This window comes from Paenibacillus sp. RC84, assembly GCF_041260495.1.
Classification (GTDB): domain Bacteria; phylum Bacillota; class Bacilli; order Paenibacillales; family NBRC-103111; genus Paenibacillus_F.
Genome location: NZ_JBGBYL010000002.1, coordinates 173,015 through 230,685 on the forward strand (window position 1 = coordinate 173,015; position 57,671 = coordinate 230,685).

Here is a 57,671-nt window from a genome sequence, read left to right on the forward strand (position 1 = left end):
GGGCTCGAAGCGAGATTCGATACGCACGCCCGAATAAAAACGCCTGATAGGCCGGAATGGGCAGATCAGGCGTTTTCTTTTACCGCTCGCGACGGGGTTATCGGCCGAATGGGCTATGACTATTGCAGGCGGTTATCGCGGCGGGAGGCGCCACCGCCGCCGAAGTGCCCACATTACCGAAAAGGTTACTGCGGCAAGGGCCAACCGCCACCGAAAGGGGCCGCCGTTACCGATCCCCGCTGTCACGGACTAGTTATGGGTAACCACGGCCCCGGAACCGCCGTACATGTCCAGCTCGTCCTCCAGTTCGATTTTCAGCACGGTCACATAGTCGTGGGTATCTTCCGGGGTCAGATGAATCCAAGTGGTTCCCGGTATCTGGAACCAGGGCACGCCCCCGTGGATATCGTACGTGAGCTCTTTGCCCGAATGCAGAACGGTAATCGTGCGGATTTTGCTGGAAAGCCCTTTGAGGCAGACCGATTCTTTCGGATCGTCGTACACGAACAGATAGAGCGTTTTTTTATCTTTGGACAACGTGCTGCCCCCCAGATAATACCGGGTAAGAATGCCTTCCCGTGTTCCGTAAACGGCTTCTTCGTGGGTCCGGATCCAGCTTCCGAGTCCCAGCAAAATTTGCTCCTGCCGGGGATCGACGGTACCGTCTTCCTTGGGTCCGATATCGAGCAGCATATTTCCGCCCATGGAGATGCAGTCGCAGAACATCCGGATGATCTGATGCAGAGATTTATAATGGTTGTCGTCCGGAACGTAGCCCCAGGAACCGTTTATCGTCGTGCAAAACTCCCAGGGGCCCTCGGGTCTCGTAATCGGCAGCCCCTGTTCGGGGGTTTTGTAGTCCCCGTGTCCCTGCAGACGGGAATTGATCATGATCTCGGGATTGAAGGAGTGCAGATAGTTTTTAAAAGCGGGAAGGTTCCACTGCTCGGCGCTCCGCTCCCAGTCTCCGTCGAACCAGAGCAGATCCACTTTCCCGTAATTCGTCAGAAGCTCCCGCAGTTGTTCATTGTTAAACGTCAGAAAGCGCTGCCATTTTTCTTCGTCCTGAACGCCGTCCGCAGGGCTCGAGAAGGGGTTGGCCCGGCCCGGCTCCTCGGGAACTCTGCCGCCCTCGTAGACGCTGGGATAATCGGGATGGGACCAGTCGATCAGGGAGAAGTACAGGCCCAGCCGGATTCCTCTTCGGGTTACCGCATCGGCGTATTCCCGGATGATGTCCCTGCCGGCCGGCGTGCTTTTGACCACATTGAGCTCGCTGGCCTGCGTATCCCACAAAGCGACGCCGTCGTGATGCTTCGTTGTGAGGACGGCATATTTTGCGCCGGACTTCTCGATCAGATCCGCCCATTTGTCCGCATCAAAGTTCCGGGCCGTAAAGCCGCCGAGCTGCTTCATATAATCCTCGTACGAAATGCGCCCGTTGTAGAAGGACCACGACTCGGCGATTCCGTTAACCGCATAAATCCCGTAATGAATGAAAATCCCCAGCTTCGCGTCCTCGAACCACTGCTGTACCATCTGTTATCCTCTCCTTTTCGCGTAACGATTCTTAAGCAGTATCTCACATTCCGCAGGCGCTGGATTGATGTGGTTTTTGACGTGCGTCTGCGGAGAACAAGAATAACCAACCGCCTGTTTGGGGAGGATTGGTTATCTTTGCGTTCAGGGAACCCGAAGCGGGCGAATCCCGCCAAGAATATGTCTTTTTTGTTATCCAAATACCGGAAACCGCGAATTTACTCCCTAACGGAGCAGGCCGCCACGAATGATGTAGGGATTGAAAATGACATATTTACGGACTCCCGCCCCGGGGGATACACTTTTGAAAACGCTACCAAAACTAAACGGAAAGGAGTGATACGATGCAGGCAAAAGCAAACATCCGCACGGCAGGCACAGCGGGGCGCCCGAAAGCGGGTACAGAAAGGAAGCCGGTCTGGAAACGGATGGTTTTAAACTGGGAACTGTATGTGTTCATCGCCCCGGCGTTTCTTTACTTTCTTATTTTTCATTACGGGCCCATGTACGGCATCCTGATCGCCTTCAAAAATTTTATTCCTACCAAAGGAATATGGGGGAGCCCCTGGGTCGGATTCGATCATTTCGTCCATTTTTTCGAGTCGTATTATTTCTGGGATCTATTATGGAACACGCTGAGCATCAGCTTGTACGATCTTGCCGTCGGGTTTCCGATTCCGATTCTTCTGGCGCTCGCTTTTAACGAAGTGCGGGACGGATTTTTCAAACGGATGGTGCAGACCGTCACGTACGCCCCTCATTTTATATCCGTTGTCGTGATGGCCGGAATGATCATTACGTTCCTGTCGCCGTCTACGGGGATTCTGGTGCATCTGATCGAGAAGCTCGGCTTCGAGGCCCCGCAGGTTTTGACGGACCCGAACTGGTTCAAAACGATGTATGTGTTCTCGGGCGTGTGGCAGAGCGCAGGCTGGGGAACGATTATTTACTTGGCGGCTTTGTCCGGTGTGGACCCGCAGTTGCACGAAGCGGCCATTATCGACGGCGCCTCGAGATTCCAGCGCATCCGGCACATTAATATCCCGACGATCGTACCGACGATGACCATTTTGCTCATTCTGAATATGGGAAGCCTCTTCGGAGTCGGGTTCGAGAAAATCCTGCTGCTGCAAAATCCGCTCAACATGGAGGCGTCGGATGTCATTTCCACCTTCGTCTACCGTTCGGGTCTGGTCAACGCCCAGTACAGCTTCTCGGCGGCAGTCGGATTGTTCAACTCCATTGTAAGCGCTATATTGCTGGTGACCGTGAACCAGATTGTCCGCCGTACCAGCGAGAACAGCTTATGGTAAACAGAAAGGAGGAAACCGGATGAGCTCGACCGTTAAAGATACGGCGCGGGATAAACTATTCCTGATCAGCACGTATGTCTATGTCGCGATTGCCCTCATTCTCGTGGCTTATCCCCTCGTTTATATTTTGAGCGCTTCGATCAGCAATCCGAAGTATGTCGGCTCGGGCGAGATGTGGCTGTTCCCGAAAGGGCTCACGTTCGAAGGGTACCAGATCGTTTTTGCCAACACGAAAATTTGGATGGGCTACGCCAACACGATTTTGTATACGGTGGTCGGGACGGCCGTTAACCTGCTCGTCACGATTCCGGCGGCGTATGCGCTCAGCCGCAAAGATTTTGTGGGCCGCAACTTTTTTATGGGCATGTTTATGGTGACGATGTTTTTCGGAGGCGGCCTTGTGCCCACGTACCTGCTCGTCAAGGGTCTCGGGCTCATGAACAGCATGTGGGCGATCATTCTGCCTTCTGCGGCGTCCATCTGGAACATCATCGTGTCGAGGACGTTTTTTCAAACCTCTATTCCGAAGGAACTGCAAGAAGCGGCACAGATCGACGGCTGCACGAATATGCGGATGTTTCTGAAAATCATCCTGCCGCTTTCGATGCCCATCGTGGCTGTCATGGCGCTATTTTACGGAGTCGGCAACTGGAACAGCTACTTCTCGGCGCTGATTTACCTGCATGAAGAATCCAAGTATCCGCTTCAGCTGATTTTGCGCCAGATTCTCGTGCTTCAGGAGATGTCGGCCCAGACGGGCGGCTCGCTGGATGCCTCGACGGCTTCCGCGCTCAACAATAAAGCCGAGATTGCGGCGCTTGTCAAATATGCCGTCATCATCGTGTCCACGCTGCCGATTATTGCGATCTATCCGTTTCTGCAGCGCTATTTCGTGCAAGGCGTCATGATCGGTTCCGTCAAGGGCTGATCTTGCCATACACCATACAAGGGGAGGATTTTAATTATGAAAAAAGTGTTGAAGTCAGGCTCGCTTATGCTCGGTCTTACGCTTGTGATAGCAGGTCTGTCCGCCTGCGGCTCCGCCGATAAAGCCGGGGAAGCGGGAACCGGTAAGAACGCCTCCGAAGTGAAAAAGGACGGGTTCCCGATTGTCGATAAACCGATGACGATGACCTTGATGGCTCCCGATGTCGGCGTGCAGGACTGGAACAAAATGCAGGTGATGCAGGAGATGGAGAAACTGACGGGCATTAAGATGCAATACCAGAACGCGCCGATCGACAGTTTCGATTCGAAGAAAAACCTCGTGTTCGCCAGCGACAGCCTGCCGGACGTGTTCTTCGGGGCGGACATCAAGCCGGCGGAGCAGGTGACGTACGGCAGCCAGGGCGTGCTCCTTCCCCTTGAAAACCTGATCGACAACTACGCGCCGAACTTGAAGAAAATCCTCGATGAGCATCCGGAGATCCGCAAAAACATGACGACTCCGTCTGGCCATATTTACGCGCTCCGCACGATCGACCTGTCGGCGGTCTGGTACCGCGGTCCGATGTGGTACAACGGCAAATTCCTGAAGGCGCTGGGCATGACGAAGCTGCCGGAGACGACGGAAGAGCTCTACACCTATCTCAAACGCGTGCAGGACGAAGACCCGAACGGCAACGGCAAGAAAGACGAGGTTCCGCTGACCTCTGTTAAACTCGACGACCTGCGGATGTTTTTCCTCGGATTCTGGGGTATCTACGACGAGGTTGTTTACGCCGACAAAGCGGGCAAGGTCCATTACACCCCTCAGGAGGAAGGCTACAAAGGGTATTTAACGTTCCTGAACCGCTTGTGGAAAGACAACCTGCTCGATCACGAGACGTTCTCCCAAACCGACGAACAGAAGAAAGCGAAAGGCAAAAACAACCGCGTCGCGCTGTTCAGCGATTACTACCCTTACTTCACGCTGGGCACGGAGCCGGACGAGAGCAACCCGATGATGAAGCCGGTTAAGAGCGAAGTGCCGGATTCACCCGTTTACGGCAAACACCCGGGTATTTCCTCCAACGGAACGTTCGCCATCACGAAGAGCAACCCGAGTCCGGAAGCGGCCATGCGCTGGGTCGATTATATGTACGGGTACGAAGGCGGCACGCTGTTCGCTCAAGGTCCGGAGGATGTGCTCTGGAAGTACACGGACAAGGAGAAGCACGTGAAGGAGTGGAAGCCCGTACCGGGCGGCGGCGACCGCGAAGAATACAGAGGCACGCTGACGCCGAATTACGGTATTCTCGTGCCGGGTGCGGCCAGCAGCGAGCTGTCCAAAGGGCTGAAAACCGATTTCGATAAATGGATCGACAAAGAAAACGAAGAGAAGCTGACGCCGATCGCCAAAATCCCGTTCCCGAGCGTCTTCCTGACGGAAGAAGAGCAGGCGGAAGTGACCCGGCTTAAGTCCGATCTGGATACGTATGTTAAGCAGATGGAAGCGAAGTTCGTAACCGGCCAGGAACCGCTGGCGAACTGGGATGCATATGCGGGTCAGCTCAAGAAAATGGGCAGCGACAAGATCGCGGGCATCTATCAGGCGGCGTACGACCGCTGGAACCAGGGCAGCGAGAAGAAGTAGAGTCTGCCGAATGCGCAGACGCTGCCACAAGCCGAACGGACAGCCGTTCACAGGGCGCTCCCCTTCCTTCGTCAGACAGACAATCGCCGCCGCACATCGGCTGTCCTTACGCACCACAATAAGCAGGCCCGCCCCCGTATAATCGGGGAGCGGGCCTGCGGGCAAGGCGGCGGGAAGGCCGGGTTCATTTCATGGGGGAGCGTCGGACTGCCATCGGCTAAAGGATGCGGATAGACCGCCTGCCGGACCGCGAGTCCGACTGTCAGCGGCACCTTCAACCGAACCTCATTCGAGGATTTTGCCGTGTGTTCCGGCCCTGTACAGCGGTTGGCCGCATCGAGCCTGTCGTCGGTTTCACCCGGCTACGCATGCTCGCCCGACGTGTTCAGCGTCCGGTACTGACCCGGCGTATAGCCCGTTTCCTTTTTGAATTTCCGGATGAAATTGGGGGTATCCAGATAGCCGACGCGGACGATGATCTCTTTGAGCGGATCGTTCGTCGTTTTCAGCTGATGCATGACCTCGTTCATCCTTTTTTGCCAGATATACTGGATAAAATTGATGCCGGTCTTCTCCTTGAACGTCCGGCTGAGATAAGAAGGCGAGATCCCGTATTCGGCGGATACGACCTCCAGACTGAGCGTGTGCTCCATGAAATGCTTGTCGATATACCCGACGATACGGTCCATGAGGGAATGCTCTTCCTTCGTCCGGTCCCGTTCCACCTGCGAGCAGATCCGGGCGGCGAGGTTCAGGCAGATGGCTTCAAGCTCCTCGGATGAATTGAAGTTGAGCTTGGACAGAACGTCCTGCGTCAAGCCTTGAATACCGAGTTCGGACGCGGTCTTCAGCAGGGTCGTCAGGATATCGTAGTGGATCAGCCGCAGATGCGGGGCGCTCAGCCCGGCTGCCGGCAAGTTTTTCAGCGCTTCCTGAAGGGTCTGCTCCGATACGTCATAACTGCCTTGTTTCAGACTTTGGGACAGCTTCAAAAGCACGTTGCCGGGAATCCAGAAGGTGCTGCGCTCCGGCGTACTGGACAGCTTTTCAAAAAAGGTAACGCTTCCATGAACGGTCAAAATGTTCGATTCAAACGCGGAACACGCTTCGATGTACGACTGGTTTAAGTGCGCGTGGCTCGTATAAGCCGTTCCGACCCCGATAACCGGCGAAGCATCGAACAGCTCCAGCAGATGGGTCCGGATGCCTTCCACGATTTGCTGCATCTGACCGAAAGGCGGCGTCTGTCCGGCGGGATCGAACCCGACGACAAGGGCAAGCTGATTCGGCTGGGGAAGCTCCACACTGTAAGCTTTGGCGGCAAGCCCGGGAAAATCGACTTCGGCAAAAAGCTGGATCATCGTCTGCCAGTCGTCTTTGCTGTCGTGCAGATGAGAGCGCTTGTCAAAACCGATTACCATCGCAAAGTGGCGGTCATGGTCGAATTTCAGATCGAAAGCTTCGAGAAGATCGGCCGACAGGCTCTTAGTCTGCCCGTATTTAAGCAGCATGAGCAGGGCGTGATTGCGGGCGTAAGGCTCCTGAAGATCCGCGCGGGTGCTGTGTTCCTGCAGGGAAATCCGGATTCGCTCGAGTTCATTGCCCGAAGTCCGGCTGCTTCTCGATTTGGAGCTGGCGAAATGGACCAGGTTCGAGATAGGCAGGTACTGCATCCGGGCAAGCAGCAGCGCCAGGGCGGCGCCGACGATCACGACGATGGACACCAGCAGAATAATAAAGCTGCGCACATGCAGCACGCTGCTGAAAAACTGGGCGCTCGGCATCAAGGTGACGTAAGTCCAGCCGTTTTTATCGGATTTTACGGACACGACGGAGTGGGACTGTCCGTTTAACGCCTGATTGTGGATGCCCGGAGGCAGCTTGAACAAAGCGCCGAGGTCGCCTGCCGTCAGCGATTCCTCGTTTCCGTTGTTCGTCAGGACCTGCCCGTTGTTGTCAAAAATGTACGTCAGCCCGCGGTAGCTGCCGAGAATGGAGTCGATCAGGCCGGTGAGTTCCGACTCCGGAATAAAGTACATCACGGTCCCATGAGGGGCCGGACTGTTGGGCGTAATCGGCACCAGGTAAGCGAGAATCGACTGCTGCAGGGATGTCGGCTGGCTGACGAGGTCCGCCGGCCGCATTTTTGGAAATTTAAGCGTATTCAAATCCTGCCGCAGCCCGTCCTGGGTCCAGTTGTGGAAGCTGTATTTGTCCGAAAACACGTCCAGCCCGGACATGCCGAAGGACGAATAAATTTTATCGTCGTCGTGATAGTACAGGAACAGATCTCCGATAATGGAGCTGGTCGCTTTGTAGTTATCCAATGCGCTGATCGCTTCCCGGCTGTAATAAGGGTCGTGGACCTTGTAAAGCGTCAGCCGTTCGTCGTAAGAAATCCGGGACGCGATTTCGGTCAATTCTTTGACCCGGCCGTCGATGATGGTCTTCGTCTGATTGAGCTGGTTAAGGTGAGACTGCTCGATTTCGGACTGGAGATTGCTCACGGCGCTGCGGTAAATGAAGATCGTCGCGAACGCCAGCGGAATAAGCAGAATGAACAAATACGACCAAATATATCGCATAAAAAGCTTCGATTTAAAGTAATCGGATTTCATTGGTTGTTCCCTCCTGTTTCGGGTTGATTTAGCTTCTAAGCGGTGTTTTTGAAAGGAATATCCATAATCATACCAAAAAAACAGCGGATTCATAGGGCAGTTCGTAGGATTTATGAAAGGGATTACAAAAAAATCGGCTTGCCTGGAGGTTGAGTGATGAGTGAGATGAGTGAGATGAACGCAGAGACACAAGAAGGGGCGCCGGCGGCCGTCGTGGAAGGCGTACACAATTACAGCCGGGAGGAAGACTGGGTCAAACCGGACGATCCCGTGCTGCTGGAGCGGCTGGAGTGGTTCCGAGACCAGAAGCTGGGGCTCATGATGCACTGGGGACCGTACTCCCAGCTCGGTGTCGTGGAGTCGTGGGCGCTGAGCGACGCGGATGCGGACTGGTCCCGGGACGGAATCGACTGGGACGTGAGCGCGGAAGAGCTTAAACGCGAATACTTCGGGCTGAACCGCACGTTTAATCCGCTTCGCTTTCAGCCCGAGCTGTGGGCCGGACTCGCCGCAGACAGCGGCTTCAAGTACTTGAACTTTACGACGAAGCATCATGACGGCTTCTGTATGTGGGATACCCGCACGACGGATTACCGCGTGACGCATCCCGACTGCCCGTTCCATGCCCACCGGCATGCGGATATTTGCGGCAGGCTGTTCGACGCTTTCCGGGCGAAGGGACTGGCGATATCCGCCTACTTCTCGAAAGCGGACTGGCGCTCGCCCTATTACTGGGCCCCGGGTATGGAGCGGGGCGGCCGCACGTCGCGGGGGACTTCTTACGACACGAAGGAACACCCCTGGCTGTGGGAGCAGTTCGTGAAGTTCACGCACGAGCAGATCGGCGAGCTCATGACCCGCTACGGGCGCATCGACATGCTCTGGCTGGACGCCGGCTGGGTGAACGCGGCGAACAACCAGGACATCCGGCTCGGCGAAGCCGTGGAGAAGGCGCGCGAGCTGCAGCCTTGGCTGCTCTGTGCGGACCGGACCGTCGGGGGGCCGTATGAAAATCTGATCACCCCCGAGCAGACGCTCCCGGAGCGCCCCCTGCTCGTCCCGTGGGAGAGCTGCATCACGATGGGGACGTCGTTCTCGTTCCGGTACGAGGACACGTATAAAACCGTCCGCCAGCTCGTCCATCTGCTCGTCGAGATCGTGGCGAAGGGCGGCAACCTCGCCCTCAACGTCGGGCCTCAGCCGGACGGAAGACTGCCGGAGACGGCCGTGGCGAGGATGAAAGGACTCGGTGCGTGGCTGAAGGTAAACGGCGAAGCCATTTACGGAACGCGCATCTGCGAGCCTTACGGTTCCGGCAGCTGGCGTTTCACGCGGAAGGGGGAGACCGTTTACGCCTTGTATCTGGTTGAGCGGGAACAGTCGCCGATGGAAGCGGAGATGTGCATCCCCCTCCGGGATTCCTTTGTCCGGGTTGAGCTGCTGGACGGGGACATACCACTGGATTACCGGCTGACCGAAAAAGGCATTACCGTCCGCCTGCCGGCGTCTGTGCGGGAGAAGGAAGCACCCGAGGCCATCGTGTTCCGGCTGTCGGGGAAGTAGGGCGGCCCTGTCCGGAACAATTTTATCCACTTAGAGAGAGGGGTGATCGGCATGGCGTTGAGCGGAGTGCCGGAACCGCGCATCACTTTTGCGCCCAAGCATTACTTGTGCAGGCGGGCGTCCGGGCCGTTGGAGCTTGACGGAAGGATAGACAAGCCGTTCTGGGAAGCGGCCGACTGGACGGAAGATTTTACGGATATCGAAGGAGACGCCAAGCCGCAGCCGTCCAAACGGACCCGGGTCAAAATGCTCTGGGACGACCGGTATTTCTATTTTGCGGCGGAGCTGATGGAGGACCAGATCTGGGCGACGCTTACGGAGCGGGATTCGGTCATTTTTTACGACAACGATTTTGAAATTTTTATCGATCCCGACGGCGATACCCACGAGTATTACGAATTTGAGATGAATGCCTTGAATACGGTCTGGGATTTGCTGCTCGTCAAACCTTACCGGGACGGAGGACCGCCCGTCAACGGCTGGGATATCGGCGGGTTGAAAACGGCCGTTCATATAGACGGGGAGCTGAACAATCCGGACGCGGACAACCGGAAGTGGACGCTGGAGGTGGCGATGCCGTGGTCCGCTCTGCGGGAGTGCGCGCCTGAGAACCGCCCGCCGGTCCAAGGAGAATTCTGGCGCGTGAATTTCTCCCGCGTGCAGTGGCGGACGGAGACTTCGGATGGCTTTTACCGGAAAATGATTGATCCCCAAAGCGGCAACCCTTATCCCGAGGATAACTGGGTCTGGTCTCCGATGGGAATCGTCAACATGCATTATCCCGAGCTGTGGGGTTATGTGGTGTTTGCGCACGGGGACGGGCCGGAGAGCTTCACGCTGCCGGACGATGAACGCGTAAAGTGGGAGCTGCGGAAGCTGTATTACCGGCAGCGCAATCATTATGAACAGTCGGGTGTTTTTATAAGCGATGTCAACGAACTTCTTGGCTGCGAGTCATGGAACATCGTTCCGCAGGTTGAAACGACGGCAAGAAGCTTTCAGATTTGCGCCGCCTCCGCCGACGGCAAAGCCGTCTATGTGATCCGCGAGGACGGAAAACTATGGAAGGAGTGAGAGACAGATGAACGCGAATACGAATGAAAATCCGAATCGGAACAATAAGCCGGTTAAGAACCGGAATGAGGCTGAGAAGCCGAACGACAATCTCCTTGAAAACGATTGTTTGAAAGCGAATTTGAACGCGGATTTGGAGGTTGATCGGAACGCGGTTCTCCATCCGGATTTGTCTGTTTTTTCTATGGATGCCGAAGCGCTGGCGGAAGTGCAGAGGAAATTCAACATCAAGCGGGAGTTCGCCCGGGCTAAAGAAGAGGAGCTTTTCGGCGTGTTCCGGGAGAAGCTGACCGAGGAAGAAGCGTGGGCGCTCAAATTTCTTTTCGCGTATATGCCCTTAAACGATTTGGCGGATTACGACGGATCCTTGTTTTTAAACCATGTCCGCACGACGCTTGAAATCCGCGCGAAAGTACCTTGGGGCCGGCGGGTGCCGGATCGTCTGTTTCTTCACTTCGTGCTGCCTCTTCGGGTGAACAGCGAGAATCTGGAAGACTGCCGGGGCGTTCTTTATGAGGAACTGGCGGAGCGGACCAAGCATTTACCGATGGAAAAGGCGATCCTGGAGACCAACTATTGGTGTCACGAGAAAGCCACTTACGTCGGAAGCGATCTGCGGACGATTTCTCCGCTGACGATGCTGAGAAGCGCGCAGGGACGCTGCGGGGAAGAGTCGACGCTCGCGGTATCCGCGCTGCGGAGCATCGGCATTCCCGCCAGGCAGTGCTACACGCCGCGCTGGGCCCACTGCGACGATAATCATGCCTGGGTGGAGGCTTGGGCCGACGGACAGTGGCATTATATCGGCGCCTGCGAGCCCGAGCCGGCACTGGACCGGGGCTGGTTCGGCGCGCCCGCCCGGCGGGCCATGCTGGTCAACACCAGGGTTCACGCCAACTACCCGGGACCGGAACCGGTTACGCTGGCCGAAGAGTGGCTGACGGAAATCAACCTGCTGGAAACGTACGCGCCCGTACGGACGGTGAACGTTGCCGTCAAAGACGAAGAAGGCCGGCCGGTTGAAGGCGCGCGGGTCCTTTTCCAGCTGTATAACATGGCGGAGCTGTACACGATTGCCGTCCTTACGACCGATTCGGAGGGCCTTGCCGCGTTCAGGACGGGATGGGGAGATCTGCTCGTCCGTGCCGTCAAAGACGGCCTTTGGGGAGAAGAGAAGCTCTCGGCTGCGGGCAGCTCCAGCTTGGTTGTGACGATCCGGAACGCTGAGGAGCCGTCGGGGACGCAGGACGTCGACATGGTGCCGCCTCCCGAGCGGGAAGGCGAGGCCCTGTCCGCGGTTACCGAGGAGATGCTGCGAGTGCATCAGGCACGGGAACAGGAGGGAGCCGCGGTCCGTAAAAGCTTCGAGGATACGTTCCTCGGCGAACAGGACGCGGTAAAGCTGGCCGGAGAACTCGGTCTTCCCCCGGAGCGGGTGTGGAACGTGCTGCGCAAGGCCAGGGGAAACAGCCGGGAAATCCGCGATTTTCTCCGGGAGCGGACCGCCGCCTACGGAGTGTGGCCTCTCCGGCTGCTGGAAAGCATGAGGGACAAAGACATGCTGGATACGTTCCGTCCGACTTTGGACGATCATCTCCTGCACGCCTTGAAATGGGCGGATGCCTGGGAGGAGGACGTGTTCGTCCCGTATATTCTTTGCCCGAGGGTGCACTTCGAAATGATCGGACCGTACCGGCGGCTGTTCGAAGAAGCGTTCACGGCAGAGGAGGCTGCCGCATACCGGGTGGACCCGTCCGGGCTTGTGCGCCGTTTTGCCGCCGAATTCGAGGTGCGGGATGACTTGACCAATCTCCCGGGCCGGGCTTCCGCCGCAGGCAGCTTCGCGCTGAAGAAAGGCGACCGCCTTTCCCTCGATATTCTGCTGGTCGCCGTCTGCCGCAGCCTCGGCATTCCGGCCCGGCTTCATCCGAATAATCAGAAGGCTCAGTTTAGGCTGGACGGCGAATGGATCAATGCCGGTTGGCGCGAACGCGAAGAAAGCAAAGCGCAGAGAGGGACGCTGCTGCTTCGCCAGCCGGGCGGGCACGCGCATCCGGGCGCTGCCGAGCCGCAGGCGCCTGGCGCGCATTCAGACTCTGCGGCGTCTGAAGAGTCCGCCGCAGCGCCCGTTCCTGAGGCTTCCTACTTCCAGAACCTCACCGTGGCCCGGCTTGAGGACGGTCTTTACCGGACGATCGTGTTCCCGCACGGCAAGAGCGACTTGTACGCGGAGCCGCTGGAACTGGAAGCCGGCAGCTACCGGCTGACGACCGGGACGCGGCTTAAGGACGGGACGGTACTGGCCCGCTTCCGCCATTTCACCGTTGTTCCCGGCCGGGAGACGAAGCTGACGCCAACCTTCCGCACGGCTCCTTCCGATGTTCCCGTGCTCGGTTCCGTGGACGGGAACACCGTGTTCGGCAGCCTGGAGGAGAACGGAGAAACCCGTACGCTTGAAGATTTGGCGGGCGGCCGTGCCGTGCTGGCGGCCTGGATCGAACCGGAACGGGAGCCTTCCAAGCATCTGATCCATGAGCTTACAGAGCTTTCCAATTTGTATGCTAAAACGGAAGCAGCCGTTATAATGGTGGTAGGCGACGACCGGAGAACGGTTTCATTCGATCCCGCCCGTTATGGCGCACTGCCTGCGGGAACTCATTTTGTTCGGGATGAAGGTTACGTTTCCCTGGATGAATTTAACGCGAAGCGTCCGCTGCCCGATGCCGGTTTTCCGCACGTATTCGTTGTAGACCGGAAGGGACAAATCCGTCACACCCAGTCCGGGTACAAAGTGGGGTCCGCTAGGGAAGCTTTGCAAATTTTCGAAAATTTGTGTGAGAACGATTAGGAGGAAAACACCGCAATGAGCAAACCTTATGTAGTAGCGGGCTATGTCGTCGATGCCGGACTCCCGGACGTAACCGGGGAAGATCTCGGCAAGCTGACCCATTTGAATGTGGCTTTCGGCCATGTCCGGGAAGATGAAATCCGGATTGATCATCTTGCCCATCTGGATGAGCTAACGCGTTTTAAAACCGTCAATCCGGAGCTGGTTCTGCTCCTGTCTGTCGGCGGATGGGGAGCGGGCGGATTTTCCGAAGCGGCCTCCACCGAGGAAGGCCGGAGACGGATGGCGCAGTCCGCCGTGAATATCCTCCTGGCGCATCCGTTCGACGGGATTGATCTGGACTGGGAATACCCCTGCTACTCCGCCGCAGGTATCCAGTCGAGCCCTGAGGACAAACGGAATTTTACGCTGCTTCTGCAAACGATCCGGGAAGCGATAGACGAACAGGGACGCAAGGACGGACGCCGTTACCTGCTGACGATCGCGGTGGGGGCCGACCAGTATTATCTGGACGGTACGGAGATGGACCAAGTGCACCGGTATCTCGATTTTCTTCAGGTGATGACATACGACATGCGGGGCGGCTTCCAGGTTCTCACGGGGCACCATACGAATCTTTACAATTCTACGGGGGATCTGTTCCGCATCAGTACGGATACGTCGATTAACCTGTACCTCGGTGCAGGCGTACCCCGCGATAAAATCGTGGTCGGCGCCGCTTTTTATTCCCGTCAATGGGAGAAGGTGCCGGATACGGCCAACGGGCTTCACCAGATCGCCGGAGGCTCGGGCGGATACGGCCCGGATTATACGACGCTTGCAAACGACTACATCAATAAAAACGGCTATGTCCGGTATTGGGACGAGGAAGCGAAAGCGCCTTACCTGTTCAACGGCAGCTCGTTTATCACCTATGACGACGAGGAATCCCTTCAGCATAAGTGCCGGTATGTCGAGGAAAAAAGCCTGGCCGGCATCATGTTTTGGGAGTACGGCTGCGATAAAACCCGCCGTTTGCTGGACATCCTGCACCAGGGCATGCGTAAAGCGGTTGACAGCGCTTCAAAACCCTTTTAAAATCAAAACAACATGAATTCACATAAAGCCACACAAAAGAAGGTGAACCGCGTATGGCAAAAACGATTGTCCTTGTATTGGACGGACTGCGCTACGACGTCATGCTCTCATCCATGGGTTATCTGAATCATCTGGTCGAAAAGTCGCAAGCGGCCTTGTACAAAGTGAAATCGGAGCTTCCGAGCCTCTCCAGGCCGCTTTACGAGGTGCTTCTGACAGGGACGCCCAGCTACATAAACGGGATTACGGCCAACCATGTCGTCAGGCTGTCCCGTTTTCCGAGCGTCTTTCATCTGGCCCGGCAGCAGGGCTTGACGACAGCCGCGGCGGCTTATCACTGGGTGAGCGAGCTGTACAATTCGGCGCCTTTCGATTACGTGGCCGACCGCATACAGCACGACGAGAGCAAGCCGATTCAGCATGGCATGTTCTACTATGAGGACTCTTATCCGGATTCCCATCTGATCGGGGATGCCGAGTATTTGCGCCGGACGCACGACCCGGACTTCCTCTATATTCATCCGATGAATATCGACGATGCGGGCCACAAATTCACGTCCGATTCCGCCCGGTACCGGGGCCAGGCTCTGCATATGGACGGACTGCTTGCCGTTCTCCTGCCCGTTTGGATGGAACAGGGCTACCAGATTCTCGTTACATCCGACCACGGCATGAATGAAGACGGGCATCACGGCGGGACGGGCGACGCGGAGCGGGATGTCGGCCTGATCGCGATCGGGGACCGGTTCACGCCGGGCGTGTACACGGACAGTTACCTGCCCCAGTTGGCGATTGCTCCTTTGATCTGCTCCCTGCTCGATATTCCGGTGTCCTCCCATATGTCGGACATTCCGGTGACCGGCTTCCGCAAGTAGGCCGGAATTTTCCGCGCTTCGGACGCCTCAAACGAACCTGCCTGAACCGGTTTATAACCGGAGCAGGCAGGTTTTTGTTTGGCAGGTTCGGAGCTGACTCACAAGCCTAACCGGGCTCAACTGCAATAGAATGGTGGCGAAGAACAAGGCGGGGTACGTGAATACCGCTGCGCACGTCAGACGCGAACCGCAGCAAAAAAACCTGCCTGACCGAGGCCCTTGTGCCGTTGGTCAGACAGGCTTACTATTACTTTGTTTGTCTGCGAGGAATAATAAGAAATCCAATTAATAATAAAATGCCTCCCGAAATCGCGATGGCTATTGGAATAATTGTCGCAAAAGGGTTGCCGGAAGCATAATTGATATCAGAGTAATACCCTATCATAGGGGCACCGCTATTCTTTATTAAATAAATATCTAAAGGATCGTTAGAACGATTCTCGTTCGTCACATGTTTTGCAGTCATTTTTTGTTGATTATCAATATAATAGATAGTCCAACTGGCTTGTTCCTTCATTGTTTGCACAATTGCTACCGAGTCATTTTCATTGCTGGACTCCTCATTTTTGTGGATAGTGAGTACATTCACCCAAACCCCGTTTGCAGGTGCAACATCTGTTGATCCAGGTAGTTTTTCTCCATTCAACAATATTTCTACATGTATAAGATCGTTCTTAGGTGTATCAATAACTTTTATATTATTGTTATTTATCTCCAAGGCATTTTTAGTGACATCTTGTTGAGCTATCGTATAGGTCATGTTCAACGAGCGTTGAATTTGTTTCTCTTTGTACATTAAATATAACGGATTACTAGTAGCCAAAATTATCATTACACCCAGTACAATTAGAAATATGGAAGAAAATTTCTTCATAAATACAGCCGCCTCTATTAACTATCATAAGGATGTTAGTAATTTCATCGTAACCTATATATTTGGAGGATAGTAGTTCTATTTTTAATAGGTCTTAATTGTTCGGCCGCAAACCGCAGCAAAAAAACTGCCTGACCGAGGCCCTTATGCCGTTGGTCAGACAGGCTTTTATTGACTGGACAACGGCTGTTCCCTCGCCGTCCAATCTTTTTTACATGAACTTCCGGTGGCTCTTCTTCCCGTCGTACGAAAACAGCACCGCTTTGTCCTCCACCACGCTTTGCAGGTAGACGGGTTTGCCCCACAGTCGGTACAAGTACGGCAGCGTTTTTTCCACGTATTTCAGGTCGAGCTCGACGCCTTCGTACGAGTGCCGCAGGTAAAGCTCTCCGTTGCGTTGGTAATCCCCGTCGTACACTTCCAGATAAGGAAAGCCGCCGTTAACCCGGGAATATACCAGCTGGTCCCGGATGTTTTTCCAGGTCTTGTCGGTGATTTTCCATTCCGGCCCTTTTTTCTCGAACACATACAGATCCAGGTCTTCGACCAGCTCTTTGGTCATGTAATTGCGGATAAAAGACGTGTCCGAATCGAATTCGCGGACCTCGATAATTTTGTTCCGCCCTTCGCCGCCCCGCCGTCCGTACTTTTCCCGTTCTTCCTCTTTCGGATTGTCCCAGCGCTTCTCGATATCCTCGAAGATTTTGAGCCCGAGGTAGTAGGGGTTAAGCGTATGCCTGGACGGCTGGACTACGCCCGAATTCAGCTTGGAGTACTCGATCGTCTCCTCCTCGGTCAGATCAAGCTCGCGCAGAATGCGTTGATGCCAGTACGAAGCCCAGCCTTCGTTCATGATTTTGGTCTCCATCTGCGGCCAGAAGTAGAGCATTTCGTCGCGCATCATGGTCATAATATCGCGCTGCCAGTCCTCCAGGTGGGGAGCGTTCTCTTCAATGAACAGGAGAACGTCCTTCTCCGGCTTCGGCGGAAAACGGCCCGGCCCGCTTTCTTCTTCATCCGGTTCCGGGTCCTGCCGCTCCAGATCCCACAGGTCTTCGTAGCCGGTTTTCGGTCTGCCGTTCCTGCCGAGCTTATCGTTCTCCTTGTTGTCCTGTTCCTCCGGCTTCCTGCGTCCCGGCGTCGTCAGGCTCGGATCGACGTGCTCCTGCACGGCCAGCACGCAGTCCAGAAACTCCTCGACCCGCTGGGTCCCGTACTCGATCTCGTATTGGCGCACGCGCTCGGCGGTAGCCGACATGCTTTCCACCATATTGCGGTTGGTGCGGGAGAAGCGCGCGTTGTTCTTGAAGAAATCGCAGTGAGCGAGGACGTGCGCAACGATCAGCTTGTTCTGGATCAGCGAGTTGCCGTCGAGCAGGAAAGCGTAGCAGGGATCGGAATTGATGACCAGCTCGTATATTTTGCTGAGCCCGAAATCGTATTGGGTCTTCATCTTGTGGAACGTTTTTCCGAAGCTCCAGTGCGAAAAGCGGGTCGGCATTCCGTAAGCCCCGAACGTATAAATGATATCGGCGGGGCATATTTCATAGCGCATCGGATAGAAGTCGAGGCCGAAGCCTTCGGCCACTTCCGTAATTTCCGCAATCGCATGTTCAAGCTGGCGTATTTCGTCCGGTGTCAAATGAGTTCGCCTCCCTCGGTACGGGGTGTGAAGAAGGATCGGAGCGCCTTGTACACTTCGGATTTTTCCCGGATGATGTAATGCATAAATTTCGGATGATGAATATTGCGGTAAGCGGACATGAGCGTCGAGCTCCGGTTGTACTGGTTGACTTCGCCGTAACCGAACATGTTGGAACGTTCTAATAACTGTCCGATCAGCTTCACGCAGCGTTCGTTGTCCGAAGTGAGATTGTCGCCGTCCGAGAAATGGAACGGATAAATGTTATACTGCTCCGGCGGATATCGGGAGTCGATGATGTCCAGCGCGGCCTGGTATGCGGAAGAACAGATCGTGCCGCCGCTTTCGCCTTTTGTAAAAAACTCCTCCTCCGTCACTTCTCTCGCTTCCGTATGATGGGCGATGAACACGATTTCGACATGCTCATACTTCGTCCGCAGAAAACGCGTCATCCAGAAGAAAAAGCTCCGGGCGATAAACTTCTCGAACGATCCCATACTCCCCGACGTATCCATCATGGCGAGGATGAGAGCGTTGGAATGGGGCTTTTCCACTTCGTTCCACGTTTTGAAACGCAGATCGTCCGGCGAAATGCCGTGGATGCCGGGATCGCCCTGCGTGGCGTTGCGCCGTAAATTTTCGAGTATCGTCTTCTTCTTGTCGATGTTGGACATGATGCCTTTCTTGCGGATATCGTTGAAAAGCACTTCCTTCACCGCGAAATTTTTCTTATCTTTGCGCTGCAGGAACGGCAGTTCCAGCTCCTCGAAAAGCAGAGCCTGCAGCTCCTCGAACGAAACCTCGGCCTCGTAATAATCCTCGCCCGGCTTATCGCCGGCTCCCTCGCCTTTGCCTCCTTTGGAGGAAGGCTGGGGATCTACGCCGAGAACGTCGCCGACTTGACTGTCGCCGTCGCCCTGTCCGACATGCTTGCTTTTCTGGTAGTTATATCGGAACCGGTACTCGTCGAGTGAGCGGATCGGGACTTTGACAACCTGCTTGCCGTTGGACAGAATGATGCTCTCATCGGACACGATGTCGGGCAGATTCTGTTTGATCGCATCGCGGACTTTTTCCTGGTGTCTCGTCTGGTCCTGGTAGCCTTTGCGGTGAAGTGACCAGTCCTCTCGGGAGACGATAAACGAAGAGTCTGTCATGATGGGCACCTTCCTTGTGGAATATGGGGCACAGTTTGGCCTGTTGTTAAGTAAGTATATTCACGGGAAGGGACGATATGTGATCGGGAACGAGATAAAATGTGAGGAATCGGGAATATGCCTGCAGCCGCGCCGGGTTAGCATTAAAAAAACGATGTGGTATACTGAAAGCATTACGATTGGAAAAGAGGGAATCCATTGATCGATCATATCGTGCTTGTAAAATTCGGCGAATCCACGACGCAGGAGCAGCTTCAGGACGTTATCGCCCGATTCAAAGCGTTGAAGAACCACCTGTCCGGCGTCATTGACCTGCAGGCGGGCCTTAATTTCTCAACCAACAACCAGGGGTACCAGCTGGTCCTTTCCGTCCGCTTCGAGAACCAGGAGGCGCTGGAAGCTTACGGACCTCATCCGGAACATCAAGCCGTCGCCGCTTATATCCGCGAAGTCGGCCGTGTGGACAGCATTGTGGTTGACATCCGCATCTGATCGAGGAGCGGACCCGAAGATATAAACGTACATACGAAGCCGTGTGCCGGATGGGTGCCGGCTTCCTTTTATAGGATAGGAAGGCGTTCCGAATACGAACAGAGGAAGGAAGAATCCGTTTATGAAAAAGAATCGTCTGGGACAATCCGATCTGTTTATAAGTGAAGTGGGGCTCGGCTGCATGTCTCTCGGGACGGAGGAAAAAAGGGCGGTCGAACTCGTCCGCCGGGCTCTGGATCTGGGCGTAACGTTCCTCGATACGGCCGATTTGTACGACGAAGGCCGCAATGAAGAGCTCGTCGGCAAAGCCGTCCGCGGACGCAGGTCCGAGGTTGTGCTGGCGACGAAAGTCGGCAACCGCAGAAGGCCGGGCCAAGAAGGCTGGACGTGGGACCCGTCCAAAGCGTATATCAAATCGGCAGTGAAAGACAGCCTGAAGAGACTCCAGACCGATTACATCGATTTGTATCAGCTTCACGGCGGTACGCTGGAGGACCCCATCGACGAAACGATCGAGGCTTTCGAGGAACTCAAGGAGGAAGGGCTCATCCGCCATTACGGGATCTCTTCGATCCGGCCGAACGTTATCCGCGAATATGTGAAGCGCTCCGGCATCGTCAGCGTAATGAGCCAATACAGCATCCTGGACCGTCGGCCGGAAGAAGAGGTGCTGCCCCTGCTTGAGGACAAAGGCATCAGCCTGATTGCCCGCGGCCCGGTAGCCCGCGGCATTCTTACCGCAAGCGGAGAAGAGAAAGCCGCTCAGGGCTATCTCGATCACAGCCCGGAAGAACTGCCGCAGGTACGCAGGCAGTTGCTTGAGGCGGCCGGCCCCGGCAGGGACCCCGGCCATATGGCCATCCGCTACGCGCTGTCCCATCCGGCGGTAGCCGCCGTGATCCCGGGGGCCAGCTCCCTGGAGCAGCTCGCGCACAACGCGGAGGCGGCAGCGGCCGATCCGTTGTCCGCGGAAGAACTGGAGGAGATTCGCCGGATTTCCAAGGCTTCCCGCTACGCGCAGCACCGTTAGGAACAACTGCTCGCAGGCAATGCGGGAATCAACCGCCGGGCGACTGTCTGCCGATCTGGTATAATCAGCCTCTTGTCGGACGCTACAAGCTGCACTGCTTTTATGAGCCGACAACGGAAGAGTGCGATAACGTGTACAACACGTTCTGATTTCATCCCCTAAAAAAAGCCCCTGCGCACAGAGGGACCCAGGGGAAGCCGTCCGGGAATCAAGTGCGAGGGGAGCTCAATAACGCCGGGTAACGGCCGGACACCGGGGTTTATGCCGGTTCCGGCCTGTCTGCGTCTGCGGCGGGGCCTGTCCGGCGGGACGGGTTCAGTCCGCCGATTTTTTGAGCGGAACGGTCCAGTCCGCCGCGCCGATCCAGCTTGCATTGCTGAACTCCCGGCCGCGTACGCGAACCTCGTGCTCGTAAACCTGGATGTACATTCCCTGAGACAATACTTTGGAGCGGCTGCGCCCTACAGTGGAGTTGCTGAACCAGTGAAAGGTGGCGTGGCGGGTATAATGGTTGGCCGTAAAATCGCGGTGCGTGTGGCCCGAGAATACGAATACGTTGGGATAAGGGGCAAGAATAGCGCGAAGCTCGTTGGCCCGGATTACCCGGTGAGTGCCGCCGTCGGAGCCTTCCTGCGGAAGAGGCTGGTGAATCATGACGAGAACAGGGAGATGTTTCTCCAGTTTCGCCAGCTCGGTTTTGAGCCAGGCCAGTTGGGCATCCGAGTACCAGGCTCCTTCGCCAACGTCCGGTTTTTCCTGCACGTAGGCTTCCTGGGACAGCAGGAACACCGGAATCCCGCCGGTTTCAAACTTGCCGTAAGGGCGCTCGGTTTTCATAAAAGCCTGAAACCGCTGCCTCGACTGCGCATCCGTTTTACCGTTAGGCTGCGTTTCCGTGGCGAAGCTTCCTTTGCCGTCAATCCAGATGTCGTAATAGTCGTGGTTGCCCATGTTGGCGTATAACGGAGGCAGCTTGAAGCCGCTGAGCACGCCTTTGAGCTGCTTATAATCGTTATCCGAGCCGTACTCGGTCAGATCTCCTCCCAAAATAAGCGCATCTCCGGGATGCTCCGGCTTTGCGAGATCAGTAAGCGCTTTCTTAAGCTTATCGGAGGTCCCTGAATCATAAGGGGTGACGTGCAGGTCGCTCAGCAGCCAGAGTGATGCGAGGAGCTTTCCCGGGCCGGCAGGCATCGAAGCCGGAGTCCCGGATGGTCCGGGGGAAGCGGTGTTCAGCCCCGAACCCAGTTCCTTGGAAGCGCCGCGGGTAAAAAAAGAGTAGAAAGCGGCGGCGCCGAGAGAGGCCGCCGCAAAAACACCCGCAAGGGAGCGGAGAAATTGCCGTCTGTTCATGTCTCACTTCCGTTCGGAGATAGTGGTGCCGGAGCACGTAGTCTCCCTACTCATACGGATTACGGACAAATCGGTTACACCTGCGGCGGGGAAAATCGGACTATAGAACCGCTTTTTCGAAAACACGCCGTATTCTACGGATTCCCTCGACGATCTCGTGTTCCCGGATCGAGGCGTACGTGAGTCTGAAAAATCCCTTTTTCATGCCGTAAATGCTTCCGGGCCACAGCATGACGCCTTCCTTTACAGCTAAATCGACCAATTGCTTGTCTTCCAAAGGCAGATTGAGCTTGAGCCAGACGTAATATCCCCCCGGTGCGTTATGATTTCCGCCGAAAACGGATGCGTACGGAGAAAGCTCGCTTTGCAGTGTGCTGAGCATGGTATTTCTTCTTGCCGTCAAAGCTTCGCGGATGGAGATCAGGGATTGAACGGACGAAGGGGAGGTCATGTAGAGCTGCGCGAGCCGTTCTCCCGAATGACTGGAGCTGTAACCCATACGGTTTTTGGTCTCGGCGAGTTTGTCGATTACCGGAGGGGGAGCCACAATCCAGCCGGTTCGCATGCCGGGTGTTGATATTTTGGACAACGTTCCGAGGTAGATGACGATCTTATCCCCTTCGGGGGACGCTTTTAAAGGCGGAACGGGCGGCGAGCCGGACAGATGAAGCAGGCCGTACGGATCGTCTTCCACGAGCGGAAGCCGGAGCTGTTCGCACAGATCGATAAGTTTGGCGCGGCGGGCCGGACTGAGCGTTGTGCCTGTCGGGTTCTGGTAGGTGGGGTTCGTAAAAACCATGCGGATGTTGTGCTTGTGAACCAGACGCGGCAGTTCGTCCGGGATCAGGCCGTGTTCGTCTACGGGAAGCGGGAACATGCGGATACCGGATGATGAGAAAACCTGCATCGCATAGATGTAGGAAGGCCCTTCGAGAGCGACTGCGTCTCCGGGCTGGAGAAGAGTGTTGGAAATGAGCTGGAGCGAATGCTTCACTCCTGATGTGACCAGGATGCTTTCGGGAGAAGCGGAGATGCCGGACCGGGTTTTCATAAAATCGGACAGGACGGCGCGCAAGGACGGTTCCCCCCGCTTATCCGAAAAATAGCTGTAGGCCTGCGTGTAGTCGATTTGGGCGGCGAGTTCGCCGAGCAGACCGAGCGGCATCAGATCCGGGGACAGCTCCCCTTTGATCATATTTACGATACCGGGTATGGATGCGGCTTCGCCGATTTTGTCGGTTATGGCCGCGTTGGGATTGAAGAAACGCCGTCCCAGATAATGATCCCAATTCGGCGCGGTCTGGACGGTAGTTTCCCAGAGGCTTTCGCTGACCCTGGTTCCGCTGCCCTGTACCGAATAAACAAGTCCGGTAGCCCGGAGTTCTTCGTATGCGGCCGATACGGTGCTCCGGTTGACGGACAATTGGAGCGCAAGCTCTCTTTCTGTCGGAAGTCGGGTGCCTGGCGAGAGCTCTCCTTTTAAGATCTGTTCCTTGAAATACGTACAAATTTGACGAAATATAGGGGTATGATCATAGGGCCGCGGTTTCCAGCGCATATTCATGGCTAACCCTCCTTGTTTCGTTTATTATACCGCATGAGGGGATTGGATGGGGAAAAAAACTGGGATTGGCTGGTGTGTCTACATAATTTAGGCGATATACTGAACTTACTCGCTACTACATGACGAGGGTGAAAGGAGTTAGATGCGTTTGCTGTTCAAAGAGAAAAAATATGCCTGGTTTCTGCTGGCATTCTTATGGGTATTCGGTTTTGTCGGATCTTTGGGCAGGTTCGTCATGGCCTATTATCAGAAGGACATTTCGGAAACGCTGGGCGTAGGACGAAGCTTTCTGGGCGCTACCTGGTCAACGGCCATTTTTATCGGCGCAATCAGCGCTCCGCTCGGCGGCTGGCTGATCGACAAGATCGGCTACAAGAAAGTCATGATTTATTCGGCGATCGCCAACCTTCTTTCGCTGGCTATCGTCCTGCTTTTCCGGAATCCCATCGGTTACTTCCTCGGGTTCGGATTAATTACAGGCATAGCGGGCATAGGGGCCTCGGCCAGCTATGTGCTGGTCGCGAACTGGTTCAAACATCACCGCGCCAAAGCGTTAATGATCATTGGCAGCGCGGGTTCGCTCGGATTGGCGGTGCTTACTCCCGTCCTTGTCAGCAACAAGAGCTGGCTGAACTGGACAACGGTATACACCGTGCTGTTTATTATCTCGCTCGCGTTTATTCCCTTGATTTTATTGATTGTCCGTTCCAACAAAGAGGCACCCGAAGAAGAGGAGCCGGCAGCACCCGTACAGGAATCATCGTCTTCTACAAATAAGGAACCCGGTGAAGAACAGCCGCCGGCTCCCGCAGAACCTGTCTTTTCCCTGAAGAAAATGTCGGAAGGCTTCAAGGCTTTCCTGCTTTACCTGACCCGCCCGGTTATGCTGGTCATTATGTTCGCGCTCCTTACCTGCGGAATCAGCATGGGCACCGTCGAAATGAACCTGATGGCCATTCACCAGTTGGCCCACGTGTCGGATGGGATGATGTCCTCGTCCCTTAGTCTGCTCGGACTTCTGGAGCTGGTGGGAGGAGTCACGTTCTCCTTTCTTCTGGATTACATGCCGCGCGTCAAAGCACTTGCTTACTTATATTTCTTCCGAATCGCCGGTTTCGCGGTCCTGTTCTTCCACTTCGATTATTCCCCTATTCTCTTCTCGTTGATTTTCGGAGCGACATACCTGGGTGCCGTGCCTGGCGGTATTCTCGTTGCCGGAGAAGCACTGAATGAAGGGAAGAAACAAATCGGCCTGCAGACGGGTATTCTCCTGCTCATTCATCAGTTGGGCGGAGTCGTTGCAGCCATTGCCGGCGGCCTCAACTATGACCTTGCGAATGACTATCAGTTCCTGATCGCGGTCAATGTCGTTTTCAGCTTAGTCGCTTCGGCGGGATATTTTGTTCTTTACCGCAAAGGAATCGGGACCAAGAAAGCTCCTGTTCTTACCGGTGAAGTCGGCGCCTGATAGGAAACTTTCAAGAGAGGCGGGAGACTGCTCCCGCTTCTGCTTGACCGGCAGTCTAAGTCCGGCTTGACGTTTTCCTTACTTTTTGAGTTCGTGCTTCGATATTTCTGTGCCGTCGGTGTTTTTCACGGTGTGCACTGGAGATATATAGTCTATGAGACAACATGAGAAGGTGAAGAAAGCGAGGTGTCGGCATAGGCAGTCCTTTTTTTTAAGCACAAATTGGATATTAATAGAAAACTAAGGAGTTGATTTTAAAATATGAAAATAATACCAAGATACGATGAAGATTTTTTTAACTGTGTGGAAAGTCATTACGTCAGCTATTGGAAAGCAGAAGGCATCCCGGTTGAATATATGTTTTACGGTGCCTTGGAAGATACCGGTAACGTCTATGAGCATTTTGTCGCAAAAAGGGACAACCGCTGGCTTTTTCACGATAAAAAGCGCGTTTTGGACGATATTCATCATTTCGGCCTGACATTACGCCAGGAGAGAATCGAAACGTTTCAAGAAGCGGAGCCGAAAATTATCGAAGCGCTGGATGAGGGAAAAATCGTGTTTTTCTTCATCGACGGGTACTATTTCAAACACCGCACCTTTACTTATCTCCAGAAGCATGAACCCCACTGCATGATGATTTCCCAGCTCAGCCACGAGGGCGGAAAGAAATGGTTTATTCAAGATCACTCCCAGCCGGATTTCTTCGACTACTACCCCCATGAAACGGTTGAGAAAGCCTATGACGATAACCCCACAGAACAATTTGTCAAAGAAATCATGATTTTCGACATCGACCGCGAACGGGCGGCCAATCCTGAACTGGATCAAATCAAAGCGAAATTCGAGCTCTGGGTCCATGAATGCCGCGACGAGTTTAAAATTTACCAGCAGACTATCGACTTTCTGGAAGCCAACCGTGAAGACATCTCCAAGGTAGAAGAGGAACTGGAGGCGTACCAGAATGCGTTTTTCTTCCTTTACAGCTCCCGGCTCCTGTTCAGCCGATTCCTCGATGTCATGAACATTGAAACCTCCATCCGCGATTCTTTAAATGAAAGCATCCAACTGACCGACAGAATCCGCAAACTGATCACCAACTACAAAATCCTGGGGAAAATCAGTGTTCCCAAAATTACGGAAGCATGCGGCAAACTCTACGAAATCGAGCCTAAAATGATCCAGACCCTAAAAAAAGAGCTGCTGGCACAAAAAATATAGGAGGAGTCAACTTTTATGAATCCAATCGAGCACAAAATCAGAGAAATTCTTACACAGGCGGACATCGCCGTCGACCAGATCGGAAGCAATGACGATATGACCACAATGGGGTTGAACTCGTTAACCCTGATTAAATCCATGCTGGAAATCATTAAATTTTACGATCTCGAAATCGATGAGGAAAGCGTGGAATTTTACAACATCAAAACGATTCAGAACATGGTGGACTTCGTGTCCGCGAATGTAGCCGAGAAAGCCAACGCTTAACAAAAAACGGGATTTTAAATAGGGAAGGGGCATTTATTTTAATGGAAAAAGCAGCAGGAACAGCAGCACACTATGATGTGATCGTAATCGGGGCGGGAATCGCGGGAACGATCCTGTCCGCCATATTGGCCAGGCAGCAGCTCAACGTGCTCGTTATCGATGCGGCCACTCATCCGCGTTTCGTGATCGGGGAATCCATGATTCCCGCCACATCTTTTATGATGCGGATTATGGCCGAGCGCTACGATGTGCCGGAAATCATGCACTGCAGCACACTGCCGTTTGTTCAAAATCATATCACATCGAATTCCGGAACAAAACGCAATTTCTCGTTCTTCTACCACCGTGAGGGAGAGGCCCAGAATCCGAAGGAAAGCACGCAGTTGCCGGTGCCTAATATCCCTTACGGACCCGAGGCTCACTTGTTCAGACAGGACACCGATGCCTACATGATGGCGGTGGCCATTAAATACGGCGCCAAAGTGAAGCAGAAGACGATGATCTCCGATATCGACATTCACGAGGACGGCGTAAACATCAAAACGACGGCGAACGAAGAGTTCAGCGCCAAGTATATCGTAGACGCCAGCGGCTTCAACTCCGTATTGGCGAAACGTCTCGGTCTGCGCGAAGAGCCGTCGCGGATGAAAACGAAATCCCGTTCCATTTTCACCCACATGGTAGGCGTGAAACCGTTCGACGAAATTACAAATAAGGACGAGCACAAGCTCCCCAACCGGATTCATAACGGTACGCTGCATCATATTTTTGACGGCGGCTGGCTGTGGGTCATCCCGTTCGACAACAACGCGAAATCGACGAGTATTCTTTGCAGCGTAGGTCTTCAATACGACCTGAATCGCAATCCGGACAACGTTTCGAACAAAAAGCCGGAGGAAGAATTCGCCGACTTCCTCGAAGCTTATCCCGATGTCAAAAAACAGTTCGAAAATGCTAAACCGGTAAGAGAATGGATTTCCAGCGGAGGCCGGCTTCAATATTCCGCAAGCAAGGTTATCGGCAAGCGCTTCTGTCTGCTGGCACACGCTTCCGCATTTATCGACCCTCTGTTTTCCAGGGGCCTTGCCATTACGACGGAGACGATCAATTCGCTTGCCCAGCGCTTAATCGACGCCGTGAGAGAAGACGACTTCAATGAAGAGCGCTTCGAACCGGTTTCCCGTATCATCCAGCAATCTTATGACACGAACGACCGCCTCGTTTCCTGCTCGTACACCGCTTTCCGTGATTTTAACCTCTGGAATGCCTGGTACCGCGTATGGGCGCTCGGACAAGCTTTTACTTCCCTTCGTCTGACTCAAGTCCTCTCCAAATTTTACAAAGAAAGAGACTTGCAAATCCTGCTTGATATCGAGAAAGCTCCTTTCATCGGCTCCTTGTGCGTGGATTTTGCGGAGTTCCAGCCTCTGTTTGAAAAGGTAGCTTCGACGGTGGAAGCGGTCCGCGATCATGGGCTTTCTACGGAAGAAGCGACCAAACGGATTTACGGTTATTACGAAGAAGTGCAGAGCTTCATTCCGGACCAGTACGAATTTTTGAACCCGGAAAGACGCTTTATTTCCAAAATGGATATGCTTTCCCTGTATGAAGTCGTCATGTGGGGTGCGCAGCAGGCGCCGGATACGATCCGTAAGCTGTATTTCGATATCGACGAATCTTTCCTGAAGGGAACGAAGGAGCCGGCTTCCAATGAGGTTCCCGTTGCGACGGTATAACATGTCGGGAGGACGTAAATCATGCATCTTCTTCTCAATGTAATAGTCGCTCTGATTCTCATTCTTACGTCTGCGCGGATTATGGCGAGAGTGGCGGTCATGCTGAGATTTCCTTCTGTAATCGGGGAGATGGTAGCGGGAATTCTTCTGGGACCCACCTGCTTCATGTATTTCTTTCCCGAGATCAGCAAATCGGTATTTAATGCGGATGTCGGCAATGCGATCTACATTTTAAGCAATTTCGGCTTGTGCCTGTACATGCTGCTCGTCGGTATGGAGATGAAAGGCATCGACCGGAAATCGTTCCGGCAGGCCGGCTTGCTCGCTTCATCGGGAATTATTCCTCCCTTTCTGCTTGGGGGAGGAATCTCCCTCTTCCTGTATGCGTCCCTTGCGCAGCAGCAGATTACCCAGCTCGAATTTTTCCTGTACATGGGCGTCGCTTTATCCATTACCTCGATTCCCATGCTGGCGAGAATCCTCGAAGAGGAGAAGCTGCTTCAGTCCCGTTTCGCCTCGCTTACTCTGCTGGCGGGAAGTATAGACGATGTGATCTCTTGGTGTATTCTGGCTGTTGTCATTGTCATGGTACAAGCCAAAAATATGTTCTCGGGAATATCTACTCTGTTGTACACCGTTCTGTTCGTTCTAATTGTGCTGTTTGTCGTCAAACCGCTCATGGAACGCTTTGGCGCAAAGGTTCAGAAAGCCGGTTTTTTGTCGCACGGAGGATTGGCTTTAGTGCTGTTATTGACTTTGGGCGCGAGTTTCGTCACGGAATACATCGGTATTTATGCCGTCTTCGGCTGTTTTATTCTGGGACTGGCCATGCCGCGAAGCGAAGTGTTTCTCAACGAAATGAACTTCAAAATCAGGGACATTACCGTCGTCTTTTTTCTCCCGCTTTATTTCGCCTATTCGGGCATGAAGACAAATCTGCTGGACCTGTTCAGCGTCGATATGCTGTTTCCGTTCCTTATCCTGCTGCTTTTCTCCATTCTGGGCAAATACGGCGGATGCACGCTTTATATGAGAAAGATCGGATTCAGCTGGAGGGAAGCATCCGCAGTCGGCGGCTTGATGAATGCCAGAGGTCTGATGGAGCTGGTCGTCATCAACATAGGGATGACTTACGGAATCATTACGCCTAAGCTGTACGCCATGCTCGTACTGATGGCGCTTGTTACTACCGCTCTCGCTATGCCGATCTATTATTTCTCCATGGGGACCAAGTCTCGTGCGGCTTCGGCGGTATTCCCTCCTAAAGTCCAGTACCGTACAGAGGACGGGGGATAGGAACATCAATCTGAAGAAGGTGGGAAAACGATGAATATTCAAGACAAAATCAAACAATTTATTATGGAAGCCTCGGACGGAAATGTGACGCCGGAGGATCTGGAAAGAGTGGGCGACGACATCGGAAGATTGGGACTCGACTCCCTGGCGAAGATCAAAATCGTCGTTCTGCTGGAAGAAGCTTACGATATTGAAACTGAAGTGGAGGAAATCAGTCCGGAAGTGCTCAATTCCATTTCCCGTCTGGCGGAATTCATCGAGCAGGAAGTCCAGAAAATTTCTGTATAACGCTCTTTAATCATTCTTCAACCGGAAGGGGACTAAAATCAGTGAGCCAGTTTATTGAAGAGATGGTCTATGCCTCTCAAATTTTGTACCTGGAGGGACATAACGACATTAACAACGGGCAAATTTCCTACCGTGATCCTGAATCGGGAAATATTTGGATCCGGAAAGGGTTCCTGGGCTGGGAAGAAACGACGCCTGACGATTTTATCCTTATCGATTCCGAAGGCAACCGTTTGAAGGGAGAGGGGCATATTCCCTCGGAATGGCCGCTTCACACAGAAACCTACAAAGCGAGGGCGGACGTGAACTGCATTATCCATTCGCATCCCCCGTATTCCATGATTTTCAGTGCCACGGATTTGGACCTTCGTCCGGTCACGCACGATGCGACACCGATTATGAATACACAGCGGTTTACGCTGACTACAAATACGGTAACGAATCCGAATATTGCGGCACAGGTAGCCGAGTCGCTCGGTAAAAGCAACACGCTGCTGCTCAAAAACCACGGGCTGGTCGCAGCCGGCAAAACGATTCCGGAAACCGTCTGCTGGGCGGCCGTTCTGGAGAATGCTTGCAAACTTCAGCTTATCGCCGAATCGACAGGTGTTCCCTACACATGGACAGAAGGCCATGAGATCAAAATGAAAAGCAAAATCATTTTTGGCGCGACAGCGATCCGGGAATACTGGGCCTACTGGTGCAGGAAGGCAGACCGGCATTTTAACCCCCATTCCAAAAATCATTTGGTAGGAGTGTAACATGACCAATCAACTGTTAACTCAAGAGGATGTTCTGTCCATTTTCTACAATTTAAAAGGCCGGGAATACGTAGGAAGCAAATTTTCCAAATCTCCGCGTCCCGAAAGACATAAAAACTTCGAGGGACCCTATACCCGCCTGAAAACATCCGTTTTTAACAAAACCAATGAGGATATGCTGCCCAAGACAGGGTTAAGCATTCTGGAGCAGGTGCTGCTCAGCTCTTTCAGTGTCACGTCGGTTAAATTTTACGGCTACCAGTCCGAAATGCTGTGGTCGTTCCCGTCTGCCGGAGGCTGCTATCCGGTCGATGTGTATGTTATTGTCCGTTCGCTGGACGGTGTGGAGCCGGGCATTTATTATTACTCGCCTCTCAATACTTCTCTTCATAAAATCGCCTGCGCGGATTCCCTTTTTCTGCTGGATGAGGCGATCCTTCCACAGGACCAGGACGCGGATTATTACATCATGGTTTCGGCCGTTCCTTGGCGAAGCTGCTGGAAATACTCCCATCGCGGCTACCGTTTCAGCTTCATCGACGCGGGCCATGTCCTGGCAAATTTCCAGACGATCTTCCATTCGCTCGGCGTAAATTTTACCACGTATACCGCATGCAAAGATCAGCATATCAAAACGCTGCTTCATTTGGACAGCCACGAGGAACCGGTCGGCATTATCGCCGTCAAGCAGCACGAAACCAAACCTCGGGCCGTGCAGCAGGCCTATCGCGGGAATTATCAAAGTCGCTGCATCACTACGTTCGACAGCGGTTTGTCCGCTTTCGACTGGGAACCGATCCGGTTGTACCAGGAGAAGGTGCGCCAGTCTCTCCAGCATCAGCAGCCGTCTGAGGACTGGACGGTACGCCATCATATCCCGGCGGAATGGAACGATTACAACGAGATGCTGCGTCTGATCATCGAACGCCGCTCCAGCTCCTCCTATCTTCCGGTTGAAATTCCGCGTCACGATTTCATCCGTCTGCTGGAATTTGTAAACAGCCTCGGTATGCCGATCCGCATATTCTGCGTCGTCCATGCCGTGGAGGGCATGATTCCGGGCACGTACGAATTCAACGGCAGCGAGCTGAAAATGATCAAGGCCGGCGATTTCAGAGCCCGCTCCACGCAGCTTTGCTTCGATCAGGAATTCGTACACGATTCTTCGGTCCTGTTCTTCTTTGCGATCGATAAGTCCCAGGTGAATGACAAAAACTTTTACACCTATCAGCAAAGACTGGTAGATATGGGAATTCTGGCTCAAATGATCTACCTGAAGTCGGGAGAACTGAAGCTGGGTTACTCCGCTATCGGCGGTTATTACGACGAAGAAGCGAAGGAATTGTTTAACCTCGGGGAAAACATGGACCTGCTCTACTCCGGTACGCTGGGCAAAGATGACGTTAACTCCGCCTTCAAGGTTAAAATGGATCGCTACTATCTGAACAAACCGAAAGACAGCGAAGAGGTAAAGGGTGATTCGCCGGCTCAAAACGAGCGCATCATCGACAAGCTGTATGAAGCGGTGCTGAAATACGGACCGAAAGAAGCGATCCGCTACGCGGATGAAAGCTATACGTACCACCAGTTCTGGAACCAGGTGGAGAAGACGGGCGCGTGGATCAAACAGCAGATTCCGAAGCAGTATCCCGTGGGGATTTCCATGAAAAACTGCCCGAACTATTTGTTCGCGTACTACGGCCTTCTTCTGGAAGGGTATATCCCGATGCTGATCGATCACACCTTTACCCAGGATGAGGTGGACAACCTCTGCTCTTACTACAACATCGGATCGCTTCTTACACTTGACGGAGAGGGCCGGATTCAGGTCCAGCTTCGGGAAGAAAGCTTCGATTCGTTCGACGAAGACGAATTTGCGAATGTGGCGACCTGCCGCTTCTCCTCGGGTACGACAGGGCGGCCTAAATGCCTGATGTTCACTCATGATGCGGTGATTAATGCCGGAGTGAACTGGGCCAAGGCTTCGGGGATCACTTCCGCCGATAACGTGCAGGTAACCGCGCTGTTCCATAACGGACTCGCATTCAATACGTCCCTGCTTGCCGTATTCGTGTCCGGTGCCTGCCTGTTTATCGCGAAGCAGATTACACCGAAGTCGATCTGGGAAACGGTCATGAAGGAAAACATCTCGATTCTGGTCGCATTCCCTGTCGTCTACGATTTGCTCAACAACTCCAAATATTGCAAACCGGAACACAACCTCCGCTTGTGCTTGTCCTCTGCGGCTCCGCTGCATCATGCCGTGAAGCAGGCGTTTCTGGACAAGACCAGTATGGAAATTTGCGATTATTACGGCATCGTCGAGGCGGGGCCTTGTACGTTCAACAACGGCAGCAAGGAAGCTTCGCTCGGTACGCCGGTTCCCGGAGTTGATATCCGGATCGTGAACGAAGAGGGGTTTGCCGTTGCGGATGGTGAATCGGGCATTATTCAAGTCCGTTCCTCCTCCATGGCCAAAGGCTACTATAAAGCCTCCTTCCCGTTTGTCATATCGCCGGACGGCTATTATCAGACCACGGACAGAGGCTTTATCGAACACAACCACTTGTACATTAACGGCCGTTCTTCCGACATGATCAACGTCGCCGGCAAGAAGATGGACCCGCTTGAAGTGGAAAATGTCCTGCTGAAGCTGACCGGCGTCCAGGATGTCGCCGTTGTCGGTGTCATGAATGAGCGGAAGACGACCGAGTATCCGGTAGCCTTCGTCGTACTTGATCCGGGTGTGACGATTGACGATCTTATCGCACACTGCCAGCAGTATCTGGCTCCTTTCAAGCTGCCGCAAAAATTCGTTACGGTAGATAGCATTCCGCGCAGCGGAGTCGGCAAAATCAAACGCAAGGAATTAGCGGATTCACTGTCATAAGCAAAAACTCCCGCACCGGCGGGGAAACACCGCCGGTGCTCCATAAAACGCATAAATGAGGGATAAACATGCTCGTTTTACAAGATTACATTCAAAAGTCCTTTGCGGACCGCATCGGCGGAGACAAGTTCGGCAAAGGAAACGAGGTTTATAAATTCGAGAAAATTAAGCGCGCGAAGGCTCAAGCATTAAAAGAAAAACCGGGAATCCCCATTATCGACATGGGATTAGGGGAGCCGGACTGGATGGCCGACAAGGAGGTCGTTAACGTTCTCTCCACGGAAGCGGCCAAACGGGAGAACCGGTTCTACTCGGATAACGGGTCGTTCGAATTCAAGGAGGCGGCTGCCGCTTATATGGAGCGGATTTACGGTGTAAAGGGGCTTGATCCGACGACCGAAATCAATCACTGTATCGGCTCTAAGCCTGCCCTGGCCCAGATTCCGGCCGTTTTCATCAATCCGGGAGATATTACGCTGATGACCGTGCCGGGCTATCCGGTTATAGGCACCCACACCCAGTGGCTTGGCGGTGAAGTGGTCAAGATGCCGCTGCTGGAGGAGAACGGCTATCTGCCCGATCTCAATGCCTTGTCCGACGAGGTGAAGAAAAGAGCGAAGCTGCTCTATTTGAATTACCCGAACAATCCGACCGGCGCCGTGGCTACCCGGGCGTTTTATGAAGAAGTCGTCCGCTTCGCCAAAGAAAACGAGATTATCGTCGTTTCCGATGAAGCTTACGCGGCCTTGACGTTCGACGGCGAACCTCCGCTGTCGTTCCTATCCGTCCCGGGGGCCAAAGATGTGGGCGTTGCCATCCAGTCCTTGTCGAAGGCGTTTAACATGACAGGCTGGAGACTAGGTTTCGTAGCCGGCAACGAGCTTGTTCTTAAGGCTTTTTCTTATGCGAAAGACAATCACGATTCCGGGCAGTTTCTCGCGATTCAGAAGGCAGGCGTCTACTGTCTGAATCATCCGGAAATTACAGAAGCTACCGCAGCCAAATATTCCAGACGGCACGGTCTTCTGGCCGAAGCCTTAGGCTCGGTCGGTTTTAAAGTGCGGAAGCCCAAAGCGACCTTCTATTTGTATGCGCAGGCTCCCAAGGGGATAGAAGACGGCCCCCGTTTCGACAGTGCGGAGGACTTTTCCCAGTATCTCATTACCGAAAAGCTCATCTCCACCGTGCCATGGGACGACGCAGGCGCTTACGTGCGTTTCTCCGTCACGTTCGAAGCGGAAGGCGAAGAGGAAGAAAGAGCATTGATCGACGAACTGAAATCGAGGCTGCACGGACTCCGGTACATCTGGTAATCCCGGCGCAGAGGCAGTATGGACAGGACAGAAGGCTGCCCTCAATTTGAAGAAGGAGTGAAGGCGCGTGAAAACGGGAACTAAAGTGCTGCCTGTGGAGATACCTCCCATCCATGGACGCATGTATTACGCGTTTCCTTTGAGCATACTCGGTCCGGCCGGTTCTTATATGCCCTGGATGCTCAATAATTTTATACAGCTGCAGGCTTATTCGCTGACCAGGACCCGGGAAGAGCAAGTCGCGGAAATCCGTTTCTATAACGCGGACGAGCCCGGCTGTTTCAGTGAAGTGCTGACAATAGTGCCGGAGGCGGCGGGAAAAGAGCAGGACATTCACCGGCAGGCGGTGGAAGCCATTGACCGGGGCCAATACGTGTATGCCTATGTAGATAAATATTATGTGGCGGACAACCCTTTCCACGGAAAAAAACACGTTGTCCAGGAAGCGCTGATTTATGGATACGATCTGGAGGAGCAAACATTTCAGATTCTCGGCTTTAACAAAAGCAGGCTGTTCGCTTCTTCAACCGTCCCTTTCGCCGACATTGCCAAAGGGATCACCCACTCTCCCGTTACGGATGTTTTCCTGTTGAAGGCGAGAGAAGATTTCAATCCGGAGTTCCAGCTGGACAAGGTGATCCCGCTTCTGACCCAGTACGTAGACTCGGCGGATAAGCATACCGGTCTTGCACTTCCCGAGCGTTCTCAACTGGTGTTCGGACTCGACGTATACAAAAGCGCTGCGGAGTCTTTGAGGTGCATTCTGGACAGAGAAGGTGCTGTCGTTACGAATATCGCGTACCTTCATATCCTCTGGGAGCACAAGAAAGTCATGGGAGTCCGGCTTCAATACATGCAGGAGCATGGGATAGCCGTACATTCCGGTCTGGACATCGTCCAGGAAGCATACAAGCAAATGGAACAGGAATTGTTCAACTTGAGAAACAAATTGCTCAAATACGAGCTCACCCAAAGCGCGCGTCTGATCGAACAGATCATACAAAGTCTCGATACGATGGCGCTGAAAGAAAAGCAGGTTCTGGAACTTTGGCTGGAAAGACTGGCTATGATACCGGGCTGATTTTCATCTCGATTAAGAAGGGAGCGCGCTGCGTTGACGTATAACCAATCTCTCCGCCCGTTTAACGACTTCTGGATGAACTGCGTGTCGAACACGGTCTATTCCATTGCCGTCTCAAATGATTCCAGCTACCGGACGGCTGCTTATCTGAACCACTACACGTATCAGGTCGCAACGGATTCTTCATTCACTTATTTAACGATGGACCACCCGCTTAAGTATCAGAATGAGGTTTTTGATACGTTTATCCGAGAGTGGGAGCCTTACTTTTTCCGGAATCCGCAGGCAATCGGGGAAGAAATCGGCGAACTGCTGGATAGCGGTCAGCTCCCGGTCGTTCACGTGGATTTATTTCACTGGATTCCGAACTCGCTCGCCTGGAAACAGTACCACTGGTACCATTACTCCCTGATCACCGGTTACGATTCGGAGCGTTCGGTATACCGGGTTCTGGATGACGATATCAACGGCTTCCGGGATTTTGAAGTTCCTCCCGAACGTCTCCAGGAGGCTTTTCTCAGCTCGCAGACGGAGAATAATCCGGCATATCAGGAACCTCCATGTTCTCTGATCCGGTTGAAGGACCAGGTTCCGCCTTACGAATTCAAGCTTTCCGATTTGAGCCGTCATGCGGAAAGGCTAATCGGAGAGCTGGACAACCTGCAGACGGAGCATTTGTGGGAGGGAACGCCGGAACCGGACAAGTTTGAAGAGAGCATGACCAACGGACTGGTCGGCGTCAATATTATCGAAAGCAGACAGGCGGGAAATCGGCTTATGCTGCGCTATTTACTGGATGCAGGGTTCATCCGGGAAGCTGATTTTCAGACGCTTGACCAGGAGCTGGAGGAATTGGCCCTGGGCTGGTTCAAAGCGAAAAACGTGTTTATCAAAGCGAAATTTTCGCTGAAAAGAAGGTTTAACCGAGATCAGCTCCTGACCCTGGCCGTGCCGCTTCTTTACCGGGAGAGAAATTTCTGGTCGGCGCTTCTCGAAAGCACCGGCGCCGCAGCACTCTCCAAGGAATCTTAGGAAGGCGGCCAAGGAGGGCACTAAGATATGAAATATATCGGTACGGAACAAGCGGAGGCGTCCCAGCACCATGGAAGGCTCCAGCCGGTTCCCGGCGTCCGGCATTACCAGGCGGTCCGGGCTTGCAGGCTTAAGCCAGATCTGGAAGGAGGACCTGGCTGGACCTTTCATAATGCGCCTATGCTGGCTTTCTGGAGACAGCGGTTTTATTTGCAGTATATTACATGTCCTGTGGAAGAGAATCATCCTCCCGCCCGGACGATGATTACAAGTTCGGCGGACGGCAAGGAATGGACCGAACCGGTGATTGCGTTTCCTTCTTACGTGATACCGACGGGGGTATATAGCGGGCCTGACGGGGCTGACCTGCCGAGCGGCAGCCTTGCCGTCATGCATCAGCGTATGGGGTTTTACACGGCAGCCGACGGAAGACTGCTGACGCTGGGCTTCTACGGCATCAGTCCGGTTCTTTCCGTGATGCCCAATGACGGCCGCGGAATCGGCCGGGTCGTACGTGAGATATACCCGGACGGGTCCATGGGCCCCATTTATTTCATCCGGCTGAACGCTCATGCGGGATGGAATGCCGGTAACACAGGCTATCCTTCGTATACGGAATCGCCGGATGAGGGGTTTGTCGAGGCATGCCGGCTACTACTGCAAGATAGGCTGGCGACGATTCAGTGGTGGGAAGAGGATCAGAGCGAGGATGGTTTTTATCCGCTTACGGGCTACAAAGCGCTGAGCTGCTATCCCCTGCCCGGAAACAAGGTAGCCGGTATCGGCAAGAACGGCAAATATGCCCTAAGCGAAGACGATGGGGAAAGCTGGACAGAGACGGGGGAGATTGACGGTCTGGTCACAGCGGGCAGCAAGCTGTGGGGCCAGCAAACGCCGGACGGCAAATATGCACTGCTGTACAATCCCAACCCGAACAACGCGTACCGCTGGCCGCTGGCCGCAGCCGTAAGCGAGGACGGGCTTCACTTCGACAACCTCCGGTTAATCGGAGGAGAAGTTCCCCCGCGCCGCTATACGGGCTTTTACAAATTTTACGGGATGAATTATGTCCGCGGAATATCGGCCGGAAACGGGACGCCGGAAGAGGACGCAATCTGGGTCGCTTACAGCATGAACAAGGAGGATATTTGGGTGGCCCGCATTCCGGTGCCCTTAGAGCCGGATTTTCATGAAGATGGAGATGCGGCAACTCCTCCGGCAGACACGGATACGGATGGCTCGATCCTTGAGGGAAGAGTGTACGGCCTGCCCGGCTCTTCCATTGAAACGGCACAAGCAGCCCCGATGCCGGACACCGGCGGCTCCGGTCTCGTATCCGCAGCCGAGCAGACTTGCGAAATGCCCGCTCTTTCAAGCTCCGGCCTGGAAGATTTCGACCGCTGGAGTATCTACCGGCCCAAGTGGTCGGAGATCCGCTTAAGAGTAGATTCCGGCCTGATCTTGAGCAGCCGTGACCCCTATGACTACGTCAAGGTGGAGAAAACTTTCACTTTTCCCGCCGGCATTCAAACGGATGTGACAATCGGTATCCGGCCTCTTGCCATCGGTACGGCACCTTTTACGATCGAGCTGACCGATGGCCGGGGCGAAACGGCTGGCGGACTCCATTGGAGTACGGACGGACGTATTTCGGTCCTGCAAGAAGAAAGTGACGTATTCTTACAAACCTACGAAGAGGGCACCGAGTATGAATGCGTGCTGTCCATTGATCCGGAAAATGGCCGCTTACTCATTTCTATAAACGGAATACCTGCTGGAAATCCTTTTGAGTACCGTGCAGCGAAGGTGGGAACCGTCGCGTTCAAAGTAGGCGAGAGGCCGTTCCGTGTCTCTCTGGATACACCCTTGGACGGCGGGGACCTCAGCATCCCGGACGAGCCGCTTCTTCCCTCCGCTTACTGCATCCGCTATGTGAAGCTTCAAAGTTCGCGTTATTCAAATCGTGTGCAAGCCGAAAGGAGATGACGTGCTTCTGTGACCATTTTATTAAAAAACTATATATCCGGCAGCTGGCAGGAATCTTCTTCGTCCGTGACCGAAACGGTCTATAATCCGGCGAACGACGGGGTTATCGCTCAGGTCCCGCTGTCAACCCGCCAGGATCTGGATCAGGCGGTTCAAGCGGCGAAAGCCGCCTTTCTGCCCTGGAAAAACACACCCGTCCAGAAAAGGGCGAGGATCCTTTTCAAATACCAGCAGCTTCTCGTTGAGGCCTGGGACGAGCTTGCCGCTCTGATTACGAGGGAGAACGGGAAATCCCAGCAAGATGCGTATATGGAAGTCCAGCGCGGTGTCGAATGCGTGGAATTTGCGGCGGGTATTCCGTCCCTCATGATGGGACAGATTACCCCGGACGTGGGCACCGGTGTGGAGACGACTATGCTGCGTTACCCGATTGGGGTTGTGGGGGGCATCACACCGTTTAACTTCCCCATGATGGTCCCGTGCTGGATGTTTCCTATGGCCATTGCCTGCGGCAATACGTTCATTTTGAAGCCGTCCGAACGCACGCCTCTGCTTGCGAACCGGCTTGCCGAGTTGTTCACGGAAGCGGGCCTTCCCGATGGCGTGTTCAATATCGTACACGGAGCGCGCGAAGTAGTGAACGGCATTCTGGAGCATCCCGAGATCAAAGCCGTATCCTTCGTCGGCTCGCAGCCTGTTGCGGAATATGTGTACAAAACGGCGGCACAGCACGGAAAAAGAGTCCAGGCGCTGGCCGGAGCCAAAAATCATTCCATTGTTATGCCGGATGCGGATGAGGAGCTTGCGGTCAAAAGCATTATCGAGTCGGCTTTCGGATCCGCAGGCGAACGTTGCATGGCTTGTTCCGTCGTCGTTCTGGTCGGTGGAGACCGCGACGGCTTAAAACAGAAGCTGCTTGCCGCGGCGGATCGGTTGCAAATCGGTAACGGCGAAGATAAGGAGACGGAGCTGGGCCCCCTTATCCGCCAAAGCCACAAAGACAGGACCCTGGATTATCTGAACTCCGGCGAACAGGAAGGCGCCGTTCTGCTGCGCGACGGCAGAAAAGACGAGGCCGCATCCGGAGCGGGATATTTCCTCGGCCCGACCGTATTCGGCGAAGTGACGCCGGCGATGAAGATTTGGCAGGATGAGATTTTTGCGCCGGTATTGTCCATCATGCAGGCGGACAGCTTGGAAGAGGCGATTGCGATAGCCAACCGCTCTTCTTTTGCCAACGGCGCCTGCATATACACCGGACAGCTCGGAGCCGTCCGCCAGTTCCGCGAGGAAATAGACGCCGGAATGCTGGGAGTGAATATCGGCGTACCGGCTCCGACGGCGCTTTTCCCTTTCTCCGGCTACAAAAATTCTTTTTACGGCGATCTGCATGTAAACGGTAAAGACGGACTTGAATTTTATACGCGCAAAAAGGTTATGACCGTGAAAGCCTGAGGCTAAACCGATGCGGGACACATGGAAAGGAGCGTGACGAATGGAGCTGCTCAAACAGGAAACCGAGGACATTGTCAGTGTGAAACTGCCTGTCGGCAGTGTCCTGCAGTGGCTGAACGCCTACCTGATCCGTGGGGAAGACGGATATACGCTGCTCGATGCGGGAATGCCCGATGAAGAAACGTTCGGCTTGTGGCAGCAGGCCTGGAGACATCTGGGGATTTCTCCGCGGGATATCCGCTCCATTATTATCACTCATCATCATGTGGATCATTACGGGCTGGCCGCCAGGCTCCAGGATGTGACGGGGGCTTCGGTGCGGATGACGGAAGCCTGCTTCCTTCAGGCCTCGCGGATTTGGTCGGCGGATTCCGTCTACGATGAAGAGGTACTGGAGCTTTTTACCCGGCACGGAGCCCCCGGGCATCTGCTTGAAGTTACGGCGCCTGAACTGAAGCATTACGTGAAGTCTATGACTGCCCACCCGGATACGGAGTTTATAAGGGCAGGCGATAAACTTGCGCTCGGTAAGTCGATCTTCGAAGCCGAGCTGGTGTCCGGTCACGCGGAAGGACATCTCTGTCTCTACGACAAACAAGAGCAGCTCGTTTTTTGCGGGGATCATGTGATTCCGAAAATGCTGCCGAACCTTAATTTCACGCTCGGATTTGACGAGAATCCGCTCAGCTCCTATTTCAGTTCGCTAAAGGAACATGCCGAACTGCCTGTCCGAAAGGCTTATCCGGGGCATATGATTCCTTTCCGTAAGTACAACGCCCGAGCGGCCGACATTGCGGCCCAGTACCGGCAGCGGATCGACGACATACTGGCCCGGATGGATAAGCCGATGACCGCCTTTGAATTGTGCTGTCTCGTATTCTTTGTGCCGGTAAACGCGGAACAGCTCCGTTTTAAGCTGTTTGAAATGCTGGCCAGCCTGAATTATTTGCAGAGCTTGAACCTGATTGAACAAGCGGAAGCGGGAGCGGACGGGCGGCTTTATTACAGACGTGCACCCGCACATGCTAATCGGAACCCATGAAAGGATGAGAACCTTTGGAAGCAAACAAAATAGTGGACTGGGCGCATCTGATCGGCGTAATAGCCGAAGCGGGCCTTACTTATAACTCGGACAGCTACGATCTGAAAAGATACGGGGTTATTAAGGCAGCGGCGCAAGATATGCTTTCTCATTACAGAGAGCCGCATGAGGATCTCCCTCGCAGAGTTCCGAACGGAGAAAACAAAATTTATTTAACGTTTGACGACGGCCCCGATCCGGTTTATACCCCGCAGATCCTGGATCTTTTAAAGAAATACGGCATCACCTGTACGTTCTTTTTAATGGGGGAAAGGGTGCGGGAGCACCCGCACATCGTCAAGCGGATACTGGATGAAGGGCATGCGATCGGCAATCATACCTACACCCATCCTTACATGGTCCTTCTTAATGAGAAAGAGTTGAACGAGGAGCTGTCCCGGACGGATGAAGCCATACGGGATGCCGTCGGTTTTGCGCCCGTTCTTTTCCGCCCTCCGTACGGCCTGCTGAATCAGGGGGACATCGATCTGGTCCGGGCCCGGGGGTATGAAATTATGATGTGGTCGGAGGAATTCGAAATGTTCGACTGGTCTTTCCCCGGCGTTGACAACATGGTGCGCCTCATTGAGGAAAAGACAGAGGCCGGCAGTATTATTCTGCTCCATGACGGAGGAGGAAACCGGGAAGAAACCGTCCGCACGGTGGAGAAAGTCGTTCCTCTACTGCTCGAGCGAGGCTTTCACTTTGCCTCAGACTACCTGGAGCAGAGCCGGAATGAACATGGGCACGAAGCGGCAGGAACGGCCCGGTAAATCGGACGTAGAGGATCGGGAAGAAGCTTTTGCAGGGAAGGTGAATCCCATGTGCAGCCGTGCCCTGCCCGACCAACTCGCACCGCTGCAACCGCGTTCGTTTACAACCGCGGCTCGCGCCACAAAAAACAAGGGAGCATTCCAATCGGAATACTCCCTTGTTCAGTTTCCGCGCTGTCCCCACGTTTCGCGGTAGATCAGGCCATCCAGCGCCCGGCGTTTCTCCCAATTTGCCGTTTCGAGAATCGGCTGGGCGGGATAGTGGTCCGTGTAGCCGATGGAGATTAGAGCGAGCGGATCGATATGCGGCGGAATCGCCAGAATATCGCGGATATCGTTCTTCTTGTAGAAGCTGACCCAGCCGGCTGCCAGCCCTTCCGCGCAGGCCGCAAGCCACAGGTTCTGGATGGCGCAAGCAACGGACATCATGTCCGTTTCCGGGATAGAGTTGCGTCCCAGAACGTGGGAACCTCCGCGCGTCGGGTCGCAGGTGATGCACACCGTCAGCGGCGCCTGCTTCAGACCTTCGATTTTCAGATTCAGAAATTGATCCTGGCGCTCCCCTTCGTAATGAATGGCCAGCGCCCTTCTTTCTTTGTCGGCCGCCCAGGCGAGCCGTTCCTTGATTTCATCGGACGTCACCAGGATAAAGTTCCAGGGCTGCATAAACCCTACGGAAGGGGCATGATGGGCGGCTTCCAACAGCTTGATAACGGTTTCATCGGAAATAGGATCGCTGCGAAAAGTACGGACGTCCCGCCGGGTATACATAATTTTATAAAGCGCTTCTCTTTCTTCACTGCTGAACATGTCTGTTCACCTCCATCTCCATTATATGCTTTTTTATATCGGATTGGTTTGGTTAAAAAAGAGAAGAGAAGTAAATCTCCTTCCTATTATGAATTTTTTTTGACAAAAATCTCTTGCCAATGGAACCGCTTCCGTGTAAGATGGAGACAAATATCATACCTGATCCAACGACGGCTAGAGATGATGAGAAGCCTTCACGCATACTCCTTTTCGGAGGTGTTTTTATGCTGGAGGCTTCTTTTTCTTATGCCTATTTATAGAAAGGAGAGATCGCGTCCGGGATACCGCAAAGAAATGAATGCGTTTTCAAAAAAGGTGAAAGTTCACTCAAACCGGCACAGACTTACACATTTTAACGAATTTCAGGGGGGAACGTTCTTGAAAAAACTAATGGTCCTTATGATCGCGCTAGCCATGCTTCTTTCAGCTTGCGGAGGAGGAGGCGGAAGTACGGCGTCTACAGACAATAAAGGTTCCGGCGGAGACAGCGGCAAACCCGTCGAGCTTCAATTTTACTTCCCGGTTGCGGTAGGCGGACCGATTACGAAAATCATCGATGGGCTTGCCCAAGATTTTGAGAAGGAAAACAAGGACATCAAGATCAAGCCGGTTTACGGCGGCAGTTACCAGGATACGATGACGAAGGTCGCTACGGCGGTTCAGGGCAACAACTCCCCGGATATGGCGGTTCTGCTGTCCACGGATCTGTACACGCTGCTTTCGATGAAAGCCATTGAGGATCTCACTCCGCGGTTCTCGAAAGACTATTTCGGCAACTTCTATGAAGCGTTCCTTGGCAACACGAAGTCCGGCGACACCGTTTGGAGCGTTCCGTTCCAGCGCAGTACGATCGTGCTTTACTACAACAAGGATATGTTCAAAGAAGCGGGGCTGGACCCGGAAAAAGCGCCGAAAAACTGGACGGAGCTCCGGGAGGCAGCGGCTAAGCTGACGAAAAAGGACGCATCCGGCAAAGTGTCGCAGTGGGGGATCGAAATCCCGAGCACCGGCTATCAATACTGGATGCTGCAAGCGCTCTCATTGCAGTCCGGCGACAACATTATGTCGAACGACGGCAAACAGGTGTTTTTCAACAAGCCGCACGTGGAAGAAGCCCTTCAATTCTATATGGACCTGGGGCAGAAGGATAACGTGATGCCTAACGGAGCGATCGAGTGGGCGACTGTGCCTTCCGATTTTATCAGCGGCAAAACGGCCATGATGTTCCATACGACGGGCAACCTGACGAAAGTCAAAACCGATGCAAAATTCAACTTCGGCGTCGCTTTCCTGCCGGCCAACAAACAGTTCGGTTCTCCAACCGGAGGCGGCAACCTGTACGTGTTCAAAAACATCCCGGAAGAGCGCAAAAAAGCGGCCGTCAAATTCATCGAATTCCTGACGAAGCCGGAGCGCGTGGCTCAGTGGTCGATCGACACTGGATATGTCGGCACGACGAAAGCCGCTTACGAAACCGATCAGCTGAAAAAGTACATCGAATCGTTCCCGCAGGCCAAAGTGGCCAGAGATCAGCTGGAGTACGCGAACAGCGAGCTTTCCACGTACCAGAACGGCCAGATAACCAAGCTGTTTAACGACAATATTCAGGCGGCGCTGCTCGGCAAGATGACGGCGAAAGAAGCTTTGCAGAAATCGCAGGAAGCGGCCGACGGCATTCTTAAGAATTTTAAATAACTTTAACTAACTTAAAACATGTTCGGCTAGAGACGATGAGAAGCCGCAGTTGCGTTACGGGATCCTTCTTTCTCTGCGGGATCGCCTAATGCGACCTGCGGCTTCCTGTCGTTTTCGACCAACCTCTCCATGTGAAGAAACGGGTGATTTGATTGGCTCAACGAACCGCAACCATCAAGAATAAATTCAACTGGAAAGAGAATGCTTTCGCTTACGCGCTCCTTCTGCCTTCTCTGATTTTCCTGGCCTTGTTCACGTTTTACCCGACGCTCAAGTCGATCTATCTCAGCTTCTACAGCTCCAACTTCGAAAGCAGCACGTTTGTCGGGCTCGATCAATATAAATCCGTCCTGCAGGATGAAGTGTTCCGCAAAGTCATTAAGAACAACATTCTTCTGGCGGTCGGCACGGTTCCGACGAGTATTTTTCTCGCCATCTACATGGCCATCTGGGTGAATAACAAGCTGAAGGGCAACGGGCTGCTCCGTGCCGCCTTTTTCTACCCGACCATCATTCCGATGATTGCCATCGCCAACGTCTGGCTGTTCATTTATACGCCGGATTACGGGCTTTTGGACAAATTTCTCGGTGTATTCGGCATCGAGAGCCCCAACTGGCTCGGCAGTCCTGAGTGGGTCATGTACGCCATGATGTTTATGGTCATCTGGAAGGAAGCCGGGTATTTCATGATTTTTTACCTGGCGGGGCTGCAAAGTCTGCCTAAGGAAGTGTACGAAGCCGCCAAGATGGAAGGCGCGAGCCCTTTTCAGGTGTTCCGCAAAATTACGTTTCCGCTGCTGATGCCTACCACGACGTTCGTTTTTATCATCGCGGTGACGAATTCCTTCAAACTGGTGGACCATCTGTACATTATGACCAAGGGCGGTCCGGACAACGGGAGCAACCTGCTGCTTTATCACATTTACGAAACGGCGTTCAGCTTCTGGGACATGGGCAAAGCTTCCGTGCTGACGGTCATCCTGCTCGTCATTCTGCTTGCCGTATCCATTTTCAACTACGCTTACCTCGATAAAAAAATCCATTACTAGGAGAAAGGAGAGGCACCCTTTATGCATCAAGTCATCAACCGGACGATTGTTATTCTGCTTGCCATCGCCTTCCTGATCCCTCTGGTATGGACGGTGTTCACTTCCTTCACGCCTTCGGAAGAAATCATTACAAGGGCCAATCCGTTTGCGATTGAAAATCCGACTTTTATAAACTACATCAACGCGTGGAAAACGATTCCGTTCCTCCAGTATTACTGGAATACGATCGTCATTGTCGTCGGCATCCTGGCCGTTCAGCTCTTTACGGTCACGCTGGCCGCCTATGCGTTTGCCCGGTTGAATTTTGTCGGCTCGGGTATTCTGTTCATCATCTTCCTGACGCAGATCATGATTCCGCCGGACATTCTGATCTACCCGAACTACACGATCATGAAAGAGCTGAACCTTGTCGACACGAAGCTGGCGATCATGCTGCCGTATTGGGCCTCCTCGTTCGGGGTGTTCCAGCTGCGCCAGACGTTCAAGCAGATTCCGCTCGATCTGGACGAAGCCGCACGCATGGACGGCTGCAAATGGTGGCAGACGCTCTGGTATGTGTACCTGCCCGCCGCCAAACCGACTTACATTGCGTTCGGCCTCATTTCCGTGAGCACCCACTGGAGCAATTTCATGTGGCCGCTCGTCGTTACGAACTCCGTCGAATCCCGTCCGCTTACCGTAGGGATCGCGATTTTCGCCCAGTCGTTTGAAACCGGCGCCCAATGGGGGACGGTAACGGCGGCGACGTTGATGGTTATCCTGCCTCTGCTCATCGGGTTCTTCGTGTTCCAGAGACAATTCGTCGACAGCTTTATGCACTCCGGTATCAAGTAGGGGGCGCGTAGACATGGAACTGATTTTAATGGGAACGGCGTGTGCCTCTTCGGGCAGGGATAGAGACAATACGTATCTGCTTGTGCGCGATACGTCCGGAAGCACGCTTATAGACATCGGAGGCAACCCGCTCGGGAAGCTGAAAACACTCGGACTTTCGACGCACGAAGTCAAGCGGGTGGTGTTTACACATGTTCATATCGACCATATTTACGGTCTGCCCTCCCTGCTGTGGGGGATGTGGATCGACGGCCGGGAAGACCCGCTGGAAATTTACTGTGACGAGTCGGAGAAAGAATGGCTGCAAAACTGGCTGGAACTGATGAAATTGACGAAATGGCCCATCGCTTTCGAGATTTCGGTCCAATCGTTCCAGTGGGAGAAGCCTGCACTACTATGGAAAGAAGGCGAAACGGCTCTGTCGGTTTTTCCGAGCAGGCACGGTGTTGCGGCCGTCGGCATCAAGGTGGAATGCAGCGGGACGATATTCGTTTATTCGACGGATACGATGCCTAACCCGCTCATTCGGGACATGGACCGGATCGACCTGCTTGTCCATGAATCGACGACGGCGGAGAGAAGTCTGGCGATGCACAGCACTTTGCGGGACATTGCCGGCTACTACGATTGGAGCAAAATCGGCCGGGGTATACTCGTGCACCTGACGGACGACGAGCCTTACGAAGATCTGCTGAAGGAAATACCGGAGCCGGTTTCTTCCAAAATTTCTTTGGGCCGGGAATTGGAAAGAATTCCTCTGACGGCTGGAAAGCCGGGTTTGTAAATCAGCTCGAAGAAAAAGCAAAACCGAGAGAAAGGGAGTGAAGAGATGGATCATTATGCGGGGTACATATTTGATTTGGACGGAACGATTTACTTGGGCGATCATGCGATCGAAGGAGCGGTGGAAACGATCCATCATCTGCAGTCCAAAGGAAAGAAACTTTTGTTCTTGACGAACAAGACGATCGAATCCCGTGAAAATTACGTTAAAAAGCTCGACAAATTCGGCGTGAAGATCGGCATGGAACAGATGCTGAATCCCGCGCTCGTCACGATCCGTTATTTGCAGAATCACTATCCGGGCGAAAAGGTATACGTCATCGGAGAGCCGATTCTAAAGGAAGAATTTCTGGAAAACGGCATCCGGTTCGCGGACACGCCGGAGGAAACCGGTGTCGTCGTCATTTCCTGGGACCGCGATTTCCATTACAACCATCTGGATTTCGCCTACCAGGCGATCAAGCGTGGAGCCGAGGCAATCGCGACCCATCCCGACAGAACGTGCCCGATGCCGGGCGGAGACGTTCCCGACTGCGGAGGAATGATCGGCGCTATCGAAGGTACAACCGGCAAAAAGGTCACCCGGATTATGGGCAAGCCTTCCGTAATGACGGCGCTGGCCGCACTCGATATTTTGCAGGTGGAAGCCAAAGACTGCCTGATGACCGGGGACCGTCTGGAGACGGACATCCGGATGGGAGCCGAGGCGGGAATGAGCACCGCGCTTGTCCTCACGGGCATTACGAGCGAAGCGGATATCGCGTCGGCCGAGTTTAAACCGACCTATGTGGTGCCTTCCGTTCATGCCATTGTGAAACAGGGATGTTCTTCCCAGTAACCTGCCGCTACGAGGCGCAAGATACAGCTTAGAGGCAGCCAGCGAAATGCAGCATGGTTACCTGCATAAAGGGACTGAAGGTGCTGAACGTTTGATTGGACCGGAGACCTGGAGAATGTTTAATCAACGATGAGGTGATGAGGATGAAAGAGACGACAGAACGTGCACAGCGAGTGGCTTATTGTCTGAAAAAGAAACCCGTGATTACAAGCTTGATGAATGCGGAGGAGCTGCCGGGCATTTTGCAGACCTCCTCCAATATCGTCTTTATATTGAAATCGGATATTTTTATGATCGAAGGCATTGTGGAAAAAATCCGCGAAGCCGGGAAGCTGTCCTTTGTCCATTTCGACCTGATCGAAGGAATCGGCAAAGACAAAGCGGGAGTCGCCTATATGGCGGAGAAAATCGGCATCGACGGGATCGTCACGACGAAGAACAACATTATTGCCGAAGGTAAAAAATACGGCCTGATTACCGTACAGCGGTTGTTCGTTTTTGACTCGGTATCGCTGGATAACGGCATCAAAATGACAAAAAGCTCCCAGCCTGACGCGATCGAGGTTCTTCCGGGAATGGTCTGCTCGCGGATTATGAAGCGGATCCGGGCCGAAGTGGATGTGCCGGTCATTGCAGGCGGCCTGATGACCGATCTGGAAGACTTTAACGCCGCTCTCGGCAGCGGGGTCATCGGAATCTCGACGTCCAGCAAGGAATTGTGGCGCTGGCAGGATGAAAACCGCTAGAGCCGCCTTAACAATTTCTTCATTAGATGTGCGGCGCCGGATGCGTTAGGATAGTCAAGGGATTTCTATAGATGCTTTTGTATCGTTTCCGCGTAAAGGTTACGGCGCGCGGCTCCTTTGGGAAATAACGGTTGAATACTTGTGGATGGCTTTGATAACAAGATCCGCTTTTATTCGGCCGTTTTTCATATAAAATTGATTCACCCGGGAGGATGTAGAATGCGCAAAAGTTTACGGAAAAAGATGGCCGGCGCCTTAACTCTGGCACTGGCAGCGGCTCCGCTACTGCTGGTCTCGCCGCCTAAAGCCGTTCAGGCTGCGGCGGTGCCGAAGCTGCTCATTACGGAATTGGTGCCAGACACGACCAATTTCGCGAGCTACGACGCTTTCGAGTACATCGAGGTGTACAACAACAGCGCCGTACAGGTCGACCTGCAGGGCTACCGGTTCAAAGCGGGCAGCTGGAACGCTCAAATCGCCCAGTCCTACAAACTGGGACCTTGGGAAACCGGCGTGGTCTGGACCCGGAGAGCCGAAATCGCTCCGCTTGGCAAAGAGGCGTTCAACAGCTATTATTCCCTTTCCTACGCAAGCAAGTACGTACCGGACAGCAAGCTTCACATCATTGAAAATGTCGGCGGCCTGACGAACAGCGGAACGCAGACCGTTACGATTCTGGACCCGGCGGGCGCGGAAGCGGTCAAGGCTACGTATACGGCCGACGATGTGGCCGAAGGCAAGACGATCACCTACCGCTATCCGGCAGCGGGCGGTACGGCGATGCAGAAGATCGCCGGACTGCAGGCGCCGACGCCCGGCAGACTCCTTGCCGGACAAGCCCCGGCCCGTCCGAAGCAGGACAATCAGGCGCCCCAGGCTCCGGCAGGGGTTACCGCTATTGTGGGCGGAGGCAGCGCGAAGCTGGCGTGGTCGGCGAACTCGGAGGCAGATGTGTTCCAGTACAACATCTACCAGAACGGGACACTGCTCTATACGGTTCCCGCTTCCCAGCACGAGTTCACGGCTTACTCCCTGATCGGAAACAAACCGTATACGTTCCAGATCAGCGCTGTGGATCTGTCCGAGAACGAGTCGGCCAAAACGTCCGTTACCGTTACACCTTCCCATCAACTGATCACGCAGGAAGAAAGAGCCGTCAATCCGAAGGACAGCAAATACCAGAGCCTGTGGAACATCAGCTCCGACGGCCCGGTCGTTTCGGGACTGAAACAGGATCTCGTTCCCCAGGGAATGGCGTATTACCAGGCGAACAACTGGCTGCTCACCGTGGCGTACCTGGAAGACGGCCGTCCCGCGACTCTCACCGTCACGGACGCCTCGACGAACCAGTACGTCAAATCCATCGTGCTGTATAACAGCGACGGCACCCCGTATACCGGGCATGCCGGAGGCGTGGCGGTCAGCCGAGATCATGTGTGGATCGCCTCCGAAGGAGCGCTGCATCAGCTTCGGCTGAGCGATGTGGTCGGCGCCCAGAACAACGGCGAAGTCTCCTTCATCGGCTCCGTGCCGGTGCCGGTGGACGCGGCGTTCAATACGTTCGCCGACGGCGTTCTTTGGGTAGGCGAGTTCTACGAAGCGAAGAGCTACCCGACCGACCCGAGCCACAAGCTCGTCAACCGCGACGGCGTGCAGCATTACGCTTGGACCGCGGGATATCGGCTCGATCCGGTCACGGATACGATCCGTTCGGACAAGTGGAACGGCAGCGCCGACACCCCGGCCGTGCCGGACTATCTCTTGTCCATCACGGAGAAAATCCAGGGCATCGCGTTTATGCAGAATTCCATCGTGCTCAGCCAGTCCTACGGACGCGGCAACGACAGCACGCTGTACCGCTACAACAACCCGCTGCAGGAACCGGCCCACGCCACGGGAACCGTGGGCGGGACAAGCGTGCCCGTCTGGTTCCTCGACGGGCAGTCCGCCAAGGCCACGAACAGCAAGCTGACCGCCGTTCCGATGACCGAGGGCATCGTGCCGGTGGGCGGCGACCTGTTCGTCCTGTTCGAGTCCGGCGCGAACAAATACCGGTACACGACGACGTACATCATGGACCGCGTTCTCAAAATCAACTGGAACCAGTGGGACCAGATGTAAATCGCCGGGCCGTCCGCTTCTCGGGAAGCGGGCGGTTTTTTTATTTTGCGGGAAAAGGCGGGAGGATGTAAGATATAGGAAGCAAGGGGAGAGGGTGAGAAGGCTATTTTCATCTATATCGTGCTGATTGCGGTCGGTCTCTTGATGCTGCTCGCGCCGGGGGCCGTATGGACCGTTAAGGAAAGCTGGAAATCCAACGACGGGACGGAGCCGTCGGATCTGTATCTGCTCTCCACAAGGCTCGGCGGAGGTGCTTTTTTGCTGGTCGGAATAGTTTGTATTGTGGTTAGCTGGCTGTAAGGGAGAGCGCTAATAACATTTGAACGAGGTAAAAAAGGAGGACCCACCCATGCCGATCCAGGCGGTTCTTTTCGATTTCGACGGTACGCTGGCGGATACGCTGCCGCTTTCATTCGACGCTTTTCGCCGTGTTTTTGAAACGTACGAAAACGTGACGCTGTCCGACGAGCAGATTACGGCCAAATTCGGGCCGACCGAGGATGACATCATCCGGCTGAATGTGAGCGACGCTTCCAAGGCGCCGGCAGCCATAGAGGATTACTATTCTTTCTATGAAAATCATTTTCATGCAAGGGTGAGTATGCCCCGGGATATTGCGCATATGCTGGAGGATTTAAGCGGGCAAGGAGTCCGGATGGTCATCATAACGGGCAAAAGCAGGAGAGCCCTCGATGTTAGCTTGAACAAGCTGGGCATTGAGAAGTTTTTCTGCTCCACCGTATCCGGCGACGAGGTGGATCGGCCGAAACCCGATCCCGAGGGGATTTTTAAAGCGCTGAAGCTGCTTGGTTTGTCTAAGGAGGACGTGATTTTCGTCGGAGACAGCAGCGCGGATATTACGGCCGGGAAGGCGGCGGGATTGATGACGATTGGAGCTCACTGGTTTGAGACCGTTCAAACGGCGCTGTTTTCTCCGGAGCCCGACGACGTGTTGACGAATGTCCGGGATCTTGTGGAGCTTGTGAGGCAAACCAGAACAGGTACAGAGCGATAAGAACAAAAGAAGGGATAGATTCAGCATGACCTATCAAAAAGCATTGGAAGCTTACATAGCCGCTACGAATACACACGACTTCAGTGAAGTAAGAAAACTTCTTCACCCGCAGGCTGTCTACTGGTTTACGGACAAGAGCTGTACGACTCCGGAGCAAATCCGGGCGTACTTTGAGAACGCATGGAATCTCATCCGAGAAGAGGTGTATTCAGTCCGTGATGTGCAGTGGGTTGCGGAGGGGCCGCAGTCGGCCGCCTGCATTTACACGTATCTTTGGGAAGGCTATCACAAAGGGGAATTCGTTTCGGGCAGCGGACGCGGGACGAATGTGTTCGTCAAAGATGCTGAGGGCGAGTGGAAGCTCGTGCACGAGCATCTGAGCGGTGCCGTTCAGTGACGTGAGGTACAGAGGATAAGCTTACTCGAGGTGAGTCGTATCATAAGTGACGGCAAGTTTTTAGGTCGTACGCCCAATTATACGACTATTTCGATTGTACGATCCCACGGACAATGATATTCCATACGGCATTGAAATTGTCATCCATCGAACTTCTGCACCACATATAAGGAGCCCTTCCGGACAAGGATTTCCGTGGCATCGAGTTGGGCAAAGATTGCTCCATCCACAATGATCGGGAGGGCCCGAATAAAGAAATCATGATTCATGCCATACTTACTTTCACTCCTTCAAACAATATGCTATCATTTACATCATAACCGACAGACAGTCGGTCTGTTGATGCCTGGCATCAAGCAAGGAGATGTAACGATGAGAGTTGTAAAAGAAGCAGAAGAACGCAGAAACGAAATACTTGACGCGGCGGATGAGCTTTTTGGGCAGAAGGGCTTTGACGGTACAAGTACGAACGATATTTTAGTCAAGGTGGGAATCGCACGGGGAACGCTATATCATCACTTCAAGTCGAAGGAGGATATTATGGACGCTCTGATTGAGCGGTACAGCGTCAATCTTATAGGTGCAGCGCAGGAAGTTGCCCTAGATAAGAGCGTTCCCGTCATCGAGCGTATTCTTCGCGTGGTCATGGCACTGAACATAAACAGCGATAACGGAAGCGGCAAGGAAGTTATGGAGCATATTCACAGGCCCCAGAACGCGCTAATGCATCAGAAGATACAAAAGGTCATTATAAGCGGCGTTCCGCCGATCCTGACACCAATTATCCTCGAGGGTATTGAGCAGGGCCTGTTCAACACGCCGTATCCGTATGAATGCATGGAGATGGTTATCGTATATGCGAATACCATCTTTGATGAGGATAGGGCTGACATGACGAACGAGGAGCGTACTTCACGTGTGCTGTCGTTTATTTTTAACATAGAAAGGCTGCTTGGTGCCGAAAGCGGAAGTCTGATGAGCGTTATGCAGATATTTGGTAAGGGTAGAGACGGCAATGAATAATCCGGGAGGAGCTTTCGGCAAATTTATTCTGCTGTGGTCGGGACAGCTTGTCTCAGCGATTGGAAGCGGGCTTACATCATTTGGGCTTGGGGTTTATATTTATCAGCAGACAGGGCAGGCATCGGCCATGGCACTGGTCACTCTGCTTGCATTTATGCCATCACTGCTGTTAAGTCCCGTGACGGGAGTGCTTGCGGACCGCTATGACCGGAGAATTCTAATGGTACTGGGCGACAGCCTTTCTGCAATAGGACTTGTATTTATTCTGATTTGTCTGCTTAACGGAGAAGCACAGCTGTGGCAGATTTGCGTGGGAGTGACCCTAAGCTCGGTATTCTCATCGCTGCTTGATCCTTCGTATAAAGCTACGGTTACGGATATGCTTACCGAGGAGCAGTATACGAAGGCAAGCGGTTTTGTTCAGATGGCAGGCTCAGCCAAATATCTGATTTCCCCGGCACTTGCGGGATTTCTGCTGATTGTCTCTGATGTGAAGCTGCTGCTTATTATCGACATCTGCACCTTTTTTGTAACCGTTGCTTCGACGCTTGCGGTACGCAGGGGCCTTGCTTCCAAGAAATCTGAACAGACCGGGTCGTTCATGCGTGAATTTAAGGAAGGGTGGAGAGCCGTTTCTAGTAACAGAGGTGTGCTTGTACTTGTAATTATGACCTCCGTAATGACCTTTTTTCTTGGTTTCATCGAAACGCTTACTATGCCCATGATCCTTGCTTTTTCGGACAGCTCTGTATTAGGAACGCTTGAGACGATTATCGCTCTGGGGATGCTTGTATCGAGTGTGCTGATTGGAATGGTTCGGATCAAAAGGAATTTTGTCAAAATCCTTTCACTTTCGCTATTTTGGGAAGGCATATTCATGGTGGTATTTGGACTTCGGGAAAATATTATACTTCTTGGTATTTCGGGGTTTCTCTTTTTTGCCATGCTGCCATTTGTCAACACAAGCTTGGATTTTCTGGTCCGCACCAACATTGACAAATCTGTTCAGGGCAGGGCTTGGTCACTAATCGGGTTAGTATCACAGCTTGGATTCATTGTTGCCTATATGCTGTCGGGTGTGCTTGCGGATTATGTGTTCACGCCTTTGCTGATTGACGGCGGAGAACTTGCGGGCAGTGTGGGCAGGATCATCGGTACAGGCAGCGGCCGAGGAACGGGACTTCTGATTATCATCGCCGGAATACTGTTAAGTGTTGCTTCTGTAATTTTGTATAACCTGAAATCTATGAAAAGGCTTGAAGACAGAGGTGACGTATGTACTACCGGATAATCCGCAATGATATGTTAAAAAGCAAACTAATTACGTTGACCACCATGATCTTCGTCGCTGCCGCGGCTATGCTTGTCTCTCTGTCGTCCATGCTTGTCGTCAATCTTACGGGTGCAATTGATACACTCATGACGCAGGCAAAAACCCCGCATTTTCTGCAGATGCATTCAGGGGAACTGGATAGGGCACGGTTTACGGCTTTTGCGGACCAGAACAACAAGGTTGACGAGTTTCAAGTGCTTGAGTTTCTCAATGTTGATGGTTCGCGGATTGTCATAAACGGCAACTCACTTGTGGACAATGTTCAGGACAACGGCTTCAGCACGCAGAGCGGGAAATTTGATTACCTGCTCGACCTTGATGGGAATAGGATCACGGTATCCGACGGGGAGCTATATGTTCCAATCGGCTATATGAAGGACGGCACCGCGAAGACCGGGGATACGGCTGTAATCGGCGGAAAGAAACTTACCGTTACCGGATTTCTCCGTGATTCTCAGATGAATTCGCTGCTCGCCTCGTCCAAAAGATTTCTTGTAAGCGAACATGACTACGCCGAGATACAGAGCTCCGGAAACACAGAATATCTGATTGAGTTCAGACTCAAAGACTTGTCCATGCTCGGGGCATTCAAAGATGATTACACCTCTGCTGGGCTTGAAGCCAATGGCCCTACGATTACCTATCCCCTGTTCAAAATGCTGAATGCAATGTCCGACGGACTTATGATTGCAGTCATCCTTATAGTAAGCGTACTTGTCGTTGCCATCGCATTTATTTGTATACGCTTTACGCTCCTTGCCACAATCGAGAGTGATTACCGCGAAATCGGTGTTATGAAAGCAATAGGATTACGTGTATCTGATATTAAAAAGATATATCTTGCGAAGTATGCGGGAATTGCGGCCTTTGGCTGTATGGTTGGATTTGCCCTTTCATTTGTGTTCAGAGGCTTGCTGCTTGAAAATATAAGGTTATACATGGGAGGGAGAGAGAACTCTTCCTTAGCCTTGTTGTTCGGAGGAATCAGCGTAGTGCTAGTGTTCCTAGCCATCATTGGCTATGTGAGCAGCGTGCTGAGACGCTTCCGGAAAATCTCCGCTGCAGAAGCGGTTCGGTTCGGTATTTCACAGGACAAATCCGGGGGAGCAAGGCGTTTTACGCTGAGCGCAAACAGGCTGCTGAATGCGAATATTTTTCTCGGCGTCAAGGATGTGCTCGCAAGGACAAGTCTATACGCGACAATGCTTGCTGTGCTTGTGATCGCTGCATTTATTATGATTGTTCCCCAGAACCTGTACAACACGATTTCCTCCAAAAGCTTCATCACCTATATGGGGATAGGCAATAGCGATATGCGCCTGGACATTCAACAGAAGGACCATATCGCTGCAAAAGAAGCGGAAGTTGCAAAGGTCATGGAGAGCGACACATCCATATCCCGATATGCCGTGCTTACAACGGAAACCTTCACAGCAAGGAGGCAGGATGGATCGGAGGAGAGGCTCAAAATCGAGCTCGGCGACCATTCTATTTTCCCGGTGAAGTATTCCCAAGGCAGAGGACCAGCCGCAGATAACGAAATTGCTCTGTCCGTGATGAACGCCGATGAACTGGGCAAGAAAGTTGGCGATGTCATTACGCTGGTGATTGACGGGAAGGCCAGAGATCTCACGGTGTGCGGAATGTATTCGGACATTACCAATGGCGGGAAGACCGCAAAGGCTGCTATTACAGAGCGTTCGGAGGATAGGGTGTGGTCCGTTATTTATGCGGAGCTTTCAGATGAGGCTGTTGTTGACGGAAAAGTTAGGGAATATGCGGAAAGATTTCGTTTTGCCAAGGTATCAGGCATTGATGAATATGTTACGCAGACCTTCGGCTCGACCATTAGCTCTGTCGGTAAGGCCTCACAGATCGCAATTGTGATGATGCTGGTTATAAGTGTTCTGGTTACGGTGTTGTTCATGCGAATGCTTGTTGCAAAGGACCGATATTCGATTGCCGTCATGAAGTCATTAGGATTTACCAACTCTGATTTGAGAATACAGTATTTTTCGCGTTCAGTAGTTGTGCTCATGATCGGAATTGTTCTCGGGACGCTTCTGGCTAACACGCTCGGAGAGATATTGTCAGGCGCAATTATTTCTTCGTTTGGAGCATCGTCGTTTACGTTTGTGGTCAATCCGCTATCGGCGTATCTGCTGTGCCCGCTGATGCTGATCGGATCAGTACTTATCGCAACGATGATTGGCACATCGGGAGCGGGACAAATCACAATATCCGGCAATATTAAGGAGTAGGTCATGAATAGGAAGAAGCTTATAACCGGTGAGAATATAGAAAAGGTTTACGGCCAGGGTGATGACAGGCGCAAGGTTCTTGACGGAGTGTCCGCCCACATTAACGAGGGGGAGTTCGTGTCGGTGATGGGACCTTCGGGCTCGGGAAAGTCGACCCTGATGTTCGCGATGAGCGGGATGGACCGCATTGACAGCGGGGAGGTTACTTTTGACGGCAGGGATTTATCAGCACTCCGCGAAGATGAGTTGGCTGACCTGCGCAGAACCCAAATGGGCTTTGTGTTTCAGCAGCCTACGTTGATGAAGAATATGAACATTCTGGATAACATCATTCTTCCGTCCATGCGCGACAACAGAAGGAATGTCAAGACAATCACGGAACAGGCGAGAACGCTTATGAAGAAGGTGGGCATAGCAGAGCTGGAAAAGCGGGACATTACCCAGGTGTCGGGAGGACAGCTTCAGCGTGTGGGCATCTGCCGCGCCCTTATGAGCAATCCGCAGATTATTTTTGGTGACGAGCC

At 53.4% G+C, this 57,671-nt stretch carries 47 protein-coding genes and 1 pseudogene (1 of these 48 cut by a window edge); 40 read left to right on the forward strand and 8 right to left on the reverse strand.

Features of this window, described 5'->3' with window-relative positions; genetic code table 11:
* Positions 1-249: 249 nt before the first annotated feature.
* A complete protein-coding gene (locus tag ABH899_RS04505) occupies positions 250-1,539 on the reverse strand; it encodes an alpha-L-fucosidase (RefSeq protein ID WP_369994358.1) in 1,290 nt (429 codons plus the stop codon).
* Between the two features lie 344 nt (positions 1,540-1,883).
* Between ABH899_RS04505 and ABH899_RS04510 the strand changes: the two genes are divergently transcribed.
* Genes ABH899_RS04510 through ABH899_RS04520 form a run of 3 tightly spaced genes read left to right on the forward strand, consistent with a single transcriptional unit; the run spans position 1,884 to position 5,427 of the window.
* The gene (locus ABH899_RS04510; RefSeq protein WP_369994361.1) at positions 1,884-2,852 is read left to right on the forward strand and encodes an ABC transporter permease; all 969 of its coding nucleotides are present in this window, start codon (positions 1,884-1,886) and stop codon (positions 2,850-2,852) included.
* A gap of 19 nt (positions 2,853-2,871) precedes the next feature.
* The gene (locus tag ABH899_RS04515) at positions 2,872-3,780 is read left to right on the forward strand and encodes a carbohydrate ABC transporter permease (RefSeq protein ID WP_016423878.1); all 909 of its coding nucleotides are present in this window, start codon (positions 2,872-2,874) and stop codon (positions 3,778-3,780) included.
* A 36-nt stretch (positions 3,781-3,816) separates the two neighbouring features.
* A complete protein-coding gene (locus ABH899_RS04520; RefSeq protein WP_009676237.1) occupies positions 3,817-5,427 on the forward strand; it encodes an extracellular solute-binding protein in 1,611 nt (536 codons plus the stop codon).
* Positions 5,428-5,789: 362 nt separating this feature from the next.
* Here the strand turns inward: ABH899_RS04520 and ABH899_RS04525 are convergent, their stop codons facing one another.
* Entirely contained in the window at positions 5,790-8,045 is a 2,256-nt protein-coding gene (locus ABH899_RS04525) for a helix-turn-helix domain-containing protein (RefSeq protein WP_369994364.1), read from the reverse strand.
* Between the two features lie 156 nt (positions 8,046-8,201).
* Here ABH899_RS04525 and ABH899_RS04530 point away from each other — a divergent pair, with 156 nt between their 5' ends.
* From ABH899_RS04530 to ABH899_RS04550, 5 genes are read left to right on the forward strand one after another with little or no spacing between them, the layout of a single operon-like run.
* Positions 8,202-9,608, forward strand: a complete 1,407-nt coding sequence (locus ABH899_RS04530; RefSeq protein ID WP_369994367.1) for an alpha-L-fucosidase — start codon at positions 8,202-8,204, stop codon at positions 9,606-9,608.
* Between the two features lie 51 nt (positions 9,609-9,659).
* Complete coding sequence (locus ABH899_RS04535) at positions 9,660-10,682, forward strand: carbohydrate-binding family 9-like protein (protein ID WP_369994369.1); 1,023 nt, start codon at positions 9,660-9,662, stop codon at positions 10,680-10,682.
* A gap of 7 nt (positions 10,683-10,689) precedes the next feature.
* A complete protein-coding gene (locus ABH899_RS04540) occupies positions 10,690-13,530 on the forward strand; it encodes a transglutaminase domain-containing protein (protein ID WP_369994372.1) in 2,841 nt (946 codons plus the stop codon).
* Positions 13,531-13,545: 15 nt separating this feature from the next.
* Positions 13,546-14,607, forward strand: a complete 1,062-nt coding sequence (locus ABH899_RS04545) for a glycoside hydrolase family 18 protein (protein WP_369994373.1) — start codon at positions 13,546-13,548, stop codon at positions 14,605-14,607.
* A gap of 53 nt (positions 14,608-14,660) precedes the next feature.
* Positions 14,661-15,482 (forward strand): alkaline phosphatase family protein, encoded by an 822-nt coding sequence (locus ABH899_RS04550; protein WP_369994375.1) that lies wholly within the window; start codon positions 14,661-14,663, stop codon positions 15,480-15,482.
* 247 nt (positions 15,483-15,729) lie between these two features.
* Here the strand turns inward: ABH899_RS04550 and ABH899_RS04555 are convergent, their stop codons facing one another.
* The 3 genes from ABH899_RS04555 to yhbH all read right to left on the reverse strand — a co-directional run bounded on the left by ABH899_RS04555 (position 15,730) and on the right by yhbH (position 19,155).
* Positions 15,730-16,356 (reverse strand): hypothetical protein, encoded by a 627-nt coding sequence (locus ABH899_RS04555; protein ID WP_369994377.1) that lies wholly within the window; start codon positions 16,354-16,356, stop codon positions 15,730-15,732.
* A 211-nt stretch (positions 16,357-16,567) separates the two neighbouring features.
* Complete coding sequence (locus ABH899_RS04560; protein WP_369994380.1) at positions 16,568-17,998, reverse strand: SpoVR family protein; 1,431 nt, start codon at positions 17,996-17,998, stop codon at positions 16,568-16,570.
* Positions 17,995-19,155, reverse strand: a complete 1,161-nt coding sequence (yhbH, locus tag ABH899_RS04565) for a sporulation protein YhbH (RefSeq protein ID WP_009677120.1) — start codon at positions 19,153-19,155, stop codon at positions 17,995-17,997. The genes ABH899_RS04560 and yhbH overlap by 4 nt, the downstream gene beginning before the upstream one ends.
* Before the next feature lie 198 nt (positions 19,156-19,353).
* Between yhbH and ABH899_RS04570 the strand changes: the two genes are divergently transcribed.
* From ABH899_RS04570 to ABH899_RS04580, 3 genes and pseudogenes are all read left to right on the forward strand, one after another.
* The gene (locus ABH899_RS04570) at positions 19,354-19,647 is read left to right on the forward strand and encodes a Dabb family protein (RefSeq protein ID WP_009677155.1); all 294 of its coding nucleotides are present in this window, start codon (positions 19,354-19,356) and stop codon (positions 19,645-19,647) included.
* Between the two features lie 121 nt (positions 19,648-19,768).
* Complete coding sequence (locus ABH899_RS04575; RefSeq protein ID WP_369994382.1) at positions 19,769-20,677, forward strand: aldo/keto reductase; 909 nt, start codon at positions 19,769-19,771, stop codon at positions 20,675-20,677.
* A gap of 29 nt (positions 20,678-20,706) precedes the next feature.
* Positions 20,707-20,826, forward strand: a pseudogene (locus ABH899_RS04580) (cell wall hydrolase); the annotation flags it as partial.
* Positions 20,827-20,992: 166 nt separating this feature from the next.
* Here the strand turns inward: ABH899_RS04580 and ABH899_RS04585 are convergent.
* A complete protein-coding gene (locus ABH899_RS04585; RefSeq protein WP_369994384.1) occupies positions 20,993-22,030 on the reverse strand; it encodes a metallophosphoesterase family protein in 1,038 nt (345 codons plus the stop codon).
* Between the two features lie 100 nt (positions 22,031-22,130).
* A complete protein-coding gene (locus ABH899_RS04590) occupies positions 22,131-23,594 on the reverse strand; it encodes an aminotransferase-like domain-containing protein (RefSeq protein WP_369994386.1) in 1,464 nt (487 codons plus the stop codon).
* Between the two features lie 142 nt (positions 23,595-23,736).
* Between ABH899_RS04590 and ABH899_RS04595 the strand changes: the two genes are divergently transcribed.
* The 15 genes from ABH899_RS04595 (at position 23,737) to ABH899_RS04665 (ending at position 42,242) form a co-directional block, all read left to right on the forward strand.
* The gene (locus ABH899_RS04595; RefSeq protein WP_369994389.1) at positions 23,737-25,062 is read left to right on the forward strand and encodes an MFS transporter; all 1,326 of its coding nucleotides are present in this window, start codon (positions 23,737-23,739) and stop codon (positions 25,060-25,062) included.
* 261 nt (positions 25,063-25,323) lie between these two features.
* Entirely contained in the window at positions 25,324-26,283 is a 960-nt protein-coding gene (locus tag ABH899_RS04600) for a hypothetical protein (RefSeq protein WP_369994390.1), read from the forward strand.
* Positions 26,284-26,298: 15 nt separating this feature from the next.
* On the forward strand, positions 26,299-26,550 hold the full coding sequence (locus tag ABH899_RS04605; protein ID WP_009677159.1) for an acyl carrier protein: 252 nt from the start codon (positions 26,299-26,301) through the stop codon (positions 26,548-26,550).
* 41 nt (positions 26,551-26,591) lie between these two features.
* The gene (locus ABH899_RS04610; protein WP_369994392.1) at positions 26,592-28,286 is read left to right on the forward strand and encodes an NAD(P)/FAD-dependent oxidoreductase; all 1,695 of its coding nucleotides are present in this window, start codon (positions 26,592-26,594) and stop codon (positions 28,284-28,286) included.
* Positions 28,287-28,307: 21 nt separating this feature from the next.
* Complete coding sequence (locus tag ABH899_RS04615) at positions 28,308-29,582, forward strand: cation:proton antiporter (RefSeq protein WP_369994393.1); 1,275 nt, start codon at positions 28,308-28,310, stop codon at positions 29,580-29,582.
* A gap of 30 nt (positions 29,583-29,612) precedes the next feature.
* Positions 29,613-29,870, forward strand: coding sequence for an acyl carrier protein (locus tag ABH899_RS04620; RefSeq protein ID WP_009677174.1), 258 nt, complete (start codon positions 29,613-29,615; stop codon positions 29,868-29,870).
* Between the two features lie 41 nt (positions 29,871-29,911).
* Positions 29,912-30,631: a class II aldolase/adducin family protein gene (locus ABH899_RS04625; RefSeq protein ID WP_009677162.1), complete on the forward strand. Its 720-nt coding sequence runs from the start codon at positions 29,912-29,914 to the stop codon at positions 30,629-30,631.
* Position 30,632: 1 nt separating this feature from the next.
* Positions 30,633-33,521, forward strand: a complete 2,889-nt coding sequence (locus ABH899_RS04630) for an AMP-binding protein (RefSeq protein WP_369994397.1) — start codon at positions 30,633-30,635, stop codon at positions 33,519-33,521.
* A 68-nt stretch (positions 33,522-33,589) separates the two neighbouring features.
* Positions 33,590-34,834, forward strand: a complete 1,245-nt coding sequence (locus ABH899_RS04635; RefSeq protein ID WP_369994399.1) for an LL-diaminopimelate aminotransferase — start codon at positions 33,590-33,592, stop codon at positions 34,832-34,834.
* 67 nt (positions 34,835-34,901) lie between these two features.
* Positions 34,902-35,915 carry a hypothetical protein gene (locus tag ABH899_RS04640; RefSeq protein ID WP_369994401.1) on the forward strand — a complete coding sequence of 338 codons (1,014 nt, stop codon included), beginning with the start codon at positions 34,902-34,904 and terminating at the stop codon, positions 35,913-35,915.
* Positions 35,916-35,948: 33 nt separating this feature from the next.
* Positions 35,949-36,947: a cysteine peptidase family C39 domain-containing protein gene (locus ABH899_RS04645; protein WP_369994403.1), complete on the forward strand. Its 999-nt coding sequence runs from the start codon at positions 35,949-35,951 to the stop codon at positions 36,945-36,947.
* A 27-nt stretch (positions 36,948-36,974) separates the two neighbouring features.
* A complete protein-coding gene (locus ABH899_RS04650) occupies positions 36,975-38,933 on the forward strand; it encodes a hypothetical protein (protein WP_369994405.1) in 1,959 nt (652 codons plus the stop codon).
* Between the two features lie 9 nt (positions 38,934-38,942).
* Positions 38,943-40,388, forward strand: coding sequence for a CoA-acylating methylmalonate-semialdehyde dehydrogenase (locus ABH899_RS04655; RefSeq protein ID WP_369994407.1), 1,446 nt, complete (start codon positions 38,943-38,945; stop codon positions 40,386-40,388).
* Positions 40,389-40,428: 40 nt separating this feature from the next.
* A complete protein-coding gene (locus ABH899_RS04660; RefSeq protein WP_369994409.1) occupies positions 40,429-41,430 on the forward strand; it encodes an MBL fold metallo-hydrolase in 1,002 nt (333 codons plus the stop codon).
* Between the two features lie 14 nt (positions 41,431-41,444).
* Positions 41,445-42,242, forward strand: a complete 798-nt coding sequence (locus tag ABH899_RS04665; RefSeq protein ID WP_369994410.1) for an NUDIX hydrolase N-terminal domain-containing protein — start codon at positions 41,445-41,447, stop codon at positions 42,240-42,242.
* A 162-nt stretch (positions 42,243-42,404) separates the two neighbouring features.
* On the opposite strand, the gene bluB is transcribed toward ABH899_RS04665, so the two are convergent.
* Positions 42,405-43,052, reverse strand: a complete 648-nt coding sequence (bluB, locus tag ABH899_RS04670; protein ID WP_009677134.1) for a 5,6-dimethylbenzimidazole synthase — start codon at positions 43,050-43,052, stop codon at positions 42,405-42,407.
* 378 nt (positions 43,053-43,430) lie between these two features.
* On the opposite strand from bluB, the gene ABH899_RS04675 reads away from it, so the two are divergent.
* The 14 genes from ABH899_RS04675 to ABH899_RS04740 all read left to right on the forward strand — a co-directional run.
* Positions 43,431-44,747 (forward strand): ABC transporter substrate-binding protein, encoded by a 1,317-nt coding sequence (locus tag ABH899_RS04675; RefSeq protein ID WP_256123865.1) that lies wholly within the window; start codon positions 43,431-43,433, stop codon positions 44,745-44,747.
* A gap of 152 nt (positions 44,748-44,899) precedes the next feature.
* Entirely contained in the window at positions 44,900-45,796 is an 897-nt protein-coding gene (locus ABH899_RS04680) for a carbohydrate ABC transporter permease (protein WP_369994412.1), read from the forward strand.
* Between the two features lie 21 nt (positions 45,797-45,817).
* Positions 45,818-46,630, forward strand: coding sequence for a carbohydrate ABC transporter permease (locus ABH899_RS04685; protein ID WP_009677169.1), 813 nt, complete (start codon positions 45,818-45,820; stop codon positions 46,628-46,630).
* Positions 46,631-46,643: 13 nt separating this feature from the next.
* The gene (locus ABH899_RS04690) at positions 46,644-47,414 is read left to right on the forward strand and encodes an MBL fold metallo-hydrolase (RefSeq protein WP_369994415.1); all 771 of its coding nucleotides are present in this window, start codon (positions 46,644-46,646) and stop codon (positions 47,412-47,414) included.
* 45 nt (positions 47,415-47,459) lie between these two features.
* Entirely contained in the window at positions 47,460-48,251 is a 792-nt protein-coding gene (locus ABH899_RS04695) for an HAD-IIA family hydrolase (RefSeq protein ID WP_369994416.1), read from the forward strand.
* A gap of 143 nt (positions 48,252-48,394) precedes the next feature.
* Positions 48,395-48,997, forward strand: coding sequence for a glycerol-3-phosphate responsive antiterminator (locus tag ABH899_RS04700; protein ID WP_016423882.1), 603 nt, complete (start codon positions 48,395-48,397; stop codon positions 48,995-48,997).
* 219 nt (positions 48,998-49,216) lie between these two features.
* On the forward strand, positions 49,217-51,118 hold the full coding sequence (locus ABH899_RS04705) for a lamin tail domain-containing protein (RefSeq protein WP_369994418.1): 1,902 nt from the start codon (positions 49,217-49,219) through the stop codon (positions 51,116-51,118).
* Positions 51,119-51,238: 120 nt separating this feature from the next.
* Complete coding sequence (locus tag ABH899_RS04710) at positions 51,239-51,418, forward strand: DUF6199 family natural product biosynthesis protein (RefSeq protein WP_218229169.1); 180 nt, start codon at positions 51,239-51,241, stop codon at positions 51,416-51,418.
* Positions 51,419-51,467: 49 nt separating this feature from the next.
* The gene (locus ABH899_RS04715; protein WP_369994420.1) at positions 51,468-52,133 is read left to right on the forward strand and encodes an HAD family hydrolase; all 666 of its coding nucleotides are present in this window, start codon (positions 51,468-51,470) and stop codon (positions 52,131-52,133) included.
* Positions 52,134-52,158: 25 nt separating this feature from the next.
* Complete coding sequence (locus tag ABH899_RS04720) at positions 52,159-52,530, forward strand: YybH family protein (RefSeq protein WP_218229171.1); 372 nt, start codon at positions 52,159-52,161, stop codon at positions 52,528-52,530.
* A gap of 372 nt (positions 52,531-52,902) precedes the next feature.
* Positions 52,903-53,553 carry a TetR/AcrR family transcriptional regulator gene (locus ABH899_RS04725; RefSeq protein ID WP_369994423.1) on the forward strand — a complete coding sequence of 217 codons (651 nt, stop codon included), beginning with the start codon at positions 52,903-52,905 and terminating at the stop codon, positions 53,551-53,553.
* Positions 53,546-54,844, forward strand: coding sequence for an MFS transporter (locus tag ABH899_RS04730; RefSeq protein ID WP_369994425.1), 1,299 nt, complete (start codon positions 53,546-53,548; stop codon positions 54,842-54,844). The genes ABH899_RS04725 and ABH899_RS04730 overlap by 8 nt, the downstream gene beginning before the upstream one ends.
* On the forward strand, positions 54,829-57,147 hold the full coding sequence (locus ABH899_RS04735; RefSeq protein WP_369994428.1) for an ABC transporter permease: 2,319 nt from the start codon (positions 54,829-54,831) through the stop codon (positions 57,145-57,147). The genes ABH899_RS04730 and ABH899_RS04735 overlap by 16 nt, the downstream gene beginning before the upstream one ends.
* A 3-nt stretch (positions 57,148-57,150) precedes the next feature.
* Positions 57,151-57,671: the 5' portion of an ABC transporter ATP-binding protein gene (locus tag ABH899_RS04740; RefSeq protein WP_369994430.1), read on the forward strand. 244 nt of this gene lie beyond the right edge of the window; only the first 521 of its 765 coding nucleotides appear in the window; it begins with the start codon at positions 57,151-57,153; its stop codon lies beyond the right edge, outside the window.

Bases quoted from the DNA above. Each gene is read 5' to 3' on its own strand.
- ABH899_RS04505 (WP_369994358.1), bottom strand. From the start codon at position 1,539: ATGGTACAGCAGTGGTTCGAGGACGCGAAGCTGGGGATTTTCATTCAT.
- ABH899_RS04510 (WP_369994361.1), top strand. From the start codon at position 1,884: ATGCAGGCAAAAGCAAACATCCGCACGGCAGGCACAGCGGGGCGCCCG.
- ABH899_RS04515 (WP_016423878.1), top strand. From the start codon at position 2,872: ATGAGCTCGACCGTTAAAGATACGGCGCGGGATAAACTATTCCTGATC.
- ABH899_RS04520 (WP_009676237.1), top strand. From the start codon at position 3,817: ATGAAAAAAGTGTTGAAGTCAGGCTCGCTTATGCTCGGTCTTACGCTT.
- ABH899_RS04525 (WP_369994364.1), bottom strand. From the start codon at position 8,045: ATGAAATCCGATTACTTTAAATCGAAGCTTTTTATGCGATATATTTGG.
- ABH899_RS04530 (WP_369994367.1), top strand. From the start codon at position 8,202: ATGAGTGAGATGAGTGAGATGAACGCAGAGACACAAGAAGGGGCGCCG.
- ABH899_RS04535 (WP_369994369.1), top strand. From the start codon at position 9,660: ATGGCGTTGAGCGGAGTGCCGGAACCGCGCATCACTTTTGCGCCCAAG.
- ABH899_RS04540 (WP_369994372.1), top strand. From the start codon at position 10,690: ATGAACGCGAATACGAATGAAAATCCGAATCGGAACAATAAGCCGGTT.
- ABH899_RS04545 (WP_369994373.1), top strand. From the start codon at position 13,546: ATGAGCAAACCTTATGTAGTAGCGGGCTATGTCGTCGATGCCGGACTC.
- ABH899_RS04550 (WP_369994375.1), top strand. From the start codon at position 14,661: ATGGCAAAAACGATTGTCCTTGTATTGGACGGACTGCGCTACGACGTC.
- ABH899_RS04555 (WP_369994377.1), bottom strand. From the start codon at position 16,356: ATGAAGAAATTTTCTTCCATATTTCTAATTGTACTGGGTGTAATGATA.
- yhbH (WP_009677120.1), bottom strand. From the start codon at position 19,155: ATGACAGACTCTTCGTTTATCGTCTCCCGAGAGGACTGGTCACTTCAC.
- ABH899_RS04575 (WP_369994382.1), top strand. From the start codon at position 19,769: ATGAAAAAGAATCGTCTGGGACAATCCGATCTGTTTATAAGTGAAGTG.
- ABH899_RS04585 (WP_369994384.1), bottom strand. From the start codon at position 22,030: ATGAACAGACGGCAATTTCTCCGCTCCCTTGCGGGTGTTTTTGCGGCG.
- ABH899_RS04590 (WP_369994386.1), bottom strand. From the start codon at position 23,594: ATGAATATGCGCTGGAAACCGCGGCCCTATGATCATACCCCTATATTT.
- ABH899_RS04595 (WP_369994389.1), top strand. From the start codon at position 23,737: ATGCGTTTGCTGTTCAAAGAGAAAAAATATGCCTGGTTTCTGCTGGCA.
- ABH899_RS04600 (WP_369994390.1), top strand. From the start codon at position 25,324: ATGAAAATAATACCAAGATACGATGAAGATTTTTTTAACTGTGTGGAA.
- ABH899_RS04605 (WP_009677159.1), top strand. From the start codon at position 26,299: ATGAATCCAATCGAGCACAAAATCAGAGAAATTCTTACACAGGCGGAC.
- ABH899_RS04610 (WP_369994392.1), top strand. From the start codon at position 26,592: ATGGAAAAAGCAGCAGGAACAGCAGCACACTATGATGTGATCGTAATC.
- ABH899_RS04615 (WP_369994393.1), top strand. From the start codon at position 28,308: ATGCATCTTCTTCTCAATGTAATAGTCGCTCTGATTCTCATTCTTACG.
- ABH899_RS04620 (WP_009677174.1), top strand. From the start codon at position 29,613: ATGAATATTCAAGACAAAATCAAACAATTTATTATGGAAGCCTCGGAC.
- ABH899_RS04630 (WP_369994397.1), top strand. From the start codon at position 30,633: ATGACCAATCAACTGTTAACTCAAGAGGATGTTCTGTCCATTTTCTAC.
- ABH899_RS04635 (WP_369994399.1), top strand. From the start codon at position 33,590: ATGCTCGTTTTACAAGATTACATTCAAAAGTCCTTTGCGGACCGCATC.
- ABH899_RS04650 (WP_369994405.1), top strand. From the start codon at position 36,975: ATGAAATATATCGGTACGGAACAAGCGGAGGCGTCCCAGCACCATGGA.
- ABH899_RS04660 (WP_369994409.1), top strand. From the start codon at position 40,429: ATGGAGCTGCTCAAACAGGAAACCGAGGACATTGTCAGTGTGAAACTG.
- bluB (WP_009677134.1), bottom strand. From the start codon at position 43,052: ATGTTCAGCAGTGAAGAAAGAGAAGCGCTTTATAAAATTATGTATACC.
- ABH899_RS04685 (WP_009677169.1), top strand. From the start codon at position 45,818: ATGCATCAAGTCATCAACCGGACGATTGTTATTCTGCTTGCCATCGCC.
- ABH899_RS04690 (WP_369994415.1), top strand. From the start codon at position 46,644: ATGGAACTGATTTTAATGGGAACGGCGTGTGCCTCTTCGGGCAGGGAT.
- ABH899_RS04695 (WP_369994416.1), top strand. From the start codon at position 47,460: ATGGATCATTATGCGGGGTACATATTTGATTTGGACGGAACGATTTAC.
- ABH899_RS04700 (WP_016423882.1), top strand. From the start codon at position 48,395: ATGAAAGAGACGACAGAACGTGCACAGCGAGTGGCTTATTGTCTGAAA.
- ABH899_RS04705 (WP_369994418.1), top strand. From the start codon at position 49,217: ATGCGCAAAAGTTTACGGAAAAAGATGGCCGGCGCCTTAACTCTGGCA.
- ABH899_RS04715 (WP_369994420.1), top strand. From the start codon at position 51,468: ATGCCGATCCAGGCGGTTCTTTTCGATTTCGACGGTACGCTGGCGGAT.
- ABH899_RS04720 (WP_218229171.1), top strand. From the start codon at position 52,159: ATGACCTATCAAAAAGCATTGGAAGCTTACATAGCCGCTACGAATACA.
- ABH899_RS04725 (WP_369994423.1), top strand. From the start codon at position 52,903: ATGAGAGTTGTAAAAGAAGCAGAAGAACGCAGAAACGAAATACTTGAC.
- ABH899_RS04730 (WP_369994425.1), top strand. From the start codon at position 53,546: ATGAATAATCCGGGAGGAGCTTTCGGCAAATTTATTCTGCTGTGGTCG.
- ABH899_RS04735 (WP_369994428.1), top strand. From the start codon at position 54,829: ATGTACTACCGGATAATCCGCAATGATATGTTAAAAAGCAAACTAATT.